At 71.4% G+C, this 43,301-nt stretch carries 38 protein-coding genes, 1 tRNA gene and 2 pseudogenes (1 of these 41 only partly in view); 25 read left to right on the top strand and 16 right to left on the bottom strand.

All coding sequences use genetic code 11. The features are described 5' to 3' along the window. The 4 genes in view from hisH to hisF are tightly spaced (each overlapping or abutting the next) and all read left to right on the top strand, a layout consistent with a single transcriptional unit that may run on beyond the window. On the top strand, nt 1–489 hold the 3' portion of the coding sequence (gene hisH, locus ABD198_RS10380) for an imidazole glycerol phosphate synthase subunit HisH (protein ID WP_343999644.1). The gene continues 153 nt to the left of window position 1, outside the view; the window shows 489 of its 642 coding nt (coding positions 154–642); its start codon lies beyond the left edge, outside the window; it ends in the stop codon at nt 487–489. Beyond that, on the top strand, nt 489–1,217 hold the full coding sequence (gene priA / locus ABD198_RS10385; protein ID WP_343999646.1) for a bifunctional 1-(5-phosphoribosyl)-5-((5-phosphoribosylamino)methylideneamino)imidazole-4-carboxamide isomerase/phosphoribosylanthranilate isomerase PriA: 729 nt from the start codon (nt 489–491) through the stop codon (nt 1,215–1,217). The genes hisH and priA overlap by 1 nt, the downstream gene beginning before the upstream one ends. Then, complete coding sequence (locus tag ABD198_RS10390) at nt 1,214–1,630, top strand: Rid family hydrolase (protein WP_343999648.1); 417 nt, start codon at nt 1,214–1,216, stop codon at nt 1,628–1,630. Before priA ends, ABD198_RS10390 begins: the two co-directional genes overlap by 4 nt. Next, the gene (gene hisF, locus ABD198_RS10395; RefSeq protein WP_343999650.1) at nt 1,627–2,382 is read left to right on the top strand and encodes an imidazole glycerol phosphate synthase subunit HisF; all 756 of its coding nucleotides are present in this window, start codon (nt 1,627–1,629) and stop codon (nt 2,380–2,382) included. Before ABD198_RS10390 ends, hisF begins: the two co-directional genes overlap by 4 nt. A 9-nt stretch (nt 2,383–2,391) precedes the next feature. Here hisF and ABD198_RS10400 read toward each other — a convergent pair whose 3' ends face one another. Further along, nucleotides 2,392–2,790: a VOC family protein gene (locus ABD198_RS10400; protein ID WP_343999652.1), complete on the bottom strand. Its 399-nt coding sequence runs from the start codon at nt 2,788–2,790 to the stop codon at nt 2,392–2,394. A gap of 27 nt (nt 2,791–2,817) precedes the next feature. Further along, nucleotides 2,818–3,453, bottom strand: coding sequence for a TIGR03085 family metal-binding protein (locus tag ABD198_RS10405; protein WP_343999654.1), 636 nt, complete (start codon nt 3,451–3,453; stop codon nt 2,818–2,820). 83 nt (nt 3,454–3,536) lie between these two features. Between ABD198_RS10405 and hisI the strand changes: the two genes are divergently transcribed. From hisI to ABD198_RS10475, 14 genes are all read left to right on the top strand, one after another. Further along, nucleotides 3,537–3,980 (top strand): phosphoribosyl-AMP cyclohydrolase, encoded by a 444-nt coding sequence (hisI, locus tag ABD198_RS10410; RefSeq protein ID WP_343999657.1) that lies wholly within the window; start codon nt 3,537–3,539, stop codon nt 3,978–3,980. Nucleotides 3,981–3,991: 11 nt separating this feature from the next. Further along, nucleotides 3,992–5,515, top strand: coding sequence for an anthranilate synthase component I (locus ABD198_RS10415; RefSeq protein WP_343999659.1), 1,524 nt, complete (start codon nt 3,992–3,994; stop codon nt 5,513–5,515). Between the two features lie 40 nt (nt 5,516–5,555). After that, the gene (locus tag ABD198_RS10420) at nt 5,556–6,197 is read left to right on the top strand and encodes a TIGR02234 family membrane protein (protein WP_343999661.1); all 642 of its coding nucleotides are present in this window, start codon (nt 5,556–5,558) and stop codon (nt 6,195–6,197) included. A 106-nt stretch (nt 6,198–6,303) separates the two neighbouring features. Continuing rightward, entirely contained in the window at nt 6,304–6,555 is a 252-nt protein-coding gene (locus tag ABD198_RS10425; protein ID WP_343999663.1) for an HGxxPAAW family protein, read from the top strand. A gap of 103 nt (nt 6,556–6,658) precedes the next feature. Then, nucleotides 6,659–7,138, top strand: a complete 480-nt coding sequence (locus ABD198_RS10430) for a DUF2752 domain-containing protein (protein ID WP_425580448.1) — start codon at nt 6,659–6,661, stop codon at nt 7,136–7,138. A gap of 142 nt (nt 7,139–7,280) precedes the next feature. Further along, the gene (trpC, locus tag ABD198_RS10435) at nt 7,281–8,087 is read left to right on the top strand and encodes an indole-3-glycerol phosphate synthase TrpC (RefSeq protein WP_343999667.1); all 807 of its coding nucleotides are present in this window, start codon (nt 7,281–7,283) and stop codon (nt 8,085–8,087) included. 23 nt (nt 8,088–8,110) lie between these two features. After that, nucleotides 8,111–8,284, top strand: a complete 174-nt coding sequence (gene trpM / locus ABD198_RS10440; protein WP_343999670.1) for a tryptophan biosynthesis modulator TrpM — start codon at nt 8,111–8,113, stop codon at nt 8,282–8,284. A 106-nt stretch (nt 8,285–8,390) separates the two neighbouring features. Then, the gene (gene trpB / locus ABD198_RS10445) at nt 8,391–9,674 is read left to right on the top strand and encodes a tryptophan synthase subunit beta (protein ID WP_343999672.1); all 1,284 of its coding nucleotides are present in this window, start codon (nt 8,391–8,393) and stop codon (nt 9,672–9,674) included. Beyond that, nucleotides 9,671–10,501, top strand: coding sequence for a tryptophan synthase subunit alpha (gene trpA / locus ABD198_RS10450; RefSeq protein ID WP_343999674.1), 831 nt, complete (start codon nt 9,671–9,673; stop codon nt 10,499–10,501). The genes trpB and trpA overlap by 4 nt, the downstream gene beginning before the upstream one ends. Before the next feature lie 105 nt (nt 10,502–10,606). Beyond that, entirely contained in the window at nt 10,607–11,380 is a 774-nt protein-coding gene (locus ABD198_RS10455) for a DsbA family protein (RefSeq protein ID WP_343999676.1), read from the top strand. A gap of 89 nt (nt 11,381–11,469) precedes the next feature. Continuing rightward, nucleotides 11,470–12,468, top strand: coding sequence for a prolipoprotein diacylglyceryl transferase (gene lgt, locus ABD198_RS10460; protein ID WP_425580449.1), 999 nt, complete (start codon nt 11,470–11,472; stop codon nt 12,466–12,468). A gap of 273 nt (nt 12,469–12,741) precedes the next feature. After that, nucleotides 12,742–13,473: a VIT1/CCC1 transporter family protein gene (locus tag ABD198_RS10465; RefSeq protein ID WP_343999679.1), complete on the top strand. Its 732-nt coding sequence runs from the start codon at nt 12,742–12,744 to the stop codon at nt 13,471–13,473. A gap of 375 nt (nt 13,474–13,848) precedes the next feature. Beyond that, the gene (gltB, locus tag ABD198_RS10470; protein WP_343999725.1) at nt 13,849–18,444 is read left to right on the top strand and encodes a glutamate synthase large subunit; all 4,596 of its coding nucleotides are present in this window, start codon (nt 13,849–13,851) and stop codon (nt 18,442–18,444) included. Next, entirely contained in the window at nt 18,437–19,900 is a 1,464-nt protein-coding gene (locus ABD198_RS10475; protein WP_343999681.1) for a glutamate synthase subunit beta, read from the top strand. Before gltB ends, ABD198_RS10475 begins: the two co-directional genes overlap by 8 nt. A 237-nt stretch (nt 19,901–20,137) precedes the next feature. Here the strand turns inward: ABD198_RS10475 and ABD198_RS10480 are convergent. The 3 genes and pseudogenes from ABD198_RS10480 to ABD198_RS10490 form a co-directional block, all read right to left on the bottom strand. Continuing rightward, nucleotides 20,138–20,455, bottom strand: a pseudogene (locus tag ABD198_RS10480) (acyl-CoA dehydrogenase family protein); the annotation flags it as partial. Next, a pseudogene (locus tag ABD198_RS10485) lies at nt 20,455–21,180 on the bottom strand (acyl-CoA dehydrogenase family protein); the annotation flags it as partial. The pseudogenes ABD198_RS10480 and ABD198_RS10485, both read right to left, overlap by 1 nt. A 145-nt stretch (nt 21,181–21,325) precedes the next feature. Further along, nucleotides 21,326–22,225 carry a hypothetical protein gene (locus tag ABD198_RS10490; protein ID WP_343999683.1) on the bottom strand — a complete coding sequence of 300 codons (900 nt, stop codon included), beginning with the start codon at nt 22,223–22,225 and terminating at the stop codon, nt 21,326–21,328. Nucleotides 22,226–22,366: 141 nt separating this feature from the next. Here ABD198_RS10490 and ABD198_RS10495 point away from each other — a divergent pair, with 141 nt between their 5' ends. The 4 genes from ABD198_RS10495 (at nt 22,367) to ABD198_RS10510 (ending at nt 27,625) form a co-directional block, all read left to right on the top strand. After that, nucleotides 22,367–22,750 carry a chorismate mutase gene (locus tag ABD198_RS10495; RefSeq protein WP_343999685.1) on the top strand — a complete coding sequence of 128 codons (384 nt, stop codon included), beginning with the start codon at nt 22,367–22,369 and terminating at the stop codon, nt 22,748–22,750. 166 nt (nt 22,751–22,916) lie between these two features. Beyond that, nucleotides 22,917–23,387 (top strand): response regulator, encoded by a 471-nt coding sequence (locus ABD198_RS10500; protein WP_343999687.1) that lies wholly within the window; start codon nt 22,917–22,919, stop codon nt 23,385–23,387. Between the two features lie 88 nt (nt 23,388–23,475). Further along, complete coding sequence (gene pepN / locus ABD198_RS10505; protein WP_343999689.1) at nt 23,476–25,971, top strand: aminopeptidase N; 2,496 nt, start codon at nt 23,476–23,478, stop codon at nt 25,969–25,971. Nucleotides 25,972–26,230: 259 nt separating this feature from the next. Next, a complete protein-coding gene (locus ABD198_RS10510; RefSeq protein ID WP_343999691.1) occupies nt 26,231–27,625 on the top strand; it encodes a lysine N(6)-hydroxylase/L-ornithine N(5)-oxygenase family protein in 1,395 nt (464 codons plus the stop codon). Between the two features lie 24 nt (nt 27,626–27,649). Here ABD198_RS10510 and ABD198_RS10515 read toward each other — a convergent pair whose 3' ends face one another. Continuing rightward, complete coding sequence (locus ABD198_RS10515; RefSeq protein WP_343999693.1) at nt 27,650–29,455, bottom strand: bifunctional metallophosphatase/5'-nucleotidase; 1,806 nt, start codon at nt 29,453–29,455, stop codon at nt 27,650–27,652. 139 nt (nt 29,456–29,594) lie between these two features. On the opposite strand from ABD198_RS10515, the gene ABD198_RS10520 reads away from it, so the two are divergent. Continuing rightward, the gene (locus ABD198_RS10520) at nt 29,595–30,275 is read left to right on the top strand and encodes an SIMPL domain-containing protein (RefSeq protein WP_343999695.1); all 681 of its coding nucleotides are present in this window, start codon (nt 29,595–29,597) and stop codon (nt 30,273–30,275) included. 158 nt (nt 30,276–30,433) lie between these two features. Then, a complete protein-coding gene (gene pyk / locus ABD198_RS10525) occupies nt 30,434–31,867 on the top strand; it encodes a pyruvate kinase (protein ID WP_343999697.1) in 1,434 nt (477 codons plus the stop codon). A gap of 28 nt (nt 31,868–31,895) precedes the next feature. Here pyk and ABD198_RS10530 read toward each other — a convergent pair. Further along, nucleotides 31,896–31,968, bottom strand: a tRNA-Leu gene (locus tag ABD198_RS10530). A gap of 105 nt (nt 31,969–32,073) precedes the next feature. Here ABD198_RS10530 and ABD198_RS10535 point away from each other — a divergent pair. Then, nucleotides 32,074–32,730: an ANTAR domain-containing response regulator gene (locus tag ABD198_RS10535; protein ID WP_343999699.1), complete on the top strand. Its 657-nt coding sequence runs from the start codon at nt 32,074–32,076 to the stop codon at nt 32,728–32,730. A gap of 142 nt (nt 32,731–32,872) precedes the next feature. On the opposite strand, the gene ABD198_RS10540 is transcribed toward ABD198_RS10535, so the two are convergent. From ABD198_RS10540 to ABD198_RS10580, 9 genes are all read right to left on the bottom strand, one after another. Next, nucleotides 32,873–33,589 (bottom strand): ABC transporter ATP-binding protein, encoded by a 717-nt coding sequence (locus tag ABD198_RS10540; protein ID WP_343999701.1) that lies wholly within the window; start codon nt 33,587–33,589, stop codon nt 32,873–32,875. Beyond that, complete coding sequence (locus ABD198_RS10545; protein WP_343999703.1) at nt 33,586–34,494, bottom strand: ABC transporter ATP-binding protein; 909 nt, start codon at nt 34,492–34,494, stop codon at nt 33,586–33,588. The genes ABD198_RS10540 and ABD198_RS10545 overlap by 4 nt, the downstream gene beginning before the upstream one ends. A gap of 5 nt (nt 34,495–34,499) precedes the next feature. Then, nucleotides 34,500–36,329 carry a branched-chain amino acid ABC transporter permease gene (locus ABD198_RS10550; RefSeq protein WP_343999705.1) on the bottom strand — a complete coding sequence of 610 codons (1,830 nt, stop codon included), beginning with the start codon at nt 36,327–36,329 and terminating at the stop codon, nt 34,500–34,502. A gap of 5 nt (nt 36,330–36,334) precedes the next feature. Beyond that, nucleotides 36,335–37,267, bottom strand: coding sequence for a branched-chain amino acid ABC transporter permease (locus ABD198_RS10555; protein WP_343999707.1), 933 nt, complete (start codon nt 37,265–37,267; stop codon nt 36,335–36,337). 115 nt (nt 37,268–37,382) lie between these two features. After that, a complete protein-coding gene (locus ABD198_RS10560; protein ID WP_343999709.1) occupies nt 37,383–38,612 on the bottom strand; it encodes a branched-chain amino acid ABC transporter substrate-binding protein in 1,230 nt (409 codons plus the stop codon). A 287-nt stretch (nt 38,613–38,899) separates the two neighbouring features. Beyond that, the gene (locus ABD198_RS10565; RefSeq protein WP_343999711.1) at nt 38,900–39,511 is read right to left on the bottom strand and encodes a Tat pathway signal sequence domain protein; all 612 of its coding nucleotides are present in this window, start codon (nt 39,509–39,511) and stop codon (nt 38,900–38,902) included. After that, a complete protein-coding gene (locus ABD198_RS10570; protein ID WP_343999713.1) occupies nt 39,508–39,921 on the bottom strand; it encodes a hypothetical protein in 414 nt (137 codons plus the stop codon). Before ABD198_RS10570 ends, ABD198_RS10565 begins: the two co-directional genes overlap by 4 nt. 323 nt (nt 39,922–40,244) lie before the next feature. After that, nucleotides 40,245–40,733, bottom strand: coding sequence for a PaaI family thioesterase (locus tag ABD198_RS10575; RefSeq protein WP_343999716.1), 489 nt, complete (start codon nt 40,731–40,733; stop codon nt 40,245–40,247). 77 nt (nt 40,734–40,810) lie between these two features. Beyond that, complete coding sequence (locus tag ABD198_RS10580; RefSeq protein WP_343999718.1) at nt 40,811–43,090, bottom strand: FdhF/YdeP family oxidoreductase; 2,280 nt, start codon at nt 43,088–43,090, stop codon at nt 40,811–40,813. Between the last annotated feature and the right edge of the window lie 211 nt (nt 43,091–43,301).

Genomic DNA, 43,301 nt, shown 5'->3' on the forward strand with positions numbered 1-43,301 from the left:
GGCGCCTTCGCCGCCTGCATGCAGGGGCTGAAGGAGGCGCGCGGCGACTGGATCGTGGACCGCCGGCTGTCCGGCGGCCGCCCGGTGATGGGCATCTGCGTCGGCATGCAGATCCTGTTCGCCCGCGGCATCGAGCACGGGGTCGAGACCGAGGGCCTGGACGAGTGGCCCGGCACGGTCGGCCCGCTCGAGGCCGACGTCGTGCCCCACATGGGCTGGAACACCGTGGACATCGCGCCCGGATCCCGGATGTTCGCCGGTCTCGACGACGGCACCCGCTTCTACTTCGTGCACTCCTACGCCGTCCACGACTGGCAACTGGAGGCGCACAACCCGGCGATGCAGGCGCCCAAGGTCACCTGGGCCACGCACGGCAAGCCGTTCGTGGCGGCGGTGGAGAACGGCGCCCTGTGGGCCACCCAGTTCCACCCCGAGAAGTCCGGCGACGCCGGTGCCCAGCTGCTGAACAACTGGATCGGAACCCTCTGATGGCTGCCAAGCTCGAACTCCTCCCCGCCGTCGACGTCCGCGACGGCCAGGCCGTCCGTCTGGTGCACGGCGAGTCCGGCACCGAGACCTCCTACGGCTCGCCGCTCGAGGCCGCCCTCGCCTGGCAGCGCTCGGGCGCCGAGTGGCTGCACCTGGTCGACCTGGACGCCGCGTTCGGCACCGGCGACAACCGGGAGCTGATCGCCGAGGTCACCCGGGCCATGGACATCAAGGTGGAGCTGTCCGGCGGCATCCGCGACGACGACACCCTCGCCGCCGCGCTCGCCACCGGCTGCACCCGGGTCAACCTGGGCACGGCCGCCCTGGAGACCCCCGAGTGGGTCGCCAAGGTCATCGCCGAGCACGGCGACAAGATCGCCGTCGGCCTCGATGTACGCGGCACCACCCTGCGCGGCCGCGGCTGGACCCGCGACGGCGGCGACCTCTACGAGACGCTGGAGCGACTCAACAAGGAGGGCTGCGCCCGATACGTCGTCACCGACATCGCCAAGGACGGCACCCTGCAGGGCCCCAACCTGGAGCTGCTGAAGAACGTCTGCGCCGCCACCGACCGCCCGGTCGTCGCCTCCGGCGGGGTGTCCTCGCTGGACGACCTCAGGGCGATCGCCGAGCTGGTCCCACTCGGTGTCGAGGGCGCCATCGTCGGGAAGGCCCTGTACGCGAAGGCGTTCACCCTGGAAGAGGCTTTGGAGGCTGTGTCGCGATGACCATCGGTGCCGTGCGGCGCGTGCAGAGCGGAAACCCCTGGGAGGAGTCCTTCGGCTTCGCACGCGCCGTCGCGGCGGGCGACCTCGTCCTGGTCGCGGGCACCACCGCGTTCAAGGGCGATGTGCTCTACGGCGAGGGCGACCCGTACGAGCAGGCCAAGGTCGCCTTCACCACCGCGCTCGAGGCCATCGGCGAGTTCGGGCTCGGCGTCGAGTCCGTGGTCCGCACCCGGGTGCACCTCGCCCACGCCCGCGACGTCGACGAGGTCGGCCGGGCCCACAAGGAGCTGTTCGACCGGGTGCGACCGGTCACCACCGTGCTGGTCGTCGAGGGGTTCGTCGACGCCCGCGTCCTGGTCTCGGTGGAACTGGAAGCATTCCGAGGAAAACACCAAGGAGCCGTGACTTCATGACCCTGGCGGTCCGAGTCATCCCCTGCCTGGACGTGGACAACGGCCGGGTCGTCAAGGGCGTCAACTTCAAGAACCTGCGCGACGCGGGCGACCCCGTCGAGATGGCCAAGGTGTACGACGCCGAGGGCGCCGACGAGCTGACGTTCCTGGACATCACCGCCTCGTCCGGAAACCGCGAGACCACCTACGACGTGGTGCGCCGCACCGCCGAGCAGGTCTTCATCCCGCTCACCGTGGGCGGCGGCGTCCGCACCGCCGAGGACGTGGACAAGCTGCTGCGCGCGGGCGCCGACAAGGTCGGCGTCAACACGGCGGCGATCGCCCGCCCCGAGCTGATCCGGGAGATCGCCGAGCGCTTCGGCCGCCAGGTCCTGGTCCTGTCGGTGGACGCCCGCCGCACCCCGAGCGGCGGCTTCGAGGTCACCACCCACGGCGGCCGGCGCGGCACCGGCATCGACGCCGTCGAATGGGCCCACCAGGCCGCCGAACTGGGCGCGGGGGAGATCCTGCTCAACTCCATGGACGCCGACGGCACCAAGGACGGCTACGACCTGGAGATGATCACCGCGGTCCGCAAGCACGTCACCGTCCCGCTGATCGCCTCCGGCGGGGCAGGCAAGCTCGCCGACTTCCCGCCGGCCATCGCCGCGGGCGCCGACGCGGTCCTCGCGGCCTCCGTCTTCCACTTCGGCGACCTGCGGATCGGCGAGGTCAAGGAGGCCCTGCGCGAGGCCGGCCACCCCGTCCGCTGACGCCGGCGCTCAGCCGAGCGGCTGGATCAGCTGGATCAGATTGCCCACCGTGTCGTCCGCGACGGCCGTGAGCACCCCGCCGCGCTCCTGCGGATCCTCCACGAAGTGGACGCCCTCCCCGCGCAGCCGCTCGTACTCCGCGCGGAGGTCGTCCACCGAGAGGACGATCGCGGGCAGCCCCGCCTCGCGCACCGCCCGGCGGTGCGGCTCGGCGATCGGCCCCTGACCGCGTTCCAGCAGCAGCTCCAGATCCGGCTGCGCCCCGTCCCGCGCGCCCACCGTGACCAGCAGCGCGCCGTCGCCCAGGTCCCGGCGCCTGCGGGTCTCGAACCCCAGGACATCGGTGTAGAAGGCGTGCGCCTTCGCCACGTCGTCCACGTAGACGCTGGTCATGGCGAGCTTGATCATGACGGGGCCTTTCGGGTGGTGCGGCGATCAGATCCCGAGCTGCCTGGTCTCCTGCAGCTTGGCGATCGCGTCCTTGTCGCCCTCCAGCTCGACCCTGGCCGCGTTCTGCCGGCCGTAGGCGAACAGCACCAGCTCCGACGGCTCCCCGGTCACCGTGACCACCGGGGTGCCGCGGCGGGCCACCGCCGTCTGGCCGTCCGGGCGGCGCAGCACCAGACCCGTCGGCACACCCCGGCCCATCAGCCGGGCCGTGCGCTCCAGCCGCGACCACAGCGCGTCCTGGAACACCGGGTCCAGCTCCCGCGGGGTCCAGTCGGGCTGGGCGCGGCGGACGTCCTCGGTGTGGACGTAGAACTCCACGATGTTGGACAGCTCGTCGACCTGTTTCAGGGAGAACGGCGAGAAGCGCGGCGGGCCGGTACGGATCAGCTGGATCAGCTCCGCGTAGGGCTTGTCGGCGAACTCCGCCATGACCCGTTCCAGGCGCGGCGCCAGCTGCTTGATCAGGATGCCGCCGGCGGCGTCGGGGCGGCGCTCGCGCACCACCACGTGCGCGGCCAGGTCCCGGGTCGTCCAGCCCTCGCACAGGGTCGGGGCGTCGGGGCCCGCGGTCTCCAGCAGATCGGCCAGGAGAAGTCGTTCACGCTTCGCATGGGTCGACATGCCTGCCAGCCTACGGCCGCCCCACCGGTCCGGACAGTGGACGCCGTCCGGGCGGGACGGCCCGGCGCGGCACAATGGACCGCATGACCAGCACGTCCGCCCGTCGCCCGGGCACCGCCCCTCAGGGAAGCGCTTCGCGCCACAGCGCTCCCCCCAGCGGCCTCGACCCGGAGATCGCCGCGCGGCTCAAGCGCAGCCCCGACGGCCTCCTGCCCGCCATCGCCCAGCAGTACGACACCGGGGAGGTGCTGATGCTCGGCTGGATGGACGACGAGGCGCTGCACCGCACGCTCACCACCGGCCGCTGCACCTACTGGTCGCGCAGCCGCCAGGAGTACTGGGTCAAGGGCGACACCTCCGGGCACGTCCAGCACGTGAAGTCCGTCGCCCTGGACTGCGACGCCGACACGGTGCTGGTCAAGGTCGACCAGGTCGGCGCCGCCTGCCACACCGGCGCCCGCACCTGCTTCGACGCCGACGTGCTGCTGAAGGACGGCGATCACGGCGTCCCCGGCGACGATCAGTAAGGTCAGCCGTCATGGACCTCGAGACGTTCCGCAAGCTCGCCACCGACCGCCGCGTCATCCCGGTCACCCGCAAACTCCTCGCCGACGGCGACACACCGGTGGCGCTCTACCGCAAGCTCGCCGCCGAGCGCCCCGGCACCTTCCTGCTGGAGTCCGCGGATGGGGGTACCTCCCAGGCGTTCAGCACTGGGGGAGGGCGCTCCTGGTCCCGCTACTCCTTCGTCGGCGTACGGTCGGCCGCCACCCTCACCGAGCGCGACGGGCAGGCCCACTGGCTGGGCGCGCCACCCGTCGGCGTCCCCACCGGCGGCGACCCGCTGGCCGCGCTGCGCGCCACCCTCGAAGCCCTGCACACCCCCCGCGACCTCGCCCACGACCTGGGCCTGCCGCCCTTCACCGGCGGCATGGTCGGCTACCTCGGCTACGACATCGTGCGCCGCCTGGAGAAGATCGGCCCCGGCGAGCGCGACGACCTGAAACTGCCCGAGCTGACCATGCTGCTCACCAGCGACCTCGCCGTGATGGACCACTGGGAGGGCGCCGTCTGGCTGATCGCCAACGCGATCAACCACAACGACCTGGAGACGGGGGTCGACGAGGCCTACGCCGACGCCGTGGCCCGGCTCGACGCCATGCAGGCCGACCTCACCCGCGCGGTCGCCCAGCCCCCGGCCGTGCTGCCGCCCTCCGAACTGCCCGAGTACACCGCCCTGTGGGGCGGCCCCGACTTCCAGGCGGCCGTCGAGGACATCAAGGAGCGCATCCGCGCCGGAGAGGCCTTCCAGGTCGTCCCCTCGCAGCGCTTCGAGACCCCCTGCACGGCCACCGCGCTCGACGTCTACCGGGTGCTGCGGGCCACCAACCCGTCCCCGTACATGTACCTGTTCCGGTTCGACGGCTTCGACGTCGTCGGCTCCTCCCCCGAGGCGCTGGTGAAGGTCGAGGACGGGCAGGCCATGGTGCACCCCATCGCCGGCACCCGGCACCGCGGCACCACCCCGCAGGAGGACCAGGCCCTCGCCGAGGAACTGCTCGGCGACCCCAAGGAGCGCGCCGAGCACCTGATGCTCGTCGACCTCGGCCGCAACGACCTCGGACGGGTCTGCGAGCCCGGCTCGGTCGAGGTGGTCGACTTCATGTCCATCGAGCGCTACTCGCACGTCATGCACATCGTCTCGACGGTCACCGGGCGGGTCGCGCCCGACCGCACCGCCTTCGACGTGCTCACCGCCTGCTTCCCGGCCGGCACGCTCTCCGGCGCCCCCAAGCCGCGCGCCATGCAGATCATCGACGAGCTGGAGCCGTCCCGGCGCGGCCTGTACGGCGGCTGTGTCGGCTACCTCGACTTCGCCGGCGACTCCGACACCGCCATCGCCATCCGCACCGCCCTGCTGCGCGACGGCACCGCCTATGTGCAGGCCGGCGCCGGGATCGTCGCCGACTCCGACCCGGCCGCCGAGGACACCGAGTGCCGCAACAAGGCGGCGGCGGTGCTGCGGGCGGTGCACACCGCGAACCGGCTGGGCACGGTGTGAGCGAACCCCCGGTGTCGGACCGCGCGGGGTTCAAGCGATAGTGGAGGACGTGACTGCCGTACCTCACCCCCGTTCCGAAGCCGCCGGACCCGCCCGCGCGGGGCGGATCAGCCTCGCCGCCGCCCTGCTCAGCGGCGCCCTGGGCGCGGCCGTCGCCCTGCTCGCCACCCGGCAGCAGTGGTCCGAGGGCACCGCGACGGTGGCCGGCGGTGCGTTCCCGCTGACCGCCAAGGGCAGCGACGTCACCGGCGTCCCCGCAGCCCTGGCCGTGGTCGGCCTCGCCGCGCTGGTCGCCGTCTTCGCCGTCCGCCGGGCCGGGCGCGTCACCGTCGCCGCGCTGCTCGCCCTGTGCGGGGCGGGCACCGTGGTCGCGGCGCTGCTCGGCGCCTCCGACAGTTCCGCCCTCGACGAGAAGGCCGCACAGGCGTCCGGCGACACCTCCGCCACCGTCGAGGTGCTCAGCCACACGGCCTGGCCCTACGTCGCCGCCGTCGGCGGAGTGCTGCTGCTGCTCGCCGGACTCCTGGCGCTGCGCTACGGCCGCCTGTGGCCCGCCATGTCCGGCCGCTACGAACGCGGCGGCACGCCGCGCCCCCGCCGCCGGGCCGCCCCCGCCGACCCGGACCGCCCCGAGGAGATGTGGAAGGCGCTGGACAGGGGCGAGGATCCCACCGGAGCCTGACCGCGACCCGCGTGGAGTGCACCCCCGAGTACGGCACGCGTGCGCGTGCGGGACAATGAGGCCGAGCGTCCTGCTCAGACACGCACACAGCAACGAGGAGCAAGCAATGGCGGGCAGCAGCCACGGTCACACCCCGGCCGCCTGGACCGGTGTCATCATCGCCTTCATCGGTTTCTGCGTCGCGGGCGCGTTCATGGTGATGGCTCAACCGGTGGGCTTCTGGGCCGGCATGGGCATCGTGCTCCTCGGCGGCGTCGTCGGCGCCATCATGCGCTCGATGGGTCTGGGCCAGCCGAAGCACGCCCACCCCGTGCTCCAGACCACCGGCGACCGCGCAAAGGCAGGCGCCGAGAGCTGACGCACCGGGCGGCACGGGGGAACAACCGGGCGGCACCCCAGCAAGTGTCCGCCCAGGACAGGGGCGGCCGGCACACACACGGTGCCGGGACCGCCCCTGACGCATGCGACGGGCGGCGCGCCCCGGCCGGTGCGGGCACAATGCACGGGTGAACGCCGCCAGCAGCCCGCCCGCCACGCCCCGCCGAGCCAGGGCCGCCCGGCTCGCCGTCCCCGCCGGTGTCCTCGCGGCCGTCGCCGGGGCCTTCGCCTATGTGGCGGCCGTCGACCCCAACGAGCCCGGCCACTACCCGGCCTGCCCGCTGCTGCGGCTCACCGGCCTGTACTGCCCCGGCTGCGGCGGCCTGCGCAGCGCGCACGCCGTCGCCCACGGCGATCTGCCGGCCGCCCTGCAGGCCAACGCCCCCGCCGTCCTCGGCTACGCGGCCTTCGCCGTGCTGTGGACCGTCTGGGTGGTCCGCGTCCTGCAGGACCGGCCCTTCCGGCTCGACCCGCCGCCGCTGCTGATGTGGTCCCTCGGGGCGTTGCTGCTGGTCTTCACGGTCGTCCGCAACCTGCCGTTCGGCGGCTGGCTGCACCCCTGACCGGCGCCCTTCCGTCCAGCTGGCGGGACCCGGGCCGACCGGATGCGGGGTCGGCTGCCCGCTGCGGATACCATCGCAGTGACCATCGGTTTTTGTCCGACGAACCGACCGAAGCCCGACCTTCTGGAAGGGGGCCGCTCGCGTGAGTGTGCTCGACGAGATCATCGACGGAGTCCGTGCCGACCTCGCGGAGCGGCAGGCGCGCGTCAGCCTCGACGAGCTCAAGGAACGTGCGGCGAAGGCCCCGGCGGCCAAGGACGGCGTGGCCGCCCTGCGCGGCGAGGGCGTCAAGGTCATCTGCGAGGTCAAGCGCTCCAGCCCGTCCAAGGGCGCGCTGGCCGCGATCGCCGACCCGGCCGGGCTCGCCGCCGACTACGAGGCGGGCGGCGCCGCCGTCATCTCCGTCCTCACCGAGCAGCGCCGCTTCGGCGGCTCGCTGGCCGACCTGGAGGCGGTGCGCGCACGCGTGGACATCCCCGTGCTGCGCAAGGACTTCATCGTCACCTCCTACCAGCTCTGGGAGGCCCGCGCCTACGGCGCCGACCTCGCCCTGCTGATCGTGGCCGCCCTCGAGCAGCCGGCCCTGGAGTCCCTCATCGAGCGCGCCGAGTCCATCGGCCTCACCCCGCTCGTCGAGGTGCACGACGAGGAGGAGGTCGAGCGCGCCGTGGACGCGGGCGCCAAGGTCGTCGGCGTCAACGCCCGCAACCTGAAGACCCTCGAGGTCGACCGCGGCACCTTCGAGCGGGTGGCCCCCGAGATCCCGGCGCACCTCGTCAAGGTCGCCGAGTCCGGTGTGCGCGGCCCGCACGACCTGATCGCCTACGCCAACGCGGGCGCCGACGCGGTGCTCGTCGGCGAGTCCCTGGTCACCGGCAAGGACCCCAAGACGGCCGTCGCCGACCTGGTGGCCGCGGGCGAGCATCCCGCACTCCGTCACGGCCGCTGAACACCCCCGCTAGGCTTGCCCCGATGTCCCTTCCGATCACCCTGGCGACCAGGGACCCGTACGCCCGCCTCGCGCGCGGCTGCCGGCCCCGTGGCTGCCGCGCGCCCGCCCGCCGGGTGCACGGCCGCCGGGTCCGCTATGTGATCGGCGACGAACCGGGGCAGGTCAACGGCATGCGATGGCAGCGGCCCGTCTGAGGGGCGCGGGGTTCCTCGCGAGTACTTCCTGACTTCGCGGTCGGCTGACCGTCCCCCGCCCCCACGGCGCTTAGTGTTCTGTCACGCACTCACCGTGAGGTTTCGCATGCCCAGCAACTTCTTCATCCCCGACCCGGAAGGCCAGGTCCCCTCGCCCGAGGGCTACTTCGGCGCGTTCGGCGGCAAGTTCATCCCCGAGGCCCTGGTCGCCGCGGTCGACGAGGTCGCCGTCGAGTACGACAAGGCCAAGCAGGACCCGGAGTTCGCCCGGGAGCTCGACGACCTCCTGGTCAACTACACCGGCCGCCCCAGCGCCCTCACCGAGGTCCCCCGGTTCGCCGAGCACGCCGGGGGCGTCCGCGTCTTCCTCAAGCGCGAGGACCTGAACCACACCGGCAGCCACAAGATCAACAACGTGCTCGGCCAGGCCCTGCTCACCAAGCGCATGGGCAAGACCCGGGTCATCGCCGAGACCGGCGCCGGCCAGCACGGCGTCGCCACCGCCACCGCCTGCGCCCTGTTCGGCCTCGACTGCACCATCTACATGGGCGAGATCGACACCAGGCGCCAGGCCCTCAACGTGGCCCGGATGCGCATGCTCGGCGCCGAGGTGGTGGCCGTGAAGTCCGGCAGCCGCACCCTGAAGGACGCCATCAACGAGGCGTTCCGCGACTGGGTCGCCAACGTCGACCACACCCACTACCTCTTCGGCACCGTCGCCGGCCCGCACCCCTTCCCGGCGATGGTCCGCGACTTCCATCGCGTCATCGGCGTCGAGGCCCGCCGCCAGCTGCTGGAGCGCACCGGGCGCCTGCCCGACGCCGCGATCGCCTGCGTCGGCGGCGGCTCCAACGCCATCGGCCTCTTCCACGCCTTCGTGCCCGACACCCAGGTGCGCCTGATCGGCTGCGAGCCCGCGGGCCACGGCATCGAGACCGGCGAGCACGCGGCCACCCTGACCGCCGGCGAGCCCGGCATCCTGCACGGCTCGCGCTCCTACGTCCTCCAGGACGACGAGGGCCAGATCACCGAGCCCTACTCGATCTCGGCCGGCCTGGACTACCCCGGCATCGGCCCCGAGCACGCCTATCTCAAGGACACCGGCCGCGGCGAGTACCGCGCGGTCACCGACGACGCCGCGATGCAGGCCCTGCGGCTGCTGTCGCGCACCGAGGGCATCATCCCGGCCATCGAGAGCGCCCACGCCCTGGCCGGCGCCCTGGAGGTCGGCAAGGAGCTGGGCAAGGACGGGCTGATCGTGGTCAACCTCTCCGGCCGCGGCGACAAGGACATGGACACCGCCGCCCGCTACTTCGGCCTGTACGACACCGACGCGGAGGTCGCCGAGGACGCCTCCGGCACCGCCGAGATCGAGGAGGACGCCAAGTGAGCGGGAACCTGCAGCTGCTGGCCGACACCCTCGCGGCGGCCAAGAGCGAGGGCCGCGCCGCCCTCATCGCCTACCTCCCGGCAGGCTTCCCGACCGTGGACGGCGGCATCGAGGCGGTCAAGGCCGTCCTGGACAGCGGCGCCGACGTGGTCGAGGTGGGCCTGCCGCACAGCGACCCGGTGCTCGACGGGCCGGTCATCCAGACCGCCGACGACATCGCGCTGCGCGGCGGGGTGAAGATCGCCGACGTGATGCGCACGGTGCGCGAGGCGCACACCGCCACCGGCAAGCCGGTCCTGGTCATGACCTACTGGAACCCCATCGACCGCTACGGCGTGGAGCGCTTCACCGCCGAGCTGGCCGAGGCGGGCGGCGCGGGCTGCATCCTGCCCGACCTGCCGGTGCAGGAGTCCGCGCTGTGGCGGGAGCACGCCGAGAAGCACAACCTGGCGACCGTGTTCGTGGTGGCGCCCAGCAGCAAGGACGCCCGGCTCGCCGAGATCACCGCGGCGGGCAGCGGCTTCGTCTACGCGGCCTCCCTGATGGGCGTCACCGGCACCCGTGAGTCGGTCGGCTCGCAGGCCGAGGACCTGGTGCGGCGCACCCGGGCCACCGGCACCGGCCTGCCGGTCTGCGTGGGCCTCGGCGTCTCCAACGCGGCCCAGGCCGCCGAGGTGGCGGGCTTCGCCGACGGGGTGATCGTCGGCTCGGCCTTCGTCAAGCGGATGCTGGACGCCCCCGACGAGGCCGCCGGCCTCGCCGCGGTCCGCGAACTCGCCGCCGACCTGGCCGAGGGCGTGCGCGGACGGGCGCCGCAGGCCGGATAGCCGCAGTCGGCCGCGGGCAACCGCAGCCAGTCGTACGGGTCCCTCGTAAGGGTGGACCTGGGGCCGGGGAGGCGCGGTGCGCCTCCCCGGTTCGTTCTGCGGGGTGTGAGCGAGAAGAACCGTGACGGAAAGCGCACCGCCCGGGAGCGGCTGGCGATCGAGCGTGAGAAGCAGAAGGCCGCCGAGAAGCGGCGCCGCACCCTGATCGTGGGTGCCAGCGTGGTCTGTGTCCTGGGCCTCGCGGCGGTGATCGGCGTGGTCGCCGCCAACGCCGGCAAGGACGACGGCAGTGACTCCGCGGGCCCGGTCGTGGCGCCCTCGGGCGCCCTCGGCGAGGACGCGCTCGCCATCCCGGTCGGCAAGGAGAACGCCAAGTCCACGCTCACGGTGTGGGAGGACTTCCGCTGCCCGGCCTGCAAGTCCTTCGAACTGGCCTACCGCCCCACCCTTCACGAGCTGACCGAGTCCGGTGACCTCCAGATCGAGTACCACCTGGTCACCCTCATCGACGGCAATCTGGGCGGCACCGGCTCCCGCAACGCCGCCAACGCCGCGGCCTGCGCCCAGGACGCGGGCAAGTTCGCCGCGTACCACGACGTGCTCTTCGACAACCAGCCGCCCGAGACGGACGACGCCTTCGCCGACAACGCCAAGCTGATCGAGCTGGCCGGCAAGGTGCGCGGCCTCGACACGCCCGCCTTCCGCTCCTGTGTGGAGGACGGCAAGCACGACAGCTGGGTCGTGAAGTCCAACGACGCCTTCCAGAAGGGCGGCTTCTCGGGCACCCCGACCGTGCTGTTCGACGGCAAGAACATCTACGAGGACCGCTCGATGACCCCGGAGAAGCTGAAGAAGATGGTGCAGGAGGCGAACCGGTAGATGCGCGAGGGCGGCACCGGCCCTGTTATGGAGCCGTAGCCGGGCTGCCTGCCGTGTGCCGGGTCCGGCACGGTAGCGTCGACCTTGCCATGGAACTTGCCTACATTCCCAGCCCGTCGAGCGGGGTGCTGTACCTCGGCCCCGTTCCGCTGCGCGGCTACGCGTTCTGCATCATCATCGGCGTCTTCGTAGCCGTCTGGCTCGGCAACAAGCGCTGGATCGCCCGGGGCGGACGGGCCGGCACGGTGGCCGACATCGCTGTCTGGGCCGTCCCGTTCGGCCTGATCGGCGGAAGGCTCTACCACGTCGTCACGGACTACGAGCTGTACTTCAGCGAGGGCCGCAACTGGGTGGACGCCTTCAAGATCTGGGAGGGCGGTCTCGGCATCTGGGGCGCGATCGCCCTCGGCGCGCTGGGCGCCTGGATCGGCTGCCGGCGCCGGGGCATCCCGCTGCCCGCCTACGCCGACGCGGTCGCGCCGGGCATCGCCCTGGCGCAGGCGCTCGGACGCTGGGGCAACTGGTTCAACCAGGAGCTCTACGGGCGGGCCACCGATCTGCCGTGGGCGCTGGAGATCACCTCCTCCGCGGACGGGCGGGTGCCCGGCACCTATCACCCGACGTTCCTGTACGAGTCGCTGTGGTGCGTCGGCGTCGCGCTGCTGGTGATCTGGGCCGATCGCAGGTTCCGGCTGGGGCACGGGCGGGCGTTCGCACTGTATGTCGCCGCGTACTGCGTGGGCCGCTTCTGGATCGAGTACATGCGGGTCGACGAGGCCCACCACATCCTCGGTCTGCGGCTGAACAACTGGACGTCGGTGCTGGTGTTCCTGCTGGCGGTGCTCTACATCGTGCTGTCCGCCGGGAAGCGGCCCGGCCGCGAGGAGGTCGTGGAACCCGCCGCCGCCGGCTCCCCGGGCTCCACGGGCGAGGGCGAGGAGGCCGCCGGGGCCGCCGACGGCGAGGTGTCGCTGCGCAAGCGCAAGGACACTGCCGCGGACGCGCACGCGGACGAGGACGCGGACGAGGACGAGGACGAGGCCGAGGCCGCCGACAAGGACGGGGCGGGGTCGGCGAAGAAGCGCTGACCGTCCGCCGTACGCACGCGCGAGGGCGCCCGGAGACTCTCCGGGCGCCCTCGGTGTGTCCGCGGGCGGCCACGGCACCCGTGCCCGGCGTCACCCGGCCGGCGTGCTGTCGAGGCCCTGTGCGAGAGTTCATGCGGTGATCCGCAACGGCAAAACCGCAGGTTAGCCCAGCCTTTCCTTGCTGGCGGCGGGCTCGCCGGAGGCGTAGATTGGGGGTCGTCGAAAAGTAGAACTAGTCCAAAGAGTGGCGACCCGACGACTCTGGGGGACCGTATGGCCATCATCGAGACCGAAGCCGTCCTGCACGACGCCCACCGCGACAACCACACGCACCGGGACGTCAACGGCGGCTGGCTGCGGCCCGCGGTGTTCGGCGCCATGGACGGCCTGGTCTCCAACCTCGCCCTGATGACCGGCGTCGCCGGCGGCTCGGTGAGCCAGCAGACCGTGGTGCTCAGCGGCCTCGCCGGGCTCGCGGCCGGCGCCTTCTCCATGGCCGCCGGCGAGTACACCTCCGTCGCCTCCCAGCGCGAGCTGGTCGAGGCCGAGCTGGACGTCGAGCGCCGTGAGCTGCGCCGCCACCCCAAGGACGAGGAGGCCGAGCTCGCCGCGCTCTACCAGGCACGCGGGGTCGAGCCCGAGCTGGCGCGCGAGGTGGCCCGGCAGCTGTCCAGGGACCCCGAGCAGGCGCTGGAGATCCACGCCCGCGAGGAGCTGGGCATAGACCCCGGCGACCTGCCCTCGCCCTCCGTCGCCGCCCTGTCCAGCTTCGGCTCCTTCGCGCTGGGCGCCCTGCTGCCCGTGCTGCCCTATCTGCTCGGCGCCGGCAGCATCTGGCCGGCCGTGGCGGTGGCGCTGCTCGGTCTGTTCCTGTGCGGTGCCGTGGTGGCCAAGGTGACGGCGCGGACCTGGTGGTTCAGCGGGCTGCGGCAGCTCGCCCTCGGCGGGGCCGCGGCCGGTGTGACGTACGCCCTGGGCTCGCTGTTCGGAACGGCCGTAGGATGATCGGGCCCGGTACTATGCGAGAGCCCGCATAGATTTTCATTACTCGCTGGTTTCGACCGCGTGACGACTGGGCATGAGCCGTAAGCACTGCGGGCAATGAGGCCCGGCAGTGCGACCGTGGAGCGGGCGACGAAGCCCTCTCCGCGCCTCGGGCCGGCGGACACGGATCTGTCCCGCCCGGTCCCCACGACTTCCACCGCCAGGCGCGCAACCCTGCCGCGACCCCCCGGCGGTGTCCGCATGCTGGAATGGGATATCCCGGTTCCCGAGAACCAGTCCATCATGTAACCTGCGTGAAATTTCGCATCCCAACGCAGAGGGCCAACGTCGTCCCTCGGCACCTGCACATGCCACATGACGACGACGGGAGAGCCGATGCGTACGCCGCGCCAGCCGTCCCAGCACTCCGTGAATGGCCAGAACTGGTCCTTCATGGATGCTCGCCCTGCTGCGCAGGGTATGTACGACCCCCGCAACGAGCACGACGCCTGCGGCGTCGGCTTCGTCGCCACCCTCACCGGCGAGGCGTCCCACACCCTGGTCGAGCAGGCCCTGACCGTCCTGCGCAATCTCGAGCACCGCGGAGCCACCGGCTCCGAGCCGGACTCCGGTGACGGTGCCGGCATCCTCTCCCAGGTCCCGGACGCCTTCTTCCGCGAGGTGGCCGGATTCGAGCTGCCCGAGGCCGGCGCCTACGCCGTCGGCATCGCCTTCCTGCCCACCGAGGGCACCGACGAGGCCGCCGCCCGGATCGAGGCGATCGCCGGCGAGGAGGACCTCAACGTCCTCGGCTGGCGCGAGGTCCCGGTCACGCCCGACCTGCTCGGCTCCACCGCCCGCTCCACCATGCCGGTCTTCCGCCAGCTCTTCGTCGCCGACGGCCAGAGCAAGGGCATCGACCTCGACCGCAAGGCCTTCGTGCTGCGCAAGCGCGCCGAGCGCGAGGTGAACGTCTACTTCCCCTCGCTGTCCGCGCGGACGATCGTCTACAAGGGCATGCTGACCACCGGCCAGCTCGAGCCGTTCTTCCCGGACCTGTCCGACCGCCGCTTCGGCACCGCGATCGCCCTGGTCCACTCCCGGTTCTCCACCAACACCTTCCCGTCGTGGCCGCTGGCGCACCCCTACCGGTTCGTGGCGCACAACGGTGAGATCAACACCGTCAAGGGCAACCGCAACTGGATGCGCGCCCGCGAGTCCCAGCTGATGTCCGACCTGTTCGGCACCGGCAAGGACCTGGCGCGGATCTTCCCGGTCTGCACGCCCGACGCCTCCGACTCCGCGTCCTTCGACGAGGTGCTGGAGCTGCTGCACCTCGGCGGGCGCTCGCTGCCGCACTCCGTGCTGATGATGATCCCGGAGGCGTGGGAGAACCACGAGTCCATGGACCCGGCCCGGCGCGCCTTCTACCAGTACCACTCCACGATGATGGAGCCCTGGGACGGCCCGGCCTGCGTCACCTTCACCGACGGCACCCAGGTCGGCGCCGTGCTCGACCGCAACGGTCTGCGCCCCGGCCGCTACTGGGTCACCGACGACGGGCTGGTCGTCCTCGGCTCCGAGGTCGGCGTCCTCGACATCGACCCGGCCAAGGTCGTCCGCAAGGGCCGTCTGCAGCCCGGCCGGATGTTCCTCGTCGACACCGCCGAGCACCGCATCATCGAGGACGACGAGATCAAGGCCCAGCTGGCCGCCGAGCACCCCTACGAGGAGTGGCTCGAGGCCGGCGAGATCGAGCTGTCGGACCTGCCCGAGCGCGAGCACATCGTGCACACCCACGCCTCGGTCACCCGCCGCCAGCAGACCTTCGGCTACACCGAGGAGGAGCTGCGCGTCATCCTGGCGCCGATGGCCAAGTCCGGTGCCGAGCCGATCGGTTCGATGGGCACCGACTCGCCGATCGCCGCGCTCAGCGAGCGCCCGCGGCTGCTGTTCGACTACTTCACCCAGCTGTTCGCGCAGGTCACCAACCCGCCGCTGGACGCGATCCGCGAGGAGCTGGTCACCTCGCTGCGCAGCTCGCTGGGCCCCGAGGGCAACCTGCTGGAGCCGACGGCCGCCTCCTGCCGCAGCGTCGTGCTGCCCTTCCCCGTCATCGACAACGACGAGCTGGCCAAGCTCATCCACATCAACGCCGACGGCGACATGCCCGGCTTCAAGGCCGCGACGCTCTCCGGCCTGTACCGGGTGCACGGCGGCGGCGAGGCGCTGGCCGCGCGGATCGAGGAGATCTGCGCCGAGGCCGACGCCGCCATCGAGAACGGCGCCCGTCTGATCGTCCTGTCCGACCGGCACTCGGACGCCGAGCACGCGCCGATCCCCTCGCTGCTGCTCACCGCGGCCGTCCACCACCACCTCATCCGCACCAAGCAGCGCACCCAGGTGGGCCTGCTGGTCGAGGCCGGTGACGTCCGCGAGGTCCACCACGTCGCCCTGCTCATCGGCTACGGCGCCGCCGCCGTCAACCCGTACCTGGCGATGGAGTCCGTCGAGGACCTGGTCCGCGCCGGCACCTTCCTGCCCGGCATCGAGCCGGAGAAGGCCATCCGCAACCTGATCCACGCGCTCGGCAAGGGCGTGCTGAAGGTCATGTCCAAGATGGGCATCTCCACCGTCGCCTCCTACCGCGGCGCCCAGGTCTTCGAGGCCGTCGGTCTCGACGAGGCCTTCGTGGACAAGTACTTCAACGGCACCGCCACCAAGATCGGCGGCGTGGGTATCGACGTCATCGCCAAGGAGGTCGCCGCCCGCCACGCCAAGGCCTACCCGGCCTCCGGCATCGCCCCGGCGCACCGCGCGCTGGAGATCGGCGGCGAGTACCAGTGGCGCCGCGAGGGCGAGCCGCACCTGTTCGACCCGGAGACGGTCTTCCGCCTCCAGCACTCCACGCGCACCGGCCGCTACGACATCTTCAAGAAGTACACCGAGCGCGTGAACGAGCAGTCCGAGCGGCTGATGACGCTCCGCGGGCTCTTCGGCTTCAAGAGCGACCGCAAGCCCGTGCCGATCGAGGAGGTCGAGCCGGTCTCCGAGATCGTCAAGCGGTTCTCCACCGGCGCCATGTCGTACGGCTCCATCTCCCAGGAGGCGCACGAGACCCTCGCCATCGCCATGAACCGGCTGGGCGGCAAGTCCAACACCGGTGAGGGCGGCGAGGACCCGGAGCGCCTGTACGACCCGGAGCGCCGCTCGGCCATCAAGCAGGTCGCCTCCGGCCGCTTCGGCGTGACCAGCGAGTACCTGGTCAACTCCGACGACATCCAGATCAAGATGGCCCAGGGCGCCAAGCCCGGCGAGGGCGGCCAGCTGCCCGGCCACAAGGTCTACCCGTGGGTGGCCAAGACCCGGCACTCCACGCCGGGCGTGGGGCTGATCTCCCCGCCGCCGCACCACGACATCTACTCCATCGAGGACCTCGCCCAGCTGATCCACGACCTGAAGAACGCCAACCCCCAAGCGCGCATTCACGTCAAGCTGGTCTCCGAGGTCGGCGTCGGCACCGTCGCCGCGGGCGTCTCCAAGGCCCACGCGGACGTGGTGCTGATCTCCGGCCACGACGGCGGCACCGGCGCCTCGCCGCTGACCTCGCTGAAGCACGCCGGCGGTCCCTGGGAGCTGGGCCTGGCCGAGACGCAGCAGACGCTGCTGCTCAACGGCCTGCGCGACCGGATCGTGGTGCAGACCGACGGCCAGCTCAAGACCGGCCGTGACGTGGTCGTCGCCGCGCTGCTCGGCGCCGAGGAGTTCGGCTTCGCCACCGCGCCGCTGGTCGTCTCCGGCTGCGTCATGATGCGCGTCTGCCACCTGGACACCTGCCCGGTCGGCATCGCCACCCAGAACCCGGTGCTGCGCGACCGCTTCTCCGGCAAGGCCGAGTACGTGGTGAACTTCTTCGAGTTCATCGCGCAGGAGGTCCGCGAGCTCCTCGCCGAGCTGGGCTTCCGCTCCATCGACGAGGCCGTCGGCCACGCCGAGGTCCTCGACGTCACCCGTGCGGTGAACCACTGGAAGGCCCAGGGCCTGGACCTGGCCCCGCTGTTCCACGTGCCCGAGCTGCCCGAGGGTGCCGCCCGCCACCAGGTCGTCCCGCAGGACCACGGTCTGGAGAAGGCGCTCGACAACGAGCTGATCAAGCTCGCCGCCGACGCGCTCTCCGCGTCCGGTGCCGAGCAGGCCCAGCCGGTGCGCGCCCAGGTGCCCATCCGCAACATCAACCGCACCGTCGGCACCATGCTCGGCCACGAGGTGACCAAGAAGTTCGGCGGCGCGGGCCTGCCCGACGACACCATCGACATCACCTTCACCGGCTCCGCCGGCCAGTCGTTCGGCGCCTTCATCCCGCGCGGTGTCACGCTGCGCCTGGAGGGCGACGCCAACGACTACGTCGGCAAGGGCCTGTCCGGCGGCCGGATCATCGTCCGGCCGGACCGCAGCGCCGACCACCTCGCCGAGTACAGCGTCATCGCGGGCAACACCCTCGCCTACGGCGCCACCGGCGGCGAGATGTTCCTGCGCGGCAAGGTCGGCGAACGCTTCTGCGTGCGCAACTCCGGCGCGCTGGTCGTCTCCGAGGGCGTGGGCGACCACGGCTGCGAGTACATGACCGGCGGTCACGCGGTCGTCCTCGGCGAGACCGGGCGCAACTTCGCGGCCGGCATGTCCGGCGGCATCGCGTACGTGATCGACCTCGACCGGGACAACGTCAACGCCGGCAACCTGGACGCCGTCGAGGCGCTGGACGAGGCCGACAAGCAGTGGCTGCACGACGTCGTCCGCCGTCACCAGGAGGAGACCGGATCCACCGTCGCCGAGAAGCTCCTGGCCGAGTGGGACACGGCGGTCGAGCGCTTCAGCAAGATCATCCCCAAGACGTACAAGGCAGTGCTCGCCGCCAAGGACGCCGCCGAGCGAGCCGGTCTCTCCGAGTCCGAGACCCACGAGAAGATGATGGAGGCGGCGATCAATGGCTGACCCGAAGGGCTTTCTGAACCACGGCCGCGAGGTCGCCAAGTCCCGTCCGGTCGAGGAGCGCGTCAAGGACTGGAACGAGGTCTACGTCCCCGGCTCCCTGCTGCCGATCATCAGCAAGCAGGCCAGCCGGTGCATGGACTGCGGCATCCCGTTCTGTCACAACGGCTGCCCGCTCGGGAACCTCATCCCCGAGTGGAACGACTACGCCTACCGCGAGGACTGGCAGGCCGCGTCCGAACGGCTGCACGCCACCAACAACTTCCCAGAGTTCACCGGGCGGCTGTGCCCCGCTCCGTGCGAGTCGGCGTGCGTGCTCGGCATCAACCAGCCGCCGGTCACCATCAAGAACGTCGAGGTCTCGATCATCGACAAGGCGTGGGAGTCCGGCAACGTCGCGCCGCAGATCCCCGAGCGCCTGTCCGGCAAGACCGTCGCGGTCGTCGGCTCCGGCCCGGCCGGTCTGGCCGCCGCCCAGCAGCTGACCCGGGCCGGCCACACGGTCGCCGTCTACGAGCGCGCGGACCGCATCGGAGGCCTCCTCCGGTACGGCATCCCGGAGTTCAAGATGGAGAAGCGGCACATCAACCGCCGTATCGAGCAGATGCGCGCGGAGGGCACCAAGTTCCGCACCGGCATCGAGATCGGCCGGGACATGCCGGCGACCGCGCTGCGCAAGCGGTACGACGCCGTGGTCCTCGCCGTCGGTGCCACCACCCCGCGGGACCTGCCGGTGCCGGGCCGCGAGCTCAAGGGCATCTACCAGGCCATGGAGTACCTGCCGCTGGCCAACAAGGTGCAGGAGGGCGACTACGTCACCTCTCCGGTCTCGGCCGAGGGCAAGCACGTCGTGGTGATCGGCGGCGGTGACACCGGCGCGGACTGCGTGGGCACCGCCCACCGACAGGGCGCGGCCTCCGTCACCCAGCTGGAGATCATGCCCCGCCCGAACGACGAGCGGGACCCGGTCACCCAGCCGTGGCCGACCTTCCCCATGCTCTACAAGGTCACCAGCGCCCACGAGGAGGGCGGCGAGCGGGTCTACTCCGTCTCCACCACCCACTTCGAGGGCGACGAGGACGGCAACGTCCAGTGGCTGCACATGACCGAGGTGGAGTTCGTCGACGGCAAGCTCCGGCAGAAGCCGGGCACCGAGCGCAAGATCCCGGCCCAGCTGGTCACGCTGGCCATGGGCTTCACCGGCACGGACCGGGAGAACGGCCTGGTCGAGCAGTTCGGCCTGGAGCTGGACGAGCGGGGCAACATCGCCCGCGACGCCGACTTCCAGACCAATGTGCCCGGCGTGTTCGTCGCCGGTGACGCGGGCCGCGGCCAGTCGCTCATCGTCTGGGCGATCGCCGAGGGCCGGTCCGCCGCACGGGCCTGCGACCGGTACCTGACCGGGGCCAGCGACCTGCCGGCGCCGATCCGCCCGACCGACCGGGCCCTGGCGGTCTGACGGCCCTGTCGGGCCGACACCCGCACAACCCCCATAAGCGTCCCGCACAAAGGCGTGCGGAACACTGACGGCGCCTGCCTCCCGTCCCCGACCGGACACTGGGCAGGCGCCGTCGCACGTCCGGACGCGCTACGGCCGGGGTGTCAGCCGCTGTCGGCAACCCGGCCCGAGAAAGTCAGCCGCTGTCGGCAACCCGGCCCGAGAAAGTCAGCCGCTGTCGGCAACCCGGCCGGAGAACAGGCGCTCCACGGGCTCCGGTCCGGTGAGCAGGACGGCCGCCACCACCGTCTCCACCAGCGGACCCGGCATCGCATGCCGGCCCAGCTCCACGAAGGCGACGGCCAGATCGGCGGGGCGACGCCCCAGCCCGCCGTACTCCTCGGGCACCGCGAGCCCGAACACCCCCGCCTCCGCGAGGCGGACCCACAGCTTGCGGCCGCCCTCCCGTTCGCCGCGGCTCCAGTCCCGTATCACCGCCGGGGTGCCGGCCGCGGTGAGCAGGGCGTCCAGCGAGGCGGCGAAGGCGCGTTGCTCCGGGTCGGGGAGGAAGCGCATCAGCGGCGTCCCTTCGGCAGGCCGAGCAGCCGCTCGGCGATGATGTCGCGCTGGATCTCATTGGTGCCCGCGTAGACGGGGCCGGCCAGGGCGAAGACGTACCGCTCGGCCCACTCGCCCTCCGCGAACTCTCCTCCCGGGCCCAGCAGATCGAGCGCCGTCTCCTGCACGGAGAGGTCGTACTCGGACCAGAACACCTTGTTCAGGCTGGTCTCGGGGCCCACCCGTTCGCCGTCCAGGAGCCGGGAGGCGGTGGCGTACCCGGCGAGCTGATACGCGCGGGCGCCGATCAGGGCGTCGGCCACCCGTTGCCGGGCCCAGGAGGGGCTGCCGTGCGAGCGCCACAGCTCCCGCAGGGCCCGCGCGGCGGCGAGATAGCGGCCGGGGGAGCGCAGCATCAGGCCGCGCTCGCCGGCCGCGGTGGACATCGCGATCCGCCAGCCCTCGCCCGGCGCGCCGATCACGTCCCGGTCCGGCACGAACACGCCGTCCAGGATCAGCTCCGCGAAGGCCGGCCTGCCGTCCAGGCGGGCGATCGGACGCACCGTCACCCCCGGGGCGCGCAGGCCGAACATCAGGTACACCAGGCCCAGATGGGGTCGCGGGGCGTCCGGATCGCTGCGGAACAGCCCGAAGGCGGCGTCGGCGAAGGCCGCCCGCCGCCTCACCCCCGAGGAGGCGGGCGAGACCGCCCGCACCCTGCTGGCGGCGGCCCGAGACCCGGAGCCGGTGTACGGAGCCCGCTGACCGGGGGCCACTGACCAGGGCCCACTGCGCAAGGCGCACGGACTGAGGCGCACGGACCGGGGCACCTGCCGGGGCCGGCCCCCGTCACCGCCTCAGGTGTCGGGGCCGCCCCCCGTCACCGTCTCACGTGTCGCACTCCAGCACCGTCCGGCACAGCCCGCAGCGGGCCCGCACCCGGCCCCGGACCGGGATCCGGATGCGCTGGTGGCAGGTCGGGCACGGGAAGGACACCCGCAGCGGGCCGTGGCTGTCCGGGGTGAACGCGTACGGCGCGTCGGCGCGGGACGGCGCGGCGCCGGGAAGGTCCTGGGCGTGCCGGCGGTCGCGGGCGTAGCGGCGGCGGCCCGCCCAGCCCGCCGCCGTCAGCGGGGGTTGCTGCTCGTCGCGGCGGGCCAGCGCCAGGCCCTTGCCGTACGCCTCGTACGCCTGCGGGCTGGTGAACCACACCGCGGGGTCCTCGCCGATCAGCAGCGACCGCTTGGCCAGCACGTACCCGAACTCCTCCGGGGTGAGATACCCCAGCTTCTGCGAGGACGCCCCGTCCTCCCGGAACGCGTCCAGCAGCAGCCAGCCCGCGCCCAGATAGGTCGCCGCGGTGTCGGTGAGGATCTCGTTGTCCCGCGTGCCGGGGAACGACAGCCCCAGGCGGTGCAGATACACATGCATCACCTCGTGCGCGAGGGCCGCCCCGATGTCCCGCCGGTGCGTGCGGAATCGGTCGTTCAGCTCCACGAAGTACTCGGGGCCGGAGGTGAGTTCGATGTTCGCCGCATGCGTCATCTCGCGGAAGCAGACCACCAGCCGCGCGTCCGGCAGCCGGTAGTGCCGCACGATCTCCCGCGCCACCCGGTGCGCGCCCAGATGCAGGTCGTCCACGTCGGAGAAGGCCACGTCCGCCGGGGCGACGCTGGTGTCGAAGGTGCGGATCGTCTCGTACGACAGGCGCCGGTACAGCGCGGTGACGGCCGCCCGCACCGTCTGGAGATGTGGGTAGCCGTGCTCGACCGGTCCGCCGTTCGCCACGCCTCACCCCCGGACGCCTGAACCCGTCTTCCACTGTACGGGCCGTCCGCCCGCCCGCACCGGAGGCGAGCGGCGCGGGCCGTTACCAGGTGATGAGACGGCCCGCTGCCGGGCGCCCCGTGCGCCGTAGGCTGGCCCACCATGACCACCAGCAACACCGGTTCCCCGGCCGGCGGGATCGACCCGGCCGTGCAGGAGGAGCTCACCCGGCTGCGGGACAGCATCGACAACATCGACGCGGCCGTCGTCCACATGCTCGCCGAGCGCTTCAAGTGCACCCAGCAGGTCGGCCGGCTCAAGGCCGAGCACCGGCTGCCGCCCGCCGACCCGGCCCGCGAGGCCCGCCAGATCGCCCGGCTGCGCGCCCTCGCCGAGGACGCCAAGCTCGACCCGGCCTTCGCCGAGAAATTCCTCAACTTCATCGTGGCGGAGGTGATCCGCCACCACGAACGGATCGCCGACGACACCCTCAACGGCTCGGCCCGCACCGGCGGCCGGCCCCGCACACCCGCCCCGGGGGAGTGACAGGGCGGCCCGCGCGCGGCATGCTGCTGTGCACTCCCCGTCAGCCGACGAGCACCACGCGTCAGCCCCAGGGGATGCCCGCACCCCCGAGGACAGCACACACGGTCCAGGCCCGGTCCACCAGCCGGACCGCACACCGGTCCCTTACGAGGAGGGACGGTCCGCCATGCAGCCGGATGCCCGCATCCTCATCGTCGACGACCACAAGGACAGCCTCTACGCACTGGAGAGCGCCCTGGCCCCGCTGGGCCATCCGCTGGGCCGGGCCACCACCGGCGACGAGGCCCTCAAGCAGATCCTGCGCGGGAACGTGGGCCTGCTGCTCCTCGACGTCCGGGTGCCCGGCGCCGGCGGTCTGGAGGTCGTGCGCTACACGCGGCGCCTGGAACAGACCCAGCACATCCCCGTGATGCTGCTCACCGCCTTCGGCCGCGACCCGGAGCTGAGCGCCGCCGCCCAGGGCCTCGGCGTCGCCGACCTCGTCGCCAAACCCGTCGACCCCTGGATCCTGCGCCTCAAGGCCGGCCATCTGTACCGGGCGTACCGGCAGCGGCGGGCCCTGGAGCGCGAGATCCTCGAACTGCGCGCCCAGCTGCACGCCGCGCACACCGACCGGCTGGAACGCGACCGGACCTGAGCCGTCCGCCGCCGCCCGCCCCCGGCGCGGAGGGACAAAGGGGTGTGAACCGATCCGCCTCTGTGCCGGGAAAGCGACATCAGGCAGCATGGCCTGCATGTCCGTACTGACGCGCGACGAAGCGCAGAACCGTGCACAGCTCCTCGACGTCCACCGCTACACCGTCGAACTCGATCTGACCACCGGCGACGAGACCTTCGGCTCCCGCACCCTGATCCGGTTCACCGCACGCACGGACGCGGACACCTTCGTCGAGGTCAAGCCCCACGAGCTGCGCTCCGTCACCCTCGACGGCGAGCCGCTGGACACCGGCAGCCTCGACGGCAACCGGCTGCCGCTGAAGAACCTCACCGAGGGCGAGCACGAGCTGCGCGTCGACGCCGTGATGCGCTACTCCCGCACCGGCGAGGGCATGCACCGCTTCACCGACCCCACCGACGGGGAGACCTACGTCTACACCCAGATGTTCCTGGACGACGTGCAGCGGGTCTTCGCCGCCTTCGACCAGCCGGACCTCAAGGCCGTCTTCGAGCTGACGGTGAAGGCACCCGAGCACTGGACCGTCCTCGCCAACGGCATCACCGAGCACACCGGCGACGGCCTGTGGCGGGCCGCCGCCACCCCCCGCATCTCCACCTACCTCGTCGCCGTCGCCGCCGGCCCCTGGCACTCCGTGCGCACCGAGCACCGGGGCCTGCCCTTCGGCATCCACTGCCGCCGCTCGCTCGCCCCCCACCTCGACGCGGACGCCGAGGAGATCCTCGGCATCACCCGGGCCTGCTTCGACCGCTACCACGAGAAGTTCACCGAGCCGTACCCGTTCGACTCCTACGACCAGGCCTTCGTCCCCGAGTTCAACGCGGGCGCCATGGAGAACCCGGGCCTGGTCACCTTCCGCGACGAGTTCGTCTACCGCTCCGCCGTCACCGACACCGAGCGGCAGACCCGCGCCATGGTCATCGCGCACGAGATGGCCCACATGTGGTTCGGCGACCTGGTCACCCTCAAGTGGTGGGACGACATCTGGCTCAACGAGTCCTTCGCCGAGTACATGGGCTACCGGACCACCGCCGAGGCCACCCGCTTCACCGGCCCGTGGACCGAGTTCGGCGTCACCCGCAAGGCCTGGGGCTACGACGCCGACCAGCGCCCCACCACCCACCCCGTCGCACCCGAGGCGGTCCACGACACCGCCTCCGCCCTCCTCAACTTCGACGGGATCTCCTACGCCAAGGGCGCCAGCGCCCTGCGGCAGCTGGTGACCTGGCTCGGCGAGGAGGACTTCCTCGCCGGCATCAACACCCACTTCGCCCGGCACCGGTTCGGCAACGCCACGCTCGCCGACTTCATCGACTCCCTCGCCTCGGCCACCGACCGCGACGTGCACGCCTGGGCCGACGCCTGGCTGCGCACCACCGGCGTCGACACGCTCACCGCCGCCGTCGACGCCGTGCCCGGCCGGTGGACCCTCGCCCTGGACCGCGACGGCAGCCGCCCGCACCGGGTGACCGTCGGCGTGTACGACCGCGACCTCGGCGACGGGCGCACCCTGGTGCTGCGCGAGCGTTACGAGACCGACGTGCCGCCCGCCGCCGAGCCCGAGCCGCGCCCCGGCACCCGGCCCGCCCTGGTCGTCCCCAACGACCTGGACCTGACCTACGCCAAGGTCCGCCTCGACGAGACCTCCCTGGAGACCGCCCTGCGCGGCCTGTCGGGCATCCCGGACGCGCTCACCCGGGCCGTCGTCTGGAACAGCCTGCGCGACATGGTCCGCGACGGCGAACTGGCCCCCTCCGACTACCTGGCCACCGCCTCGGCCCACCTGCCCGAGGAGACCGACCTCGCGCTGGTGCAGGGCGTCCTCGCCTTCGCCGCCGGGCACATCGCCGACCGGTACCTGGAGCCGAAGGAGCGGCCCACCGCGCTGAGCGCCCTCACCTCGCTGTGCCGGGACGTCATCCGCCGCACCGAGGACGGCGACCACCCCGGCCTGCGGCTGATCGCGGTACGGCACTTCATCTCCGCCGCCGCCCACCCCGACACCATCGCCGCCTGGCTCGCCGAGGGCACCGTGCCGGGCGGGCCCGAGCTGGACCCGGAGCTGCGCTGGCGCATCCTCGCCCGGCTCGCCGTGCTCGGCGCCACGGACGAGGCCGCCATCGCCGCCGAACTGGAACGCGACCCCAGCGCCACCGGCCAGGAGGGCGCCGCCCGCTGCCGGGCCGCCCTGCCCGACGAGGACGCCAAGGCCCGCGCCTGGGAGACGATGTTCCACTCCGACGAGGTGTCCAACTACCAGTTCACCGCGACCGCCCAGGGCTTCTGGCAGCCCGAGCAGGCCGACCTGGTCCGCCCCTATGTGGCCCGCTACTACCAGGACGCAGTGAAGCTCGCCGCCCGGCGCGGCCCCGCCATCGCCGTCGCCACCGGACGCTGGGCCTTCCCCGTCCACGAGGTCGACCCGGACCATCTGGAGCTCGGCGAGCGGTGCCTGCGCGAGCACGACCCGGTCCCCGCCCTGCGCCGCACGCTCGCCGACCAGCTCGACGACCTCGCCCGCGCGCTGCGGGTCAGGCAGGCGTAGCGAGAACCGGGGCCGGGCGACGTATCCCCGGCCCCGGTTCGCTCGTTGGGTTCGTCGGGCGCGGCACACCGGCCGCGCACCCGCGGGAGAAGTCCCGTGCCGCGTCCGGGAGGACAGCCCATGCGACGGCCACCCCCACCGCGATGTCCTTCATGCCCCCCGGGCACCTCCCCTCAGGAACCGGCGCGGTGCTCAGCGTAGGGAAACCCGGCCGGCCTCCCCGGCGACGTTCACCGCATCTGCCAGGAAGGAACCCCCGTTGACCACGCCACTCCGCGACCTCGTCGGCATCGGCATCGGCCCCTTCAACCTCTCCCTCGCCGCCCTCGCCCACCCCCTGACCGGGCTCGACGCCGTCTTCTACGACCAGCGCCCCGAGTTCACCTGGCACCCCGGCCTGCTCCTCGACGACGCCACCGTCCAGGTGCCGTTCCTCGCCGATCTGGTCACCCTCGCCGACCCCACCAGCCCCTTCAGCTTCCTCAACCACCTGAGGGACCGCGAACGCCTCTACCCGTTCTACTTCGCCGAGACGTTCCACATCCGCCGCACCGAGTACGACGCCTACTGCCGCTGGGTCGCCGGGCGGCTGCCCGCCCTGCGCTTCGGCCACCAGGTGGACGCGGTGCGCTGGAACGCCGAACGCGAGCTGTTCGAGGTGGACTTCACCCAGCTCGGCGCCGACGGCGAGGCCGAGGCCCTGGGCCGCACCCACACCCGCAACGTCGTCCTCGGCGTCGGCACCGAACCCCATGTGCCCGACCCGCTCAAGCCCCTGGTGGACGCCCCCCGTGTGCTGGTGATCCACTCCGACGACTACCTCGCCCACCGCGACGCGCTGCTCGCCGCGGGCCACGTCACCGTCGTCGGCACCGGGCAGTCCGGCGCCGAGGTCTTCCAGGACCTGCTGCGCCGGCGCCCCGCCGGCCGGGAACGGCTGCACTGGATCGGCCGCACCGGGGCGTTCGCGCCCATGGAGTACTCCAAGCTGGGCCTGGAGCACTTCACCCCGGACCACACCCGCTACTTCCACGCGCTGCCCGAGGAGGTCAGGGACCGGCTGGTGCCCGCCCAGTGGCAGCTGCACAAGGCCATCGACGCCGGCACCATCGCCGCCATCCACGACGAGCTCTACCGGCGCACCCTCGGCGGCGGCTGGCCCGACACCGTCCTCACCCCCGGCGTCCGGGTGCGCACCGCCGGACGCCTCGGCACCGCGCAGATCGAACTCCATCTGGAGCACGTCCAGCAGGGCACCCGCTCACGCCTGACCACGGACGCCGTGGTCCTCGCCACCGGCCACCGGCCGCGCACCCTGGACCGCCTCCTGGCCGGCCTCGACCCGTATCTGCGCCGCGACGGCAGCGGCCGCCCGTGCGTCGACGAAAGCTTCCGCCTGGTCCTGGACCCGTCCGTCACCGGCGCCGTCCATGTCCAGAACGCCGAGATCCACACGCACGGCGTCGGCGCCCCCGACCTCGGGCTGGCCGCCTGGCGCAGCGCCGTCATCCTCAACTCCCTGACCGGCAGGGAGGTCTACCCGATGCCGGCCCGCACCGCCTTCACCACCTTCGGACTGTCACCGGAGAGACGGCAGGTCCCGCCCGCCCGGGGCGAGGCCGTACGGCTCACCCCGCTGGCGGACGGGACCTGAGGAAGGGGGATCCGGCGCGGACGGTCAGAACACCGGCGTGCCGTCCCGCGTCAGCCGCCAGTCCACCGAGGCGAAGTCCTTCGGGTCCAGCACGCCCTTGGCCGTCACCCACTCCGCGATCCGGGTGCGGATCTCGGTCGACTCCGACCACAGCTCGGGAGCCGAGGCCACATGCGGGAAGGCGCCGCCGCCGTTGGCCCGGTAGTTGTTCACCGCGAACACGAACTGCTGCTCGTCGTCCAGCGGGGCACCGTCGAAGGAGAGGTTCTTGATCCGTGAGCCGGCCGGCTGGGCGATGTCGATGTCGTAGGTCAGCCCGGAGACGTAGTCGTAGTTGTAGTCCGGACGGCCGTTCGCGTTGGTCAGCTTGTCCACGTCCACCGGGGCGCCGGGCGCCGTCTGCACGAAGTACTCGGCGGAGTACTCCAGGTACGCCCGCACCTGCGCGCCCGTCATCAGCTTGGCGACCAGGGTGTTGTCGTACACGTACAGGCTCGACAGGTCCCGGATGGTCACCTCGCCGGCCGGGATCTCGGAGGTGCGCGAGAACGGCGACGCCTGCGAGAGCACCGGCAGCGAGGCGTGCTCGGTGCCGGCCAGCGCGGCCCGGACGACGTCCTCCTGCACCTTGGTGATCAGGTCGACGATCGGCGCGTCCTTGTAGCGGGCCTCGACCGTGGTCAGCGTCTCGGTGGCGGTGCCGACCACCTGGTTGACGTACTCGACGACCTTGCGGTGCTCGTCGGTGAGCAGCTTGGTGATCCGCGGGTCGTCCTCGACCGTGCGGGAGTCCCGCAGGGAGGCCTTCACCGACTCGACCTGCCAGCGGCCCCGCTCGAAGACCAGCTCGAAGTCGAAGAGGGTGAGCCGCTCGGCGAAGCACAGCGGCTCCGACAGCACGACCTCCTTGCCGGTCTTCTCGTTCACCACCCGCATCTCGGGGATCTCGGTATGCGCGTGCCCGACCAGGATCGCGTCGATGCCGGGCACCTGCCGGGCCACGTTCGCCGCCGCGTTCTCCACGTGCGGCAGCTGGTCCCCGTAGGAGGAGGTGCCCGACGTCCCGGAGTGCGCCGACACCACCACGACGTCCGCGCCCATCGACCGCAGCCTCGGCACCCACTCGGCCGCCTGCTCCTCCAGGCCCGGGAACGTCAGCTTGCCCTGCACATAGGCCTTGTCCCAGATCGCGATGCCCGGGTTCGTCAGGCCCAGCACCGCCACCTTCAGCGGCGGCGCGCCCTTCACCCGGAAGGTCTTGATGAAGTACGGCGGGAACGCCGGCCGCAGCGTCTTCGCGTCCAGCGCGTTCGCCCCGAGGAGCGGGAAGTCGCACTGCTCCTCGAACTTGCGCAGGGTGTCGATGCCGTAGTTGAACTCGTGGTTGCCGAGCGCCACCGCGTCGTACCCGATGGCGTTCATCGCCTGGGCCATCGGATGCACCGGGCCGCCCTCGGCGGTGATCGGGTCGACCTTGGCGTAGTAGTAGGTCAGCGGGGTGCCCTGGATGGTGTCGCCCGCGTCCAGCAGCAGCGTGTTGCCGGGGCCCTTCTCCTCGCGGACCTGGTTCACCAGCGTGGAGATCCGGGCCAGGCCCTGGGCGTTGCCGTCCTTGTCGGTGTACTCCGCGTCCTTGTAGTAGTCCCAGTTGAAGACGTGCCCGTGCAGGTCGGTGGTGCCCATCACGGTCAGCGCGTACCGCTTGGGCCGCTTCTTGCCGTGCCCCGCCTCTGCGGCCGCCGCCGGGGAGGCCTGCACGGCCGCGGCCAGCGCCACCCCTGCTCCCGTCACGGCGGACCTCTCCAGGAACTTCCGGCGGTTCAACGGCATGTCAGCTTCCCCTCGTGCAGCGGTCACTCGGACGGTCCACGTCGCAACGCGCGTAGACACGTCCGCAGATTCTGACCTGAACACGCCCATCCGCAACAGTCCCCTCACATTGCGATCCGGTGACCGGCACACTGGCCCCATGACGGCCACCCCCTACGGCACCCCCGAGACCCCCCACCTCACCGTCCGCGGCGAGGCCGACCTCGACGTGGCCCCCGAGCTCGCCGGCATCGGCATCACCCTCACCGTCCGGGGCCGCGAGCGCCGCGGCGCCCTGGACGACCTCACCCGCCGCAACGCCTCGGTCCTCGAGCTGATCAAGAGCCACGGCGAGGCCGTGGAGCGCCTGGAGACGGGCTCCCTCACCGTCGCCCCCGAACTAACCCGGCACGGCCGCAGCGAACGCGTCCGCACCTACCACGGCACCGTCCGTCTCACCGCCGAACTGGGCGACTTCGCCGCCCTCGGGGAACTGGTCACCCGCCTCGCGGATCTGGAGCTCACCCGCGTCGACGGCCCCTGGTGGGCGCTGCGCCCGGACTCCCCGGCGTACGCCGGGGCCCGCCGGCAGGCGGTGCACGACGCCGTGCAGCGCGCCCGCGCCTACGCCGAGGCCCTCGGCACCTCCCTGGCCGCCCTCATCGAGCTGTCCGACACCGGCACGGAGCTGCCCCGTCCGCCCGCCTTCGCCGCCCGCGGCATGGAACCGGCCGCGTTCGCCGGGGAGGCCGCGCCCCCGCCACTCGACCTCGAACCCCAGCGCCAGCACCTGCACGCCGAGGTCACCGCCCGCTTCACCATGCAGCCGCCAAAGCTGTGAGCCGCTGACGGCAGCCTCCGGGCGAAGAGGCGCCTGTGCGGACGCCTCCTAGAACCGCCTTTCGAATTCAATTCCTGTCAACAGCCCTTCATCGCCCGTCCGTTGGCCGGCCACGCGCAACTCCCTGACTACCCATCGGTAAGCCATAGGCTCAGCCCATGCGCCGAGCGAAAATCGTCTGCACACTGGGGCCCGCCACCGACTCCTACGACCGGATCAAAGCGCTGGTCGACGCGGGGATGGACGTCGCCCGCTTCAACCTCAGCCATGGCACGCACGCCGAGCACGAGGCGCGGTACCGCCACGTCCGCAAGGCGTCCGACGAGACCGGCCGCAGCGTCGGCGTCCTCGCCGACCTTCAGGGTCCGAAGATCCGCCTCGGTCGTTTCGCCGAAGGTCCGGTACTGCTTGAACGCGGCGACACCTTCACCATCACCGCCGAGGACGGCGTGGAGGGCGACCGCCACCTCTGCGGCACCACCTACGCGGGGCTCGCCGAGGACGTCACTCCCGGTGAGCGCATCCTCGTCGACGACGGCAAGGTCACCCTCAAGGTCACCGAGGTCGACGGCCCCCGGGTGCGCACCACCGTGCTCGAGGGCGGCGTGATCTCCGACCACAAGGGCCTCAACCTGCCCGGCGTCGCGCTCTCCGTCCCCGCGCTGTCCAAGAAGGACGAGGACGATCTGCGCTGGGCGCTGAGGACCGGCTTCGACCTGGTCGCCCTGTCCTTCGTCCGCTCCGGACGGGACATCAGGGACGTCCACCGGGTCATGGACGAGGAGGGCCGCCGCCTCCCCGTCATCGCCAAGACCGAGAAGCCGCAGGCCGTGGAGAACATCGACGAGATCGTGGCCGCCTTCGACGGCCTGATGGTCGCCCGCGGGGACCTCGGCGTGGAGATGCCGCTGGAGCAGGTGCCCATCGTGCAGAAGCGCGCGATCAAGCTGGCCAAGCGCAACGCCAAGCCGGTGATCGTCGCGACCCAGATGCTGGACTCGATGATCGACAGCGCCCGCCCCACCCGCGCCGAGGCCTCCGACGTGGCCAACGCGGTCATCGACGGCACGGACGCGGTGATGCTCTCCGGCGAGACCAGCGTCGGCAAGCACCCGGTGGAGACGGTCCGCACCATGGCGAAGATCGTGGCGGCGGCCGAGGAGGACATCCTCGCCAAGGGCCTGCCGCCGCTGACCGAACGCAACAAGCCCCGCACCCAGGGCGGGGCGGTGGCCCGTGCGGCGGCGGAGATCGGCGACTTCCTGGGCGCGAGGTTCCTGGTCGCCTTCACACAGTCCGGCGACACGGCCCGCCGGATGTCCCGCTACCGCTCGCCCATCCCGCTGCTGGCCTTCACCCCGGAGCCGGCCACCCGCTCGCAGCTCAGCCTGTCGTGGGGAGTGGAGACGTTCCTCGGCCCGCACGCGGACTCGACGGACGCCATGGTCGACCAGGTGGACGAGCTGCTCAGCCAGTACGGACGCTGTGACCGGGGGGACGTGGTGATCATCACGGCGGGCTCACCGCCGGGGGTGACGGGCTCCACCAACATGGTCCGCGTTCACCGGATCGGCGAAGACGACAACCCCTGAGCGGCGACCTTGGAAACCGGAGGAAAAGTACCCCGGGTCGGATTCGAACCGACGCTGTATGGTGTTTGAGACCATTGCCTCTACCGCTGGGCTACCGGGGCTCCCTTTGAAACGAAGGCCGGCGGTCACCCGCCGTGCCCCCACCTTATCGCAGCTGGGTACGCTCTTGTCAGCAGTATCTGCCTGCCCCGCACCTAGGAGCTCACGTGAGTGCCCCCGAGTCGCCCCAGCCAGTGGACGTGCCCGAAGACGACAAGTCGCACGTGCCTCCCATGACGACCCGCGTCGTCATCGCCGAGGACGAGGCGCTGATCCGGCTCGACCTCAAAGAGATGCTGGAGGAGGAGGGCTACACCGTCGTCGGGGAGGCGGGCGACGGCGAGCAGGCCATCGAACTGGCCCGTGAGCACCGGCCCGACCTGGTGATCCTCGATGTGAAGATGCCCAAGCTGGACGGCATCTCCGCGGCGGAGAAGATCGCCGAGGAGCGGATCGCCCCGGTGCTGATGCTGACCGCGTTCTCCCAGCGCGACCTGGTGGAGCGGGCCCGCGACGCCGGTGCGATGGCGTACCTGGTCAAGCCGTTCAGCAAGAGCGACGTGGTGCCCGCGATCGAGATGGCCGTCTCGCGGTTCACGGAGCTGAAGGAGCTGGAGCGCGAGGTCGCGGACCTGAGCCAGCGGCTGGAGACCCGCAAGCTGGTGGACCGCGCCAAGTCGGTGCTGCAGACGCAGTACGGGCTGACCGAGCCGGCCGCGTTCCGCTGGATCCAGAAGACGTCCATGGACCGGCGGATGTCCATGCAGCAGGTGGCGCAGGCGGTCATCGACGACGCCGAGGAGAAGAAGGCGTCGAAGGGCTGAGCGCCCCACGAGGGAACGAAGGGCTGAGCTCCCCACGACGGAACGAAAGGCTGAGCCCACGCACCCGGAACCGAGGACGACGCGAGCGGCCCGCGCCCCCGAGGGGGACGCGGGCCGCTCGCGTATGCGGCTGCCGCCGGCCTCAGTCCTCGCCGAGGTACGCCTTGCGCACCGACTCGTCGTGGAGCAGGTCCTGGCCGGAGCCGGTCAGGACGATCTTGCCGACCTCCATCACATGGCCGTGGTCCGCGAGGGACAGCGCGGCCTGGGCGTTCTGCTCGACCAGCAGAATGGTCGTGCCCCGCGACTTCAGCTCGGCGATGGTCGCCATGATCTTCTGCATCATGATCGGCGACAGACCCATCGAGGGCTCGTCGAGCATCAGCAGCTTCGGCTGGGACATCAGCGCCCTGCCCATGGCGAGCATCTGCTGCTCACCGCCGGAGAGGGTGCCCGCGGCCTGCTTGCGGCGCTCCCCGAGGATGGGGAACAGGTCGTAGGCGTGCTGGATGTCCTTCTCGATGCCCGCCTTGTCGTTGCGCAGGAAGGCACCGAGGCGCAGGTTGTCCTCGATGGTCATGCGCGGGAAGATGTGCCGCCCCTCCGGGGAGTGGGCGAGACCGCGGGAGACGATCTCGTGGGCGGGCACCTTCTTCAGCGACTTGCCGTTGAACTTGATCTGGCCGCCGACCGGCTTCAGCAGACCCGACAGGGTGCGCAGGGTCGTCGTCTTGCCGGCGCCGTTGGTGCCGATGAGGGTGACCACTTCACCGGCCTCGACCTTGAACGAGATCCCCTTGACGGCTTCGATCTTGCCGTAGGCGACCCGGAGGTCCTCGACTTCGAGAAGTGCGGTCATCGGTCGTTCTCCTTGGCGGGCGCGGTCTCCGTGGCGGCCTCGGCCGCGGCCTCGGCGGCCTCGACCTCGGCAGCTTCCGCGGCGCCGGGGTCGTTCGCGAGGGGTTCTCCCAGGTAGGCGGCGATCACCCGCTCGTCGCTCTGCACGGTGGCGGCGTCGCCCTCGATCAGCTTCTTGCCCTGGACGAGCACGGCGACGCGGTCACAGAGGTTCATGATGAACCGCATGTCGTGCTCGATGACGAGGACGGCGATGCCCTTGTCGCGGATGGCGAAGATCAGCTCCTCGGCCGCCCGCGTCTCCTGCGGGTTCATGCCGGCCGTGGGCTCGTCGAGGAGCAGCAGGCCCGGCTCGCTGGCCAGCGCCCGCGCGATCTCCAGCTTGCGCTGCTCGCCGTAGGGGAGGTTGCGGGCCAGGTGGTCCGCCTTGCCCGCCAGGCCCACGAACTCCAGCAGCTCCATGGCCCGGGCGCGGCTGGCCGCCTCCGCCTTGTGGAAGCCGGGGCCGCGCAGCAGCGCCGACCACAGGCCCTCCTTGGTGCGGGTGTGGCGGCCGACGAGCACGTTCTCCAGGACCGTCATGTTGGCGAACAGACGGATGTTCTGGAAGGTGCGCGCGATGCCGGCGGCGGTGACCTTGAACGACTTGGGCGGCAGGATCTGGCCCTTGTAGCGGACCTCGCCCTCGGTGGGGATGTACAGGCCGGTCAGGCAGTTGAAGAAGGTCGTCTTGCCGGCGCCGTTGGGGCCGATGAGGCCGACGATCTCGCCGGCGTTCACGGTGAGGTCGACCTCGCTGACGGCGGTGAGGCCGCCGAAGCGCATGGTCACACCGCGGGCGTCGAGGACGGGCTCGCCGGGGGTGGCGCCGGTGGGCGCGCTCTTGGTGGTGGTGTCGGTGGTCATCGTGGTCAGGCCCCTGCCTTGCTGAGGACTGTCGGCGCTTGTGCCTCTTCGTGGAATTCGAGCTGGCGACGCCGGTTCGGGATGAGGCCCTCCGGTCGGTAGCGCATCAGCAGCACGAGCGCGAGGCCGAAGGCGAAGAGCTGGTAGTCGCCGAGGAACTGGAGCTTGGCCGGGATCAGGTAGAGCAGGGCCGCGCCGACCAGCGGTCCGCTGATGGTGCCCATGCCGCCGAGGACGACCGCGGCGAGCAGGAAGGCACTGTTGGGCGGGACCACGTGGGCGAACTGGTACTGCTCCGGCGTCACCGTGTAGGTGACGTGCGCCTGGACGGTGCCCGCGAGACCGGCGAGCGTGGCGCCGAGGGCGAAGGCGATCAGCTTGACGCGGAAGCCGTTGATGCCCATGGCGAGCGCGGCGGTCTCGTCCTCGCGGATCGCCACCCAGGCGCGGCCGATGCGGGAGTCGCTGCTGCGCCGGAAGACGACGACCACGACCAGCGTGATGAGCAGCATCAGCAGGAAGTAGTTGGCGAACCGGGCGATGGTGAACCCGCCGATGGTGTGCTCCTGGCCGAAGTCGAACCCGAGGATGTTGAGGTTCGGGATCGAGGAGATGCCGTTGGAGCCGTTGGTGATGTCGGGTCCGGAGGTGCCGTCCATGTTGAGGACGGCGATGCGGAAGATCTCACCGAAGCCGAGGGTCACGATGGCCAGGTAGTCGCCGCGCAGCCGCAGCGTCGGCGCACCGATGATCACGCCGAACACCATGGCGACCGCCGCGCCGATCAGCGCGCTCGCCCAGAACGGCAGGTGGAAGTCGAACGGGCTGGAGGGGCTGCCGGAGACCATGGCGGCGGCGTAGGCGCCGACACCGAGGAAGGCGACGTAACCGAGGTCGAGCAGGCCGGCCAGACCGACCACGATGTTCAGGCCGAGGGCGACCGTGGCGAAGATCAGGATGTAGACGCCGATCGTCGCGTACTGGTCGTCGGACTGGGTGAAGGGGAACGCGGCCGCCGCGACGAACGCACCGATCAGGGTGACGTTGCGGTGCTTGGCGGTGATGGCGGAGACCCGGCTGATCAGCCCGGCCTTGAAGAGGGCGGCGAAGCCGAAGCCGGCGATGATCAGGAAGCCGACGAACAGCTCGTCGTACTCGGTGCCGATGCCGTAGGTGAAGACGAGCAGACCGACGGCCATGGCGGCCACGATCACCAGGATCTCGGCGAAGCCGGGGAGCTTGCGCGTCGGCGCCTTGACGGGCCCGGTCGCGAACGCCGCCTTGATGACGGCGCCCTGGTGGCGCGCCTTGTGGCGGAACTGCTCCCAGCCGGTGTCCTCCGGGTCGAAGGGGTCCGGGGCCGGCCGCTCGAACGGCAGGGCGAGGGCGCCGAGCAGGGCGAGCAGGGTGACGACGGCCACGACGTAGCCGCCCGGCTCCAGGTTCACCACGCCGCCGAGCTGCACGCTGATCGCGATGACCGTGTACCAGGCGGTGACGAAGGTGCCGAGCGCGGCCAGCTTGAGCGCGCTGTCCGCGCCGGCCGGGACGAGCCAGCGCAGTCCCTTGATGCTGTAGGAGGCGAGGCCGAACAGCGCGGTGAGGCCGCCGCCGACCAGGACCAGGACCTGCAGTCCGCCCGGGTAGCCGTAGACGGTGAGGTCACCGGGGAACGCGGCGGTCCAGGTCCAGGCGAGGAAGGTGGAGATGACGGAGAGCACGCCGCCGGCGGTGGCCAGGGCGCGGCCGGTGCTCTCGGGGAGGCCGACCAGACCCCTGGGCGCAGCGGCGGTGGGGGTGTCGGGGGTCTTGGCTGCTGTGGTCTGTGTGGTCATCGGTGTCACGCCCTGTCCGCGACTCGCTCACCGAGCAGACCTTGAGGCCTGAACAGGAGCACGAGGATGAGGAGAACGAAGGCCCAGACGTTCGCCCAGGACTGGCTGCCGAACTGGTCCATGCCGGGGATGTCGGCGATGTAGGCCGTGGACAGCGCCTCGGCGACACCGAGCACGAGTCCGCCGAGCATCGCTCCGTAGATGTTGCCGATGCCTCCGAGGACCGCGGCGGTGAAGGCCTTCAGGCCGAGGATGAAGCCCATGCGGAACTGGACCTGGCCGTACTTCAGGCCGTAGGCGACGGCGCCGACGGCGGCGAACACGGCACCGAGGGCGAACGCGACCACGATGATGCGGTCGGTGTTGATGCCCATCAGCTTGGCGGTGTCCGGGTCCTGGGCGGTGGCCTGCATGCCGCGGCCGGTGCGCGTCTTCATCACGAACCAGGCCAGGACGGCCATGCTCAGGGGGGCCACGACAAACAGGAAGATGTCGCCGGTCTGGATGGTGACACTGCCGATCTCGAAGGGGCCGCCCTCGATCTGCGGGAAGTTCAGGGAGTCCTCACCGCCGGGGTACCAGGCCCAGATGGCCTGCTGCAGGGCCAGCGAGAGACCGATGGCCGTGATGAGCGGGGCCAGACGCGGGGCGCCCCGCAGGGGGCGGTAGGCGAATCGTTCCGCTCCCACGGCGACCAGGACGGAGACGAGGACGCCCGCGAGGAGCATCAGGGGCAGGGCCACCCACATCGACGTGCCGTCGGGCAGCACGTACAGGTAGACGGTGAGGGCACCGAAGCCACCCACCATGAATATCTCGCCGTGGGCGAAGTTGATGAGCTGGACGATGCCATAGACCATTGTGTAGCCGATGGCGACCAGCCCGTACATGGATCCCAGTAGCAGGCCGTTGACCAGCTGCTGCGGCAGTTCGTTCACCGCATGTCCTCCGAGACGTTCGGAACAAGTTCGACGGATGGGGCCGGATGCGAGTCCGCGCGGGGCGCCAGTGGTGCAGCGCCCCGCGCGGCCTCTAGTTGGTGCGGGTGAAAGCTCAGCCCGTGTAGGTGCCGGACTTCACGGGCTTCCACTCGCCCTTCTCAACGGCGTAGACGGTGAGCTGCTTGTTGGTGGCGTCACCGAACTCGTCGAACGAGACCTTGCCGGTGACTCCGTCGAAGGAGACGTTCTGCATGGCCTCGGTGACCTTCTCGCGGGCGTTGTCGGGCAGCTTGCCGTCGTTGTCCTCGACGACCTTCTTCACGGCCTCGATGATCGCCCAGGCCGAGTCGTAGGAGTAGCCGCCGTAGGCCTCGTAGGCGTCCTTGTAGCCCGCGGCCTTGTAGTTGGCGATGAACTCCTTGGCGGAGGGCAGCTCCTCCACCGGGGCGCCGACCGAGGTGGCCAGGTCGCCGGAGCCGCTCGGGCCGGCCAGCTTGATGAAGTCGGCGCTGTAGATGCCGTCACCGCCGACCAGCGGGATCTTGGCGCCGGCGGCCTTGATCTGCTTGCTGAGCGGGCCGGCCTGCGGGTACTCGCCGCCGTAGTAGACGACGTCGGCACCCGAGTTCTTGACCTTGGTGGCGACCGCGGAGAAGTCCTTGGTGTCCGGGTCGATGTGGTCGGTGCCCACGACCTTGCCGCCGAGCTTCTTGAACTCCGCGGTGAAGGTGGAGGCGAGGCCGGCGCCGTAGGTCTTCTTGTCGTCGATCACGAAGACCTTGCGCTTCTTGGACTCGTTGTACAGGTACTGCGCGGCGAACGGACCCTGGACGGCGTCCGTGGTCGCGGTGCGGAAGTACGACTTGTACGGGCGCTTCTTGGACTTCTGCCAGTCCGTGCCCTGGGTGAGCGCCGGGTTGGTGTTGGCCGGCGACACCTGGACGAGCTTGGCGTCGTCGAAGACCTTCTGCATGGACTCGGCGACGGACGAGTTCAGCGGGCCGACGACGCCGAGGACGTCCTTGTTGGCCACGAAGGTGGTGGCGTTGGCCTGCCCGGAGGAGGGCTGGGCCTGGTCGTCACGGGCGTCGATCTTGAAGGTGACGCCCTCGACGAACTTCTCCTTGTTGGCGATCTTGGCTGCGAGGTCCGCGGAGTTCTTGATCCCGAGGCCCAGCGCGGACAGGTCGCCGGTCAGCGGCGCGTCCACGCCGATGACCACGGTGGTGCCACCGTTGCCCTTGTCCGAGCCGCCGTCGTCGTCGCGCGAACCGCAGGCGGTAAGGGTGAGAGCTCCCGCCGCCAGCGCGGCGGTGATGGCGATGAGCGAACGTTGACGCACGATCCAGTCCTTTCCCCTGACAGCCGCTTCCCGGTGGAAACGGCCGAGTCGAGCGCCGGGCCGAAGTGACAATCGGGCTCCGCGGTGACTGGCCGTGACTCTAAGCGTGTGTGGGGAACGTGGAGGAGAGTCTGACCAATGCTGTGACGCTCTTGTTATGACACGACGTATTGCAGAGCGGTACTGAGTGGGGGGAACGGAGGAATTCTCGCCGATTTGCCCTGTCCGCATGCTGAGAAACTGCAGGACTGGCAGAGGTCCATCAGGCGTCTCGGCGCTTTTGGTGATTACCGGGAATCGTTGCTACAGGCTACTTGCAGGGCCCCGGAGAGGTCCTGTGCGTAGCGGGGGCCGAGGATGAAGCTGTGCGTCTGTATTGCGCGCGTATTACGTAGAGTTACATCCAGAAAAGGGAGGCCGGCCCCCTGGGGAACTTTCCCGCATTCGGTCACCCGGAGGGTGATCGTGATCTTGCGGGGGGAACCTGCCTTTGTCCGGAAAGGCGTGCGTGGGCTGGAGGTCACGGAAAGTCCCGCGTACGGCTGGGAAATCCGGATCATGGTGACCTCAGGTCCGGATTCGACGCTGAGCAGGGCATCGAACCGGAAGTTCCGTTTCCCTGTTCCAGGGGTCCTGACCTGCGGATTCAGATAGGTGAGGGCGGTGACCTGGGACGGGTACGGCGGCGGTGCGGGCGCGGGCCGTTCGGGCCGCGTGGCGTAGAGGTAGCCGGCGCCGGCCAGGACGGCCGCGGCGGTGAGGGAGGCGAGCGTGGCCCTGCGGTGGCGGGCGAAGACCCGTGCCGGCGGCTCGAGTCGAGGCCGGTGACGGGGCGGCGGCGGGGTGCTGTCCCAGGCCCGGGTGCCCTGCCCCGGCTCCACCGGGCCGACACCGCTCATTGCCACGGCCCTTCGCTCGGCCCGCCGTCCTGATACCGCTCGGCGCAGCCCTGCCGCACCTGACGGTCGATCACTCGCTGTGCGGTTTCCGGTCCCTGACGCTGTACCACGGGCCGGGCGGCCGCCACGGCGTCGCGCAGGATCTCGTACTGCCCGTTGGACAGTCCCATCGACTGGTAGTCGCCGTAGGCGGTGCCGGCGAGCACCTCGCGCGACCAGTGCGTCACGAGCTTGACGCAGACCGCCTCGGCGGAGGTGGCGCTCGGGGACGGCGAGGAGGCGGCGGACGCGGAGGCCGCCCCGGAGCCGGGCGCGGAGGCCGTGCCGGGGCCGGACGTGCCGCAGCCGGCCGCCAGGGCGCCGGAGAGGATCAGCGTGGCAAGGACGCATATGCCGTCGGGCCGTCTCACGCGCCGAGTCTCGCGAGCTTCGCGGGGGAGTTCAAGACGGCGACTGGCTCTACATCGGCGACAACGGCACCGAGATCCGCCAGTGCAACTAAGACGTCAACGAGAACGTGACGGTGCGGGTGTGCGAGGCCCGCTACAGCGGGGGCACCCGCTACGGCGACTGGTACTGCAGCGGCTCGGCCAAGTCCTGACGCGGCCCCGCCCGCGCCCCGTGCCCGGCGAGGGCGGGCGCGGGCGGGATGCGGCCGGATCACCGGTGCGGGGGCGGGCCGGCCGCTCCGTCCGTGCCGGTGATCCGGCCGCTCGCGGTCATGCGCGGGCGGTCATCCGCGCGCGTTCACCCGCTCCGCGTCCTTCGGGGTCACGTCGCGCAGCAGGCAGGTCAGGCGGGCGGTGCAGACCCGCTTGTCCTGCTCGTCCGTGATGACGATCTCGTACGTCGCCGTGGAGCGGCCCCGGTGCACGGGCGTGGCCACGCCGGTGACCAGGCCGGAGCGGACGCCCCGGTGGTGGGTGCAGTTCAGGTCGACACCGACGGCGATCTTGGAGCTGCCGCCGTGCAGCATCGAGCCCACCGAGCCGAGGGTCTCCGCCAGCACCGCCGAGGCGCCGCCGTGCAGCAGCCCGTACGGCTGGGTGTTGCCCTCCACCGGCATCGTCCCGACGACCCGCTCGGCCGACGCCTCCAGGATCTGCACGCCCATGCGCGTGCCCAGATGGCCCGCCGAGAACAGCGCCTGGAGGTCCACGCCGAGCGCGGCGTACTCGTCGATGACCTCCTGCGGGAACTTCACCTGCTGCTGCTCGCCCATGGGTCCGGCTCCGTTTCGTCGTGATCGCTTTCGGCGCTGTGCGGCGCTCTGCCGCAACTGCTCGGCTGAGCAAACGCTCAGTCGGCCGCCGATTGTTCCAGACGGACCACTACGGACTTACTGGCCGGGGTATTGCTGACGTCCGCCGTGGCGTCCAGCGGCACCAGCACATTGGTCTCCGGGTAGTACGCGGCGGCGCAGCCGCGGGCCGTCGGGTAGTGCACAACCCGGAAGCCCGGCGCCCGGCGCTCCACCCCGTCCTTCCACTCGCTCACCAGATCCACGTACGAGCCGTCCGCGACCCGCAGCTCCCGCGCGTCCTCGGGGTTGACCAGCACCACCCGCCGGCCGTTGCTGATGCCCCGGTAGCGGTCGTCCAGGCCGTAGATCGTGGTGTTGTACTGGTCGTGCGAGCGCAGCGTCTGCAGCAGCAGCCGGCCCTCCGGCACCCTCGGGTACTCCACGGGCGCCGCGGTGAAGTTGGCCTTCCCGGTGGCGGTGGGGAAGCGGCGCTCGTCGCGCGGGGCGTGCGGGAGCGCGAAGCCCCCGGGGCGGGCCACCTTCGCGTTGAAGTCCTCGAAGCCGGGGACCACCCGCGCGATACGGTCCCGGATCGCCCCGTAGTCCCGCTCGAACTCCTCCCACGGCACCTTGCTGTCCGCGCCGAGCACCCGCCGGGCCAGCCGGCACACGATCGCCGGCTCCGACAGCAGCCAGGGGCTCGCCGGCTCCAGCCGCCCGCGGGAGGCATGCACCATGCCCATGGAGTCCTCGACGGTGACGAACTGCTCCCCGCCCGCCTGCACATCGCGCTCGGTGCGGCCCAGCGTCGGCAGGATCAGCGCCCGCGCGCCGGTGACCGTGTGCGAGCGGTTCAGCTTGGTCGACACATGCACCGTGAGCCGGGCCCGCCGCATCGCCGCCTCGGTGACCTCCGTGTCGGGGGAGGCGGAGACGAAGTTGCCGCCCATGGCGAAGAAGACCTTGGCCTCGCCGTCGCGCAGCGCCCGGATCGCCCGGACCACGTCGTAGCCGTGCCGGCGGGGCGGGGCGAAGCCGAACTCCTTCTCCAGCGCGTCCAGGAAGGCCGGGGAGGGCCGCTCGAAGATGCCCATGGTGCGGTCGCCCTGCACATTGGAGTGGCCGCGCACCGGGCACACGCCCGCGCCGGGCCGGCCGATGTTGCCGCGCAGCAGCAGGAAGTTGACGATCTCCTTGATGGTCGGCACCGCGTGCTTGTGCTGGGTGAGGCCCATCGCCCAGCAGACGATGGTGCGCTTCGAGTCGAGGACCATCCGCAGGCAGCGCTCGATGTCCTCGCGGGTGAGCCCGGTCGCGGCGAGCGTCTCGTCCCAGTCGGCGGCGCGGGCCGCCTCGGCGAACTCCTCGAAGCCGTGCGTGTGCTCCCGCACGAACTCCTCGTCGACGGCGCCCTCCGTCTGCAGGATCAGCTTGTTGAGGAGGCGGAACAGCGCCTGGTCGCCGCCGATGCGGATCTGCAGGAACAGGTCGGTCAGCGCGGCGCCGGCGGTCAGGCCCTTCAGGGTCTGCGGGTTCTTGAAGCGCTCCAGGCCCGCCTCCGGCAGCGGGTTCACGCTGATGATCCGGGCGCCGTTCGCCTTGGCCTTCTCCAGCGCGGTGAGCATCCGCGGATGGTTCGTGCCCGGGTTCTGCCCGGCCACGATGATCAGGTCCGCCTTGTAGAGATCGTCCAGCAGCACGCTGCCCTTGCCGACGCCGAGCGTCTCGGTCAGCGCCGAGCCGGAGGACTCGTGGCACAGGTTGGAGCAGTCGGGCAGATTGTTGGTGCCCAGCTCCCGCGCGAAGAGCTGGTAGAGGAACGCCGCCTCGTTGCTGGTGCGGCCCGAGGTGTAGAAGACGGCCTCGTCGGGGGAGCCGAGCGCGGCGATCTCCTCGGCGACGATGTCGAAGGCGCGCTCCCAGGTGACCGGCTCGTAGTGGGTGCCGCCCTCCGGCAGATACATGGGGTGGGTGAGCCGGCCTTGCTGCCCCAGCCAGTAGCCGCTGCGCCCGGCCAGCTCGGCGACCGGGTGCTCGGCGAAGAACTCGGGCGTCACCCGGCGCAGGGTGGCCTCCTCGGCCACCGCCTTGGCGCCGTTCTCGCAGAACTCCGCCCGGTGCGGCCGGTCCGGCTCCGGCCAGGCGCAGCCCGGACAGTCGAAGCCGCTGCGCTGGTTGACGCTGAGCAGCGTCAGCGCCGTGCGCCTCACGCCCATCTGCCGCTGGGCGGCGCGCAGGGTGTGTCTGATCGCCGTCAGCCCCGCGGCCGCGTGCTTCGGCTCGGCGACCTGCGGCGCGTCCTGCACCGGATCGGCCTTCGGCGGCTTGGCGGCCATCGCGCACTCTCCTTCGGGTACACGTGTGAGGTACGTCTCCGATCCTCGCACGCGGCACCAGCAGGGCTCAGCCCCCGGGTGGGGGGACCCCTGCGGCAGTGCGGTGGGGCGCGGCCGTGCGGTGGGGCGCGGCGGTGCGGTGGGGGAGGCGTGGCGGTGCGGCGGGGCCTCGCGGCGCGGCGCGGCGGTGCGGTGGGGGGCGCGGCGGTGG

The organism is Streptomyces thermocarboxydovorans (assembly GCF_039524635.1).
Taxonomy (GTDB): Bacteria; Actinomycetota; Actinomycetes; order Streptomycetales; family Streptomycetaceae; genus Streptomyces; species Streptomyces thermocarboxydovorans.

What these genes read in the sequence shown, in the direction of transcription:
- priA (WP_343999646.1), top strand. Translation starts at nt 489, where the DNA reads ATGGCTGCCAAGCTCGAACTCCTCCCCGCCGTCGACGTCCGCGACGGC.
- ABD198_RS10390 (WP_343999648.1), top strand. Translation starts at nt 1,214, where the DNA reads ATGACCATCGGTGCCGTGCGGCGCGTGCAGAGCGGAAACCCCTGGGAG.
- hisF (WP_343999650.1), top strand. Translation starts at nt 1,627, where the DNA reads ATGACCCTGGCGGTCCGAGTCATCCCCTGCCTGGACGTGGACAACGGC.
- ABD198_RS10400 (WP_343999652.1), bottom strand. Translation starts at nt 2,790, where the DNA reads ATGATCAAGCTCGCCATGACCAGCGTCTACGTGGACGACGTGGCGAAG.
- ABD198_RS10405 (WP_343999654.1), bottom strand. Translation starts at nt 3,453, where the DNA reads ATGTCGACCCATGCGAAGCGTGAACGACTTCTCCTGGCCGATCTGCTG.
- hisI (WP_343999657.1), top strand. Translation starts at nt 3,537, where the DNA reads ATGACCAGCACGTCCGCCCGTCGCCCGGGCACCGCCCCTCAGGGAAGC.
- ABD198_RS10415 (WP_343999659.1), top strand. Translation starts at nt 3,992, where the DNA reads ATGGACCTCGAGACGTTCCGCAAGCTCGCCACCGACCGCCGCGTCATC.
- ABD198_RS10425 (WP_343999663.1), top strand. Translation starts at nt 6,304, where the DNA reads ATGGCGGGCAGCAGCCACGGTCACACCCCGGCCGCCTGGACCGGTGTC.
- ABD198_RS10430 (WP_425580448.1), top strand. Translation starts at nt 6,659, where the DNA reads ATGCGACGGGCGGCGCGCCCCGGCCGGTGCGGGCACAATGCACGGGTG.
- trpM (WP_343999670.1), top strand. Translation starts at nt 8,111, where the DNA reads ATGTCCCTTCCGATCACCCTGGCGACCAGGGACCCGTACGCCCGCCTC.
- trpB (WP_343999672.1), top strand. Translation starts at nt 8,391, where the DNA reads ATGCCCAGCAACTTCTTCATCCCCGACCCGGAAGGCCAGGTCCCCTCG.
- lgt (WP_425580449.1), top strand. Translation starts at nt 11,470, where the DNA reads ATGGAACTTGCCTACATTCCCAGCCCGTCGAGCGGGGTGCTGTACCTC.
- ABD198_RS10465 (WP_343999679.1), top strand. Translation starts at nt 12,742, where the DNA reads ATGGCCATCATCGAGACCGAAGCCGTCCTGCACGACGCCCACCGCGAC.
- gltB (WP_343999725.1), top strand. Translation starts at nt 13,849, where the DNA reads ATGCGTACGCCGCGCCAGCCGTCCCAGCACTCCGTGAATGGCCAGAAC.
- ABD198_RS10475 (WP_343999681.1), top strand. Translation starts at nt 18,437, where the DNA reads ATGGCTGACCCGAAGGGCTTTCTGAACCACGGCCGCGAGGTCGCCAAG.
- ABD198_RS10495 (WP_343999685.1), top strand. Translation starts at nt 22,367, where the DNA reads ATGACCACCAGCAACACCGGTTCCCCGGCCGGCGGGATCGACCCGGCC.
- ABD198_RS10500 (WP_343999687.1), top strand. Translation starts at nt 22,917, where the DNA reads ATGCAGCCGGATGCCCGCATCCTCATCGTCGACGACCACAAGGACAGC.
- pepN (WP_343999689.1), top strand. Translation starts at nt 23,476, where the DNA reads ATGGCCTGCATGTCCGTACTGACGCGCGACGAAGCGCAGAACCGTGCA.
- ABD198_RS10515 (WP_343999693.1), bottom strand. Translation starts at nt 29,455, where the DNA reads ATGCCGTTGAACCGCCGGAAGTTCCTGGAGAGGTCCGCCGTGACGGGA.
- ABD198_RS10520 (WP_343999695.1), top strand. Translation starts at nt 29,595, where the DNA reads ATGACGGCCACCCCCTACGGCACCCCCGAGACCCCCCACCTCACCGTC.
- pyk (WP_343999697.1), top strand. Translation starts at nt 30,434, where the DNA reads ATGCGCCGAGCGAAAATCGTCTGCACACTGGGGCCCGCCACCGACTCC.
- ABD198_RS10540 (WP_343999701.1), bottom strand. Translation starts at nt 33,589, where the DNA reads ATGACCGCACTTCTCGAAGTCGAGGACCTCCGGGTCGCCTACGGCAAG.
- ABD198_RS10545 (WP_343999703.1), bottom strand. Translation starts at nt 34,494, where the DNA reads ATGACCACCGACACCACCACCAAGAGCGCGCCCACCGGCGCCACCCCC.
- ABD198_RS10550 (WP_343999705.1), bottom strand. Translation starts at nt 36,329, where the DNA reads ATGACCACACAGACCACAGCAGCCAAGACCCCCGACACCCCCACCGCC.
- ABD198_RS10565 (WP_343999711.1), bottom strand. Translation starts at nt 39,511, where the DNA reads ATGAGCGGTGTCGGCCCGGTGGAGCCGGGGCAGGGCACCCGGGCCTGG.
- ABD198_RS10575 (WP_343999716.1), bottom strand. Translation starts at nt 40,733, where the DNA reads ATGGGCGAGCAGCAGCAGGTGAAGTTCCCGCAGGAGGTCATCGACGAG.
- ABD198_RS10580 (WP_343999718.1), bottom strand. Translation starts at nt 43,090, where the DNA reads ATGGCCGCCAAGCCGCCGAAGGCCGATCCGGTGCAGGACGCGCCGCAG.